Origin of the sequence: Ferrimonas aestuarii (assembly GCF_005116665.1) — a bacterium.
Classification (GTDB): domain Bacteria; phylum Pseudomonadota; class Gammaproteobacteria; order Enterobacterales; family Shewanellaceae; genus Ferrimonas; species Ferrimonas aestuarii.
The window spans coordinates 230687-288357 of sequence record NZ_SWCJ01000003.1; the positions used below are offsets into that span (position 1 = coordinate 230687).

At 53.1% G+C, this 57671-nt stretch carries 45 protein-coding genes (2 of these 45 running past the window's edge); 26 read left to right on the plus strand and 19 right to left on the minus strand.

All coding sequences use genetic code 11. The features are described from left to right. The 5 genes from FCL42_RS05985 to phbB form a co-directional block, all read right to left on the minus strand. Positions 1-750 carry the 5' portion of an alpha/beta hydrolase gene (locus tag FCL42_RS05985; protein WP_205729231.1) on the minus strand. 420 nt of this gene lie to the left of the window's left edge, so 750 of the gene's 1170 nt are visible here — the first part of the coding sequence; it begins with the start codon at positions 748-750; the stop codon falls past the left edge of the window. A 133-nt stretch (positions 751-883) separates the two neighbouring features. Continuing rightward, entirely contained in the window at positions 884-3976 is a 3093-nt protein-coding gene (locus FCL42_RS05990; RefSeq protein ID WP_136862485.1) for a multidrug efflux RND transporter permease subunit, read from the minus strand. Then, complete coding sequence (locus FCL42_RS05995; RefSeq protein ID WP_136862486.1) at positions 3963-5021, minus strand: efflux RND transporter periplasmic adaptor subunit; 1059 nt, start codon at positions 5019-5021, stop codon at positions 3963-3965. Before FCL42_RS05995 ends, FCL42_RS05990 begins: the two co-directional genes overlap by 14 nt. Before the next feature lie 128 nt (positions 5022-5149). Then, complete coding sequence (gene dbpA / locus FCL42_RS06000) at positions 5150-6526, minus strand: ATP-dependent RNA helicase DbpA (RefSeq protein ID WP_229359791.1); 1377 nt, start codon at positions 6524-6526, stop codon at positions 5150-5152. 270 nt (positions 6527-6796) lie between these two features. Further along, the gene (phbB, locus tag FCL42_RS06005) at positions 6797-7534 is read right to left on the minus strand and encodes an acetoacetyl-CoA reductase (protein ID WP_136862488.1); all 738 of its coding nucleotides are present in this window, start codon (positions 7532-7534) and stop codon (positions 6797-6799) included. 233 nt (positions 7535-7767) lie between these two features. Between phbB and pyrB the strand changes: the two genes are divergently transcribed. From pyrB to FCL42_RS06020, 3 genes are all read left to right on the plus strand, one after another. After that, entirely contained in the window at positions 7768-8691 is a 924-nt protein-coding gene (gene pyrB, locus FCL42_RS06010; RefSeq protein ID WP_136862489.1) for an aspartate carbamoyltransferase, read from the plus strand. A 2-nt stretch (positions 8692-8693) separates the two neighbouring features. Beyond that, complete coding sequence (gene pyrI, locus FCL42_RS06015) at positions 8694-9155, plus strand: aspartate carbamoyltransferase regulatory subunit (protein ID WP_136862490.1); 462 nt, start codon at positions 8694-8696, stop codon at positions 9153-9155. A gap of 277 nt (positions 9156-9432) precedes the next feature. Next, positions 9433-9810: a hypothetical protein gene (locus FCL42_RS06020; protein WP_136862491.1), complete on the plus strand. Its 378-nt coding sequence runs from the start codon at positions 9433-9435 to the stop codon at positions 9808-9810. A 57-nt stretch (positions 9811-9867) separates the two neighbouring features. On the opposite strand, the gene FCL42_RS06025 is transcribed toward FCL42_RS06020, so the two are convergent. The 4 genes from FCL42_RS06025 to FCL42_RS06040 form a co-directional block, all read right to left on the minus strand. Continuing rightward, positions 9868-10614 (minus strand): response regulator transcription factor, encoded by a 747-nt coding sequence (locus tag FCL42_RS06025; protein ID WP_136862492.1) that lies wholly within the window; start codon positions 10612-10614, stop codon positions 9868-9870. 47 nt (positions 10615-10661) lie between these two features. Then, complete coding sequence (locus tag FCL42_RS06030; RefSeq protein WP_136862493.1) at positions 10662-12407, minus strand: hypothetical protein; 1746 nt, start codon at positions 12405-12407, stop codon at positions 10662-10664. A gap of 245 nt (positions 12408-12652) precedes the next feature. Continuing rightward, complete coding sequence (locus FCL42_RS06035) at positions 12653-13468, minus strand: DUF2797 domain-containing protein (protein ID WP_136862494.1); 816 nt, start codon at positions 13466-13468, stop codon at positions 12653-12655. A gap of 80 nt (positions 13469-13548) precedes the next feature. After that, complete coding sequence (locus FCL42_RS06040) at positions 13549-13827, minus strand: YihD family protein (protein WP_136862495.1); 279 nt, start codon at positions 13825-13827, stop codon at positions 13549-13551. Between the two features lie 334 nt (positions 13828-14161). Here FCL42_RS06040 and FCL42_RS06045 point away from each other — a divergent pair, with 334 nt between their 5' ends. Beyond that, the gene (locus FCL42_RS06045; RefSeq protein ID WP_407644365.1) at positions 14162-15286 is read left to right on the plus strand and encodes a hypothetical protein; all 1125 of its coding nucleotides are present in this window, start codon (positions 14162-14164) and stop codon (positions 15284-15286) included. A gap of 651 nt (positions 15287-15937) precedes the next feature. Here FCL42_RS06045 and FCL42_RS06050 read toward each other — a convergent pair. Next, positions 15938-17473, minus strand: coding sequence for a sigma-54 interaction domain-containing protein (locus tag FCL42_RS06050; RefSeq protein ID WP_136862497.1), 1536 nt, complete (start codon positions 17471-17473; stop codon positions 15938-15940). Positions 17474-17986: 513 nt separating this feature from the next. Between FCL42_RS06050 and FCL42_RS06055 the strand changes: the two genes are divergently transcribed. The 12 genes from FCL42_RS06055 to FCL42_RS06110 all read left to right on the plus strand — a co-directional run bounded on the left by FCL42_RS06055 (position 17987) and on the right by FCL42_RS06110 (position 31486). Continuing rightward, positions 17987-19633: an HAL/PAL/TAL family ammonia-lyase gene (locus FCL42_RS06055; RefSeq protein WP_229359792.1), complete on the plus strand. Its 1647-nt coding sequence runs from the start codon at positions 17987-17989 to the stop codon at positions 19631-19633. 313 nt (positions 19634-19946) lie between these two features. Next, the gene (locus FCL42_RS06060) at positions 19947-21509 is read left to right on the plus strand and encodes a flavocytochrome c (RefSeq protein WP_136862498.1); all 1563 of its coding nucleotides are present in this window, start codon (positions 19947-19949) and stop codon (positions 21507-21509) included. Between the two features lie 26 nt (positions 21510-21535). Beyond that, positions 21536-21928 carry a cytochrome c3 family protein gene (locus FCL42_RS06065; protein ID WP_136862499.1) on the plus strand — a complete coding sequence of 131 codons (393 nt, stop codon included), beginning with the start codon at positions 21536-21538 and terminating at the stop codon, positions 21926-21928. Between the two features lie 235 nt (positions 21929-22163). Next, positions 22164-22967 (plus strand): HAD-IIB family hydrolase, encoded by an 804-nt coding sequence (locus FCL42_RS06070; protein WP_169308304.1) that lies wholly within the window; start codon positions 22164-22166, stop codon positions 22965-22967. Positions 22968-23024: 57 nt separating this feature from the next. Beyond that, positions 23025-24254 (plus strand): glycosyltransferase family protein, encoded by a 1230-nt coding sequence (locus tag FCL42_RS06075; RefSeq protein WP_136862501.1) that lies wholly within the window; start codon positions 23025-23027, stop codon positions 24252-24254. Beyond that, positions 24251-25948 (plus strand): alpha-amylase family glycosyl hydrolase, encoded by a 1698-nt coding sequence (locus FCL42_RS06080; protein ID WP_136862502.1) that lies wholly within the window; start codon positions 24251-24253, stop codon positions 25946-25948. Before FCL42_RS06075 ends, FCL42_RS06080 begins: the two co-directional genes overlap by 4 nt. 95 nt (positions 25949-26043) lie before the next feature. Next, positions 26044-27288: a BamA/TamA family outer membrane protein gene (locus tag FCL42_RS06085; RefSeq protein WP_136862503.1), complete on the plus strand. Its 1245-nt coding sequence runs from the start codon at positions 26044-26046 to the stop codon at positions 27286-27288. A 109-nt stretch (positions 27289-27397) separates the two neighbouring features. Continuing rightward, positions 27398-27790 carry a thiol-disulfide oxidoreductase DCC family protein gene (locus FCL42_RS06090; protein ID WP_136862504.1) on the plus strand — a complete coding sequence of 131 codons (393 nt, stop codon included), beginning with the start codon at positions 27398-27400 and terminating at the stop codon, positions 27788-27790. 348 nt (positions 27791-28138) lie between these two features. Beyond that, positions 28139-29866 (plus strand): C-type lectin domain-containing protein, encoded by a 1728-nt coding sequence (locus FCL42_RS06095; RefSeq protein WP_136862505.1) that lies wholly within the window; start codon positions 28139-28141, stop codon positions 29864-29866. 97 nt (positions 29867-29963) lie between these two features. Then, positions 29964-30398, plus strand: a complete 435-nt coding sequence (locus FCL42_RS06100; protein WP_136862506.1) for a PaaI family thioesterase — start codon at positions 29964-29966, stop codon at positions 30396-30398. Between the two features lie 62 nt (positions 30399-30460). After that, positions 30461-30637, plus strand: a complete 177-nt coding sequence (rsmS, locus tag FCL42_RS06105) for a pleiotropic regulatory protein RsmS (protein ID WP_136862507.1) — start codon at positions 30461-30463, stop codon at positions 30635-30637. Positions 30638-30724: 87 nt separating this feature from the next. After that, positions 30725-31486: a DAPG hydrolase family protein gene (locus FCL42_RS06110; RefSeq protein ID WP_136862508.1), complete on the plus strand. Its 762-nt coding sequence runs from the start codon at positions 30725-30727 to the stop codon at positions 31484-31486. 207 nt (positions 31487-31693) lie between these two features. Here FCL42_RS06110 and mrcB read toward each other — a convergent pair whose 3' ends face one another. The 3 genes from mrcB to FCL42_RS06125 form a co-directional block, all read right to left on the minus strand. Then, the gene (gene mrcB / locus FCL42_RS06115; RefSeq protein ID WP_136862509.1) at positions 31694-34093 is read right to left on the minus strand and encodes a penicillin-binding protein 1B; all 2400 of its coding nucleotides are present in this window, start codon (positions 34091-34093) and stop codon (positions 31694-31696) included. After that, positions 34094-36595, minus strand: coding sequence for an ATP-dependent helicase HrpB (hrpB, locus tag FCL42_RS06120; protein WP_136862510.1), 2502 nt, complete (start codon positions 36593-36595; stop codon positions 34094-34096). It lies immediately after the preceding gene. Positions 36596-36769: 174 nt separating this feature from the next. Beyond that, complete coding sequence (locus FCL42_RS06125) at positions 36770-38155, minus strand: multiheme c-type cytochrome (protein ID WP_136862511.1); 1386 nt, start codon at positions 38153-38155, stop codon at positions 36770-36772. 310 nt (positions 38156-38465) lie between these two features. Here FCL42_RS06125 and thpR point away from each other — a divergent pair, with 310 nt between their 5' ends. Further along, the gene (thpR, locus tag FCL42_RS06130) at positions 38466-38987 is read left to right on the plus strand and encodes an RNA 2',3'-cyclic phosphodiesterase (protein ID WP_136862512.1); all 522 of its coding nucleotides are present in this window, start codon (positions 38466-38468) and stop codon (positions 38985-38987) included. 16 nt (positions 38988-39003) lie between these two features. On the opposite strand, the gene FCL42_RS06135 is transcribed toward thpR, so the two are convergent. The 5 genes from FCL42_RS06135 to FCL42_RS06155 form a co-directional block, all read right to left on the minus strand. Beyond that, on the minus strand, positions 39004-40125 hold the full coding sequence (locus FCL42_RS06135) for a Fic family protein (protein WP_169308305.1): 1122 nt from the start codon (positions 40123-40125) through the stop codon (positions 39004-39006). A 62-nt stretch (positions 40126-40187) separates the two neighbouring features. Further along, a complete protein-coding gene (locus tag FCL42_RS06140) occupies positions 40188-42431 on the minus strand; it encodes a hypothetical protein (protein WP_136862514.1) in 2244 nt (747 codons plus the stop codon). 359 nt (positions 42432-42790) lie between these two features. Further along, the gene (gene pepB / locus FCL42_RS06145) at positions 42791-44065 is read right to left on the minus strand and encodes an aminopeptidase PepB (RefSeq protein ID WP_136862515.1); all 1275 of its coding nucleotides are present in this window, start codon (positions 44063-44065) and stop codon (positions 42791-42793) included. A 183-nt stretch (positions 44066-44248) separates the two neighbouring features. Further along, positions 44249-47089: an FAD-binding and (Fe-S)-binding domain-containing protein gene (locus FCL42_RS06150; protein ID WP_136862516.1), complete on the minus strand. Its 2841-nt coding sequence runs from the start codon at positions 47087-47089 to the stop codon at positions 44249-44251. A gap of 78 nt (positions 47090-47167) precedes the next feature. Then, positions 47168-48814: an L-lactate permease gene (locus FCL42_RS06155; RefSeq protein WP_136862517.1), complete on the minus strand. Its 1647-nt coding sequence runs from the start codon at positions 48812-48814 to the stop codon at positions 47168-47170. Positions 48815-49278: 464 nt separating this feature from the next. Here FCL42_RS06155 and FCL42_RS06160 point away from each other — a divergent pair, with 464 nt between their 5' ends. From FCL42_RS06160 to panD, 9 genes are all read left to right on the plus strand, one after another. Further along, positions 49279-49932, plus strand: coding sequence for an NAD(P)H-binding protein (locus FCL42_RS06160; RefSeq protein ID WP_136862518.1), 654 nt, complete (start codon positions 49279-49281; stop codon positions 49930-49932). Between the two features lie 2 nt (positions 49933-49934). Next, positions 49935-50645 carry a DNA/RNA nuclease SfsA gene (gene sfsA / locus FCL42_RS06165; RefSeq protein ID WP_136862519.1) on the plus strand — a complete coding sequence of 237 codons (711 nt, stop codon included), beginning with the start codon at positions 49935-49937 and terminating at the stop codon, positions 50643-50645. Between the two features lie 162 nt (positions 50646-50807). Beyond that, a complete protein-coding gene (gene dksA, locus FCL42_RS06170) occupies positions 50808-51254 on the plus strand; it encodes an RNA polymerase-binding protein DksA (RefSeq protein ID WP_136862520.1) in 447 nt (148 codons plus the stop codon). Positions 51255-51306: 52 nt separating this feature from the next. Then, positions 51307-52182: a tRNA glutamyl-Q(34) synthetase GluQRS gene (gene gluQRS / locus FCL42_RS06175; RefSeq protein WP_136862521.1), complete on the plus strand. Its 876-nt coding sequence runs from the start codon at positions 51307-51309 to the stop codon at positions 52180-52182. Positions 52183-52310: 128 nt separating this feature from the next. Then, positions 52311-53651: a polynucleotide adenylyltransferase PcnB gene (pcnB, locus tag FCL42_RS06180; protein WP_229359793.1), complete on the plus strand. Its 1341-nt coding sequence runs from the start codon at positions 52311-52313 to the stop codon at positions 53649-53651. A gap of 5 nt (positions 53652-53656) precedes the next feature. Next, positions 53657-54148: a 2-amino-4-hydroxy-6-hydroxymethyldihydropteridine diphosphokinase gene (gene folK, locus FCL42_RS06185; RefSeq protein WP_136862523.1), complete on the plus strand. Its 492-nt coding sequence runs from the start codon at positions 53657-53659 to the stop codon at positions 54146-54148. A 97-nt stretch (positions 54149-54245) separates the two neighbouring features. After that, positions 54246-55040, plus strand: coding sequence for a 3-methyl-2-oxobutanoate hydroxymethyltransferase (panB, locus tag FCL42_RS06190; protein WP_136862524.1), 795 nt, complete (start codon positions 54246-54248; stop codon positions 55038-55040). Positions 55041-55068: 28 nt separating this feature from the next. After that, complete coding sequence (gene panC, locus FCL42_RS06195; protein ID WP_136862525.1) at positions 55069-55920, plus strand: pantoate--beta-alanine ligase; 852 nt, start codon at positions 55069-55071, stop codon at positions 55918-55920. Positions 55921-56047: 127 nt separating this feature from the next. After that, positions 56048-56428: an aspartate 1-decarboxylase gene (gene panD, locus FCL42_RS06200; protein ID WP_136862526.1), complete on the plus strand. Its 381-nt coding sequence runs from the start codon at positions 56048-56050 to the stop codon at positions 56426-56428. A gap of 49 nt (positions 56429-56477) precedes the next feature. Here panD and FCL42_RS06205 read toward each other — a convergent pair whose 3' ends face one another. Next, positions 56478-57671, minus strand: the 3' portion of a protein-coding gene (locus tag FCL42_RS06205; RefSeq protein ID WP_169308306.1) for a methyl-accepting chemotaxis protein. 450 nt of this gene lie beyond the right edge of the window; 1194 of the gene's 1644 nt are visible here — the last part of the coding sequence; its start codon lies beyond the right edge, outside the window; the stop codon is at positions 56478-56480.

Below are 57671 nucleotides of genomic sequence, written 5' to 3' on the forward strand. Positions count from 1 at the left end.
CTCAAAGGGCTTATCGTCAATGGCATCCTGAGCCGCGGCGCTGCTGTAGTAGTACTGGGCAAAGCCATTGGTGGGCACAAATCGGTAGCGAGCGGCATTGCTGCTGCCCTCAAGACTTGGTTCATAGAGCCAAGGCTTAAACCAGGCGAGTAGAGGCGACAAGCCAATGAACTGCTCATCGGAGATAAACGCCGGAGAGAACAGCATTAATCCGGCAATCTCAGGATCGTTATTGGCTTGCAGATAGGCCAAGTTAGCCCCTGTTGAAAAGCCGCCGAGGTAGACCTTCCCCACCTCCTGCTTGAGGAGCTGAGTGTGGTGCGCAACCACATCGCGCCAATGCTGATAATCGGCGCCAATCATGTCTCCGGGTCGGGTGCCATGGCCCTCAAGGAGGACGGTGCGAACCAGATAGCCCTGCTCCATCAAAGCTTGCCCAACATCCACAAAAGACCATGGCGAATCCCCTAGGCCATGCACCAGCAGCACCCCACGTGTTGGCCGGCCATCTGCCTTTGGACGCAGCTCAAAAGGCTGGTTCATGGCGATCTCTTGCGCCGAGTCGTCAGTAACAAAGACCCGATGCTGCTTCAATTCGGCCGCCGTCGCCGCTTGATAATCCTCAAAACGATCAAAGCGATACTCAAAACGCGCATCGCTCGGCAACAGCAACGGGTTAACCGCACCGGTCTGTTGGCAGCCCGCCAGACATAGCAGGGATAAAACAACAACGAAGACAGAGGCTCTCACTTGATTCTCCGAAACTCAGCTAAAGATTACGTCCAGAAAAACAGTTTACAGAGTATGTGGTAAACAAAGGGTTACCATAAAAAATGGCCACGAAAATGTGGCCATTTTAATCGTCATCTTGTTGGCACAAGCCTTAAGAGAACTCTCGCTGCTGCTTTGCCAAGGTGGCGGCAACATGCCCCGGAGACTTGGTGTGACCGGAGATCAAGCGGTACATCGCCGGAATCACAAACAGGGTCACAAGGGTAGCCAGCGCCATCCCCGAGAACACCACGGTTCCCACTGCCACCCGGCTCTCATAACCGGCACCGGTGGATAGGATCAAAGGCACGGCACCAAACAGCGTGGTCATGGCCGTCATCAAAATCGGTCGCAATCGACGAACCGCCGCTTCGGTAATCGCCGGTTCCAGCGCCAAACCTTTGTCCCGCAGTTGGTTGGCGAACTCCACAATCAAGATGCCGTTTTTGGTTACCATGCCGATGAGCATGATCATGCCAATTTGGCTGTAGATGTTGAGTCCCTGCCCGGTAATCACCAACCCCAACAAGCCGCCAACAATGCCCATGGGCACCGTAAACATCACCACCATGGGGTTAATAAAGCTCTCAAACTGCGCCGCCAACACTAAGTAGGCCACCAACAGCGCCAGCCCAAACACCACCGCGGTGGCACTTTGGTTTTCCTTAAAGTCTTTGGACTCGCCGGTGTAATCCACGCTCACCTCTGAGGGCAACTGCTCAGCAGCTTGCGCATCCAGATAAGCCAGCGCCTGACCTAAGGTCACGCCATCATTGAGGCTGGCTTTGATGGTGATCGATTTCTGCTTGTTGGTGTGGCCGAGACGATCGGCAACGCCAAACTCCTCCATGATGGTGACCGTGTCCAACGTCACCATCTGGCCATCACCGGTGCGCAGGTAAATTTGGCTCAGATCGGCGGAGTTTTGAAAGTGACGCTCGTTGCCACGAAGGTACACGTCGTACTCCTCGCCTCGGTCAACAAAGGTGGTCTCTGTGCGTCCTCCCAGCATCACTTCCAGAGTTGTTGCTACATCATCAACGCTGATGCCAAGCTCAGCGGCTCGCTCACGATCAACGCGCACCAGCAGCTCCGGAGTGATCTCATCGTAATCCAGATCCACCCCAGTCATCAGCCCGCTGTCACTGGCCAACTGCTTAAGCGCCTTAGCCTCTTTAAACAAGGTCTGGTAATCAGAGCCCGCAAGCACAAACTGCACCGGATCACTGGAGCCGCCTCGAAAACCGGGCAGCATCGGCCATACTTTGATGTCCGGTAAGCCCTTAAGGCTTTCTCGGATCAGCCCCAGCGCTTGCTGAGCGGTCACCTCACGCTGAGCCCACTCCTCAAGCAATAAAATCACAAAACCGGTCTCATCACCGGCGCGGCCACCAAAGGCCGGAGCCTGAATGCTAACGGCCTTTACAACGCCCTGCCCCACTAAGGGCAACAGCCGAGCCTCAACCTGTTCAACGTTTTGCGCCATGCGATTAAAACTGGTGCCCTCAGCGCCTTTGATGAACGCAAAGATCACCCCTCGGTCCTCTTTCGGAGTCAGCTCTGCAGGCACCTTAGTCACCAACCAAGCACTGCCAGCAACGCAGGCAATGATGATCACCGGCGCCAGCCAGCGCAGCCTTAATGCAACGGCCATCGCACTGCGGTATCGATTCGACAGCTTGTCAAACAGGCAATCAATCGCGACGATGAGGCGATTGGGTTTCTGCTGCCCTTTTAGAACCTTACTGCCTAGCACTGGCGCCAATGACAGCGCCACGACCGAGGAGAAGATGACCGACATCGCCAACACCACGGAAAACTCGGTGAACAGCAGGCCCACCATGCCATCCATAAAGGCGATCGGCAGAAACACCATCACCAACACCGCGGTTGTGGCCACCACTGCAAACCCCACCTCTTTGGTGCCGTCATAGGCGGCCAGCAGCGGCGGCTTACCCTGCTTGATGTGGTGGAAGATGTTCTCCACCACCACAATGGCGTCGTCCACCACCAGGCCGATGGCCAAAATCAATGCCATCAACGTCAGCAGGTTAATCGAAAACCCAAACAGATACGCCGCCATAAAGGCCGAGATAAGCGAAACCGGCACCGTCAATGCGGGAATTAAGGTCGCTCGAGCCTGCCCTAAGAACAGATACAGCACCAACACCACCAAGGCCGCAGTCACCAGAATGGTTTGGTACACCTCGTCGATGGATTGGTCGATAAAACGGGTGGAGTCGTAACTCACCTCAAGTTGGGTACCGATGGGCAAAAATGCCTGAATGCGGTCCACCTCTTTGTAGACCTGCTGCGCCACATCCAAAGGGTTGGCATCAGACTGAGTCACAATGCCCAAGCTCAGGTTCACTTCACCATTGCGGGTGTAGGTGGAGTTGTCGTTCTGCGCCCCAACAAACACCTTAGCCACATCCTTAAGGTAGACCGAGTCACCTTTGGCGGTGCGCTGCACAACCAGATACTCAAAGTCCTCTGCGGTTTGATACATACGCGCGGTTCGAACTGGCATTACCGTGGTGTCGTTCCGAATCTCACCCCCTGGGTTTTCCAAGTTTTCCGCATTCAGCGCCGCCACAATGTCGGTGGTAGTCACGCCCCGACCGGCCATCAGTTGTGGGTCGAGTTGCAGATACATCACTTTATAAAGGGCACCGCCATAATCCACCGAACTTACGCCGGAGATCAGCGAGAAGCGCTTCTCCAATACTCGATCGGCGTAATCGGTCAGCTGGATGCGATCCATCTCGGTGGAACTGAGGTTGACGTAGATGGAGGGCTCCCCAGAGCCGTTGTCTTTGGACACCACCGGATCATCGGCCTCATCAGGCAAGCGCCGCTGGGCTCTGGCTACCGCATCTCGTACGTCACTCACCCCTTCGGTGAGGTTCCAGCCGATGAAAAACTTCACCGTAATCCGAGACATACCATTACGGGTTACCGAGGTGATCTCATCGATACCACTGATGCCACTCAGTTGGTCTTCAATGGCCTTGGTCACCTGAGTTTCCATGATCTGTGCCGACGCACCATCATAGGTGGTCATCACCGTCACCACGGGACTTTCTACGTCCGGCATCTCACGCACAGACAGCTTCGAGAACGACACCGCCCCGAACACACACAGCAGCAAGCTCAGGACGATGGCAACAACGGGGCGCTTAACGGAAACGTCAGATAGTAGCATTGGCCTTGGCCTCCTCGACGCTGAGGCCATCGCGCATATTCACCAATCCTTGCACCACAATTCGTTGACCCAGCGCGATACCGGATTCAATCACCACCGAGCTTTCCACCCGAGTGCCAAGCACCACTTCGGTTCGATTGGCGATGCCTGTGGCGTCCACCACATAGACGTAACGCTTGCTGCCGGAGTACTCCAGCGCTTGAATAGGAACAATGGCTTGCTCGATAGGCGCAAATACCAAGGTCGAGGTCAGTAACATTCCCGGCTTCAGTTTGAGGTCTGGATTGGCCAGACCTAGGCGAACCGTCAAATTAAGGGTGCCGGTGTCCACTCGGGTATCAATGGCTTCCACCTTGCCCTCAAACACCTCTCCCGGCCAAGCTTGTGCGGTGGCGGCTAACGGCATCCCCACATTCAATTGCGACAGAAAACGCTCAGGCACCTGCAGATCCAGACGCATGCTGGAGAGATCATCTAGGGTCAACAAAGACTGACCAGAAACAATCTGGGCGCCTTCGCTGAGGTTCATTAACCCAACCTGTCCAGCAAAGGGAGCCTCGATATGATGGAACGCCAACTGAGCCTGGGCCGCTTGCAAGCGAGCCTCGGCCATCTCTACCTGAGCCGTTTGAGCGTCAATTTCGGTCTGGGTGATGGCGCTGCTGGCCAACAAACGGGTGAACTCAGTCAGCTTACGCTGCTCATCTTTCAAATAGGCCTTGGCCTCAGCAACGTTGGCCGCTTCAACGCGATCATCGATATGCAGTAACGGTTGGCCCTTTGCCACATTTTGATTGGGCTTAACTTGGATGACGGCGATTTGACCGCCGATCTGAGCCGCCACATCAATAGAGCGCTGTGCTTCCAGCTTGCTCATCAAGGTAAGGCGAGGCACCAGTTGATGAGACTCAACCATGGCGGTAACCACAGGCACGGTTTTGGCTTTTTTAGAAGACTCAGGCTGGGCTGGTTTCGCACCTAATTGCGTCACCAGCATCAGTGCCACCACTGCCATCATCAAGATGACGAGACACCATTTTTTCATTGCAGTTAAACCCCATCGCAGTTGCAGGATGGGGATTGTATTTCAAACTCTGACAGGGTGGATCCAGAGTTAGGTAAATCTACGTAAAGAGTGTGTCACAGCTTGACACAACTCTCAGTCGCTGGGGCTTATTTGTGCTGGCGCACAACTAATTTTCTCCCTTTGATTTTATCGTTCTGAAGCAGCTTCAGCGCCTTGCTGGCCACCTTGCGATCCACCGCCACATAGGAGAGGCGATCCATCACGGTGATCTTGCCTACCGACTTACCCTCAATCACCTTTTTCGACGTCAACGCGCCAAGGATGTCACCGGGGCGCAGCTTGCTTTTGCGACCGGCGCCAATAGACAGAGTCACCATAGGTGGCTGCAGATGCAGCTGCTTAGGCTCTGGCAAAGAGTCGGCTTCAATTCGTTGAAACTCATGGCCTTGCAGCTCTTCAATCTCCAGCACCCGATGAATTTCACCACCCGCTGCTAGGGTGATCGCCATGCCCTTGCTGCCAGCACGGCCGGTTCGGCCAATGCGATGCACATGCACCTCACTTTCGAACGCCACGTCGTAGTTGATCACCATCGATAGATCCTTGATATCCAAACCACGCGCCGCCACGTCGGTAGCCACCAGCACCGAAGCACTCTTATTGGCAAAACGCACCAGCATCTGATCTCGATCGCGCTGATCTTTATCACCGTGCAGCGCCACCACAGACACACCGGCATCTTCCAGCTCATCCGCCACCTGCTGACAGGCTCGCTTGGTGTTACAGAACACCACGGTGGACTCCGGCTTATAACGCCCCAATACCGCCTTTACCATGGATGCCTTGGCCGATGGCGGCACTTCAATCAGGCGCTGGGTGATCTGCTCTTGGATTTCGCTGCCTTCAATCTCAACCATCTTCGGCTGACGCTGCACTCGAGCCGCTAACTGTTCAATCTGTTCCGGATAGGTGGCGGAGAACAGCAGCGTCTGACGCTGATGAGGCAGGCGCTCTTTGATGGCATTAATGTCCGCTTCAAAGCCCATGTCCAGCATGCGATCGGCTTCATCAAGCACTAGGGTATTAAGATCGGCAAACTCCAGTCGACCGGCTTTGATGTGCTTCAAGATACGCCCGGGGGTACCCACAATAATGTGGGCACCATGCTCTAAGGAGCCGATCTGCGCCCCCATGGGCAGGCCACCACACAGAGTTAGCACCTTCACGTTGGCCATGGTACGAGCCAAACGCCGAATCTCCACCGCCACCTGATCGGCCAGCTCTCGGGTTGGACACAGCACCAACGCCTGAGTGGCAAACTGTTTAGGGTTGAGCTTATGCAGTACACCTAGCCCAAAGGCCACGGTTTTGCCGCTACCGGTTTTGGCTTTAGCGATGAGATCGCTACCTTCGAAGATCAGCGGCAATGCTTCCGCCTGAATAGGCGTCATGGCCTCAAAGCCAAGCTGGCCGAGGTTTTCAAGCAGTGGTTTGGATAAAGGTAGGGTCGAGAAGGCAGTCATATTTACGCTCATAATAGAAGACGAAAAACGGTGGCAAACGGCCACAATGGGCGTCTCAGTACAGCGTAAAATGCCGCCGGGCTGGGACGAAGGGCGGCGACTATATCACCACCGACGAGCAAAAACATCTTTTTAAGGGGTTCAATTTCAGTCATTAAAAAAGGGCACCTAGGTGCCCAAACACTCACAATACCTTGACTAGGGCATGTTCATCGCTGCCAATCGACGGTTGATCGATAACCGCCTTTGGTCGCAAAGGTTCTTCTGGGCTTAATACATATGCATGCCGCCGTTTATCGACAGATCGCTGCCGGTCATAAAACTGGCACGCTCACTGGCTAAAAACGCCACCGCATGGGCGATCTCCGCCGGTTCACCTAAACGGCCAACGGGGATCTGACCTTTAATCGACTCCAATACCTCTTCAGGTACCTTGGCCACCATCTCAGTCATCACGTACCCCGGTGACAGGGTATTCACCGTGACTCCCTTACGCGCCAGCTCTTGGGACAGCGACATGGTAATGCCGTGGATGCCCGCCTTACTGGCGGCGTAATTAACCTGACCAAACTGGCCCTTGCGGCCATTCACCGAACTGATGTTAATGATGCGGCCATAGCCACGTTCCACCATGCAGGTACTGGCAATGCGGCACATGTTAAAGGTGCCCGTCAGGTTGGTGTCGATCACCTGCTGCCACAGATCTGGAGTCATCTTTTTCAATACTTTGTCTTTAGTAATGCCTGCGGCATTCACCAGTACCGAAATGGGCCCCACCACCTCTTCTGCGCTAATGAAGCTGTGGAAGCAGCTCTCATAATCCGATACGTCCATATACGCCAGTTCAAAATCAAAACCCTGAGCCTGCTGCTGCTCCAACCACAGGGTGGCTTTTTCCTTATTGCGATAGCCAGCAATCACCTTCATGCCCTGCGCTGCTAACTCTCGGCAAATTGCGGTTCCGATGCCGCCGGTACCGCCAGTGACCATTGCTACGTGTTGATTCATTGTGACTCTCCGTGTGCTTGTGAATGCGGTTAAGATCGCTCAGGTTCGATGACAAGCGCACGACAGCTGGATGACCAAGCTGTGAATCAAATTCGACCGGTTTTATGACAATAAAAGTGGCTGAAATTCAGTAGGCTCTATATGGGCTTCCAGCCATCAAGCTGCTAGAATACCCATCCGGCTGTGTCTGGCCCGCAGACACATTCGGTGAATGCCGATACGAGAGAATCAGCATGACAAATCCTCTGTACAATAAGAATATTATCTCCATCGCGGACCTATCCCGCAGCGATCTTGAATTGATCGTCTCCACCGCTCAATCCATTAAACAGACCCCACGACCCAATTTGCTTGCCGGCAAAGTGATCGCCAGCTGCTTCTTCGAAGCATCGACTCGGACTCGCCTCTCCTTTGAGACAGCCGTTCAGCGCCTTGGCGGCACCATCATCGGCTTCGATTCTGGCGGCAACACCTCACTGGCACAAAAAGGGGAAACTCTGGCGGACTCAGTGCAGGTTATCTCCTCCTACAGCGACGCCTTCTTCATGCGCCACCCTCAAGAGGGTGCGGCTCGACTGGCCAGCGAATTCTCTAACGTGCCGGTAATCAACGGCGGTGACGGTGCCAACCAGCACCCGACTCAAACCCTGCTGGATCTGTTCACCATCTACGAAACCCAAGGCACCTTAGAGGGGCTGAAAGTGGCCTTCGTTGGTGACCTGAAATATGGCCGCACCGTGCACTCACTGGCACAAGCGCTGTCATTGTTCGGTTGTCAGTTCTACTTTGTGGCCCCAGAGCCACTGAAGATGCCTGATTACCTATGTAACGAATTAACCGAAGCCGACATTCCATTTACCCATGTGGATGATCTGGAATCGGTGCTACCAGAGCTGGACGTGCTCTACATGACCCGAGTCCAGAAAGAGCGCTTCGATCCCACTGAGTATCAGCACATGAAATCCAAATATGTGCTTACCGCCAGCATGCTGAGTGACGTCAAAGACAACCTGAAGATTCTGCACCCACTGCCTCGCATCGACGAGATCACCACCGATGTGGACGCCACCCCTTACGCCTACTATTTCCAGCAGGCGGAAAACGGAGTCTATGCACGCCAGGCACTGCTGGCACTGGTTTTGAGTGAGGAGGCATAATCATGGCGAAAAATAAGCTGAAAGTGGAAGCCATTGAGCATGGCACCGTAATCGATCACATCCCAGCGGGCATGGGGGTGCGCATCCTAAAATTCTTCTCCCTTACCGACAAGAACGAGCGCATCACCGTAGGTTTAAACCTACGCACCAGCGACAACGGCAGTAAAGATCTGATCAAGGTGGAAAACACCGTCTTCACGCAAGATCAAGCCAACCAGCTAGCTCTGTTTGCCAGTGAAGCCACCATCAACGAAATTCGCAACTTTGAGGTGGTGGGCAAGTTTAAGGTGGCTCTGCCAGAGTCCATCGAAGGGGTGTTAAAGTGCCCCAACGCGAACTGCATCACTCATCACGAGCCGGCGTCCACCAAGTTTTATGTGAAAGACAAAGGATCCCGCGTGGATCTGAAGTGTCACTACTGTGAAAAAGCCTTTGAGTCGGAGTTCTTCGACGAACTGAACTGATTCCTATAAGCGATCGATATTGCCGCAGCCTTATTAACCAAGCTGCGGCATTCTTCCCCATACCGGTTCTAAAGCAGCCCAGATGCGGTTACTTATTAATTTTCCCTGACCGGACAACAGAATAAATTATTAACCAGTTCGGATCTCAGATCGGCGATCCTAATCTAGGTGCCCTGCAAAATTGGCAATCCCTCTACCCTTGGGCTAAAGTAGCGCCGCAAACTTGGTTGGCGCTGTTGCCCCAAGCGGCACTTGTTCACTATTAAGAGATACAGAGATGAAAATTACCCCAGTTGCGGAGTTCGCAAAACCTGAGATCAAAGCTCACCACAAGCCTCGCCACCTGAAGAAGATGGCCATCGGTGAGTTTGCCTCGACCTGTATCCACATCCGCTTCGAAGCGGACATCAACGAGTTCGATAAGCTGGACGAAGCGGTGTTCAACGCTGCCAACGACACCGTGGGCACCTTCCTGGCGTTCTTCAACAACCAGTACCACATCGCCATCCACTTCTTCACTGCCGAAGCGGAAATCGAAACCGAAGCCAAGCGCATCGCTGACATCGTTACTGCCACTCTGGGCAGCACTCCAGAGGTGACCATCTTCGCCGGTGACGAAAACTACGGCGACTGGGATGCCACCTTCGAGCAGTAAGCTTTACCAGCGCTCGACATGACAAAAAACGCCTCACAAAGTGAGGCGTTTTGCTTTTCAGTAGAGTGACAACACTCCCAGTTTCAGTGCTTTGGCCACCAGATGAATGCGGTTGCTGGCCCCAAGTTTTTGCTTTAGACCATCGATGTGGTACTCCACTCCACGGCGACTGAGATGCAACTGCTCGGCAATCTCATTGCTACCAACCCCATCAGCAAGCAGCTTCAATACCGTCATCGATGACGGCGACAACAGCTGAGCGTCAGTCCAAGGATTTAGCTCCTCATAATGGCTGGCCACCAACTGTTTGTGGGTTTGCATAAGCAGCGTATCCAATTTGCCGTCAGCCTGAGGTAACTCTTTATTGGGGCTACATAACCAAAAAAAGCCCACTAGGCCTTTACGAAACTCATCCTCAATGGCGAGGCAGTACTCATGCTCAATGCCATGAGCCTTTAAACCCGACTCTATCGCTTTCTCTACCCGTCCTTGGCATTTAGAGTGGTACTCAGCCAGTTCGAAAAAGTCTCCAGGATAAAATCTTTTATCGTATTCAGCAAAACGCTGAAGATAGACCTTTTGGAACTGAAGAGCCCGCTTGTCACCACTAAACAGGTAGTGCTTTTTACTGATCACCCGAGGGCTACAACGATCGTAATCGATAAGCTCTGCAAATTCGGGAGCGATCTGTTGACCCGGAGAGATCCGATAAAACAGCGTGTAATAGCAAGAGTGAAACCCAAATTGCCGTAACTGCTTCATCAGCGTATCAAACCGCTCCGACGGTATTCGACGCGTTAACATAACCACACTCACAATAAGCGCCCCATACTTGAGGCGCTGTTTCTCTGTTATTTTCCGCCAATCAGAATGTCATTCGCATTGGCATGACAGCTCACACAAGCATAAGGATCAGGTAAGGTTTTACTTTGACCTATGCCGTGCTTTTCGAACGGATGTGCCGTGCGATTGGCGGTATTGGCATCGCCATGGCCCACCATATCGAAGTGACAGCGATAACAGCCGGACTTCTGATCGTGTCCCCACTTAGCGCCATTGTTACCGTGGCATTCAGCGCACTTAGCTGGCTCCAATGCATCGTCCATCGCCAGATCTTTATGCACACTAAAGTCCATGTCCTGAGAGGAGTGGCACTGGCCGCAGTTAGCCACCTGCCAGCCAAAGTGCTCCGACGTTAGCGGAGAAGAAGGCTCTAGCACGTGATGACGAGTGGCGCGGTAGGGGTCGTTATCGTCCCCAGCGGTAAACTCCTGAACCTCGTAGTAAGAGCGGTAAAAATCGGCATATTGGAAGATAACCAGATTCGGGCTGGCCAGCACCGCCATGTCTCCCACAATGTGGGGAGAGTAATCCCAAGGGGAAGTGCCAAGACGTTCATGCATGGCACTGTCGGTCCAGTTGTAGTTCCAGCCATAAAAGCCACTGGAGTAGAGACCATCGATGTCATTGATGGCGTAAGTATCGACATTGGTATTGGTATCCAGAGTTGGCCACAGGATCAAGCTACCGGAGTGACCCGCCACGTCATTCAATGACAGAGCCACATCCGCCATGGTGATCACGCCATCATAGAAGTAATCCGGGCGCAGGTTGTGCGCCTTCACCTCCACATTGCGGATGCTGTAATCTGGGGTGTAATCCCAGCAGATCAACCCCTCGATACCGCAACTAACAAAGTCGCCATCTTGCACGAAGCCGGTGTGGGTCATGGGTTCACCATTGGCATCCAATTGCGCTTCCGACAGTTCCGTAGTGAACGTTGAACTATAAGGGTCTTGGCGGTTGTACTCCTTAATGTAACGCTGCTCAAAGTCGATGTACTGATTCAAGCGCATGCCAGTCTGAACTCGAATTTCATCGATGATTAACTTGCCATCGTTGGCCTCAAGACGCGCAATTTCATCGCGCTGAGCCTGCTGATAGTGAGCCAATTCGTCTTCATCGATGGGAGCAAAACCGATGTTCATCTTGTTCTTTACTAAGATCTCATCGGCGCGAAAGTTACCAATAAACTCAAGCCCCCAATTGTTGGCCGCGGTTTCATCACCACCGTCATAATCGCGGACGGTGAGCCAGTTCTCTTGGCCATTGACGCTCACCTGAAAGGTGCGACGCTCCGGTACCCAGCGATATTCCACATCCAGCTGGCAGCCAAACTCTTTGCCCCAGCGCTGGCAAATCTCATCTTGACGATTTTCCATGGCATAGATGATGGCATCGAACTCACTGAAATTACCCGGTTTAAAGGTCTTCACGTATTGGTTTTTAATGGATTCACCACCGTGATGCTGATCCAACCAATCAAGCACCTCATCACCGCTGATGACGATAGGCCGAGTCTTCGGCGCTTCAATGACCATGCCACCTTCATAGAAATAGAAGCCGCTGCCCTCATTCCAGTAGAGGTTAAAATGCTTACCACGCATGGAAAATTCAGGCTGGGTGCCAAACACCTTGGTGTCTTTTGTCGGTGGCTCAGGGGTGGGCGGTGTTACCTCTCCCTTGGTATCGCTGTCGCTGCCACAGGCAACCAACAAAGCGACCAAACTGGCTGCGCCCCAATGTTTTATTTTCATCATTATCTCCATATTCTCGAATACCGTTACCGGCAACACCGGGAGAATAGGGAGGAAAAATCTCTAAATATCTGCGCCACTGACCATTGACAAATCACTAAAATCCTTAGTGGTGAATTCAATCTTGAGTCGTAGGGTGAAATTCGAAACTCTGTTCTCGTTATGAAGTTATATCTGTGATCCTAAAGCTCATCAAAAATAAAAAAAGCGCCGATCTTGGCGCTTATTTTACAAGGGCAGACGGACTACGAATGGGACACTTGCACTTCGTAACCGGTGAACTTACGAATATTGATCACTCCGGTATCGAAGATAAGATATTGGCCCTTAATCCCCAATAAGATGCCAGAGACCTCCGGCGTTTTATCGAAATTGTGGGAGGCTACTTTCACCGGCCATTGCTGCACCGGATAATCGATCTCTAGGATGTTATCGTCCAAGCGCTCAATGGCGTCGTCACCAAATTCAGCACAGATCGCCGCCAGCTTGGCTTCAATTTGCGGGATCAACTCCGCGGCACAGGCCTTAAGATCCATAGGATCATTGTTGCCTTTGAGCATGGCACGCCAGTTGGTTTTATCGTTGATAAACTCCGCAAGGGCAATTTCAACCAAACCGGAAATATGGCGACTGCGCACCTTAAAGATAGGCAATCCTTGAGTGGCGCCCTGATCGATCCAGCGGGTTGGCAGTTGGGTGTGGCGGGTAATGCCCACCTTGAGCCCTGAAGTGTTCGACAAGTACACATAGTGGGGCACCATACATTGCGCTTCTCCCCACTCTGGCTCGCGGCAGGTTCCCGCCGCAAAATGACAGGTTTCCGGCTTCATGATGCACATATCGCAGCGAGCCAGTTTCTTCATGCAGGGAAAGCAGTGTCCCTGTGAGTAACTCTTATTGGTCTTACGGCCACAGGCATCGCAGTAGATGTTTCCGGTATAGCTCAACGTGAGTGTTTGGCCAATAAGGCCATTCAAAGGCAGGTTTTGTTCTCCGACACGCAGGCCATATTGCACGTCACCAGCCAGTTGGCCGGACATTTTCTTTAGCGTTCCAAGCATAATGATGTCTTTTTATTTTTAAGCAGAATAGGCTCAGTGTAACGGCGGCGGCCTAAGCAGATCCACCGCCCTCTCTTATTCTACTTTTCCTCTTCGATGCCGCGAGCCTTCAGCAAGGCTCCTTTCCAATCGAAGTCTTCCACGTAGTCCTTCTGAATGCCTGGAATCATCGCCCCTTTATCGGAATCTCCCATCTTTAGCTGGTAGATCAGCATGTCGTCCGTCAGCTCCGATAACGGCCCCTCAAAGCCCGCCTCTTTGGCGATAAGCTCCAGCATCTGCACTAGGTTTAGCTCCTGATTTTTCTGCCATTTAGGCTCAAGAAGCTCTAATAATTCTTCGATACGATGACAGGCCATGGTCTCTCCTTACTACCTGGATTGTGGCTATCTGAACGGGATTTCTATCGCAAAGCATAACCGCCATCGACTCCAGTTTCGACCGTCAGAGTCAATTCACAGCGAAGTTTCTACAACACAATAACAGTTTGCGCTAGGCCACAAAAAATTGTTAACAAGCCATGAGATATCGTTGATTAAACGATATCTCGTAACCAGCTTGTCACCATATTTCGTTTTTGCCGATGCCAATTCAACTATTTTCGCCTTTATCCAGCCAATTTAGATATTGGCATAGCCTTCGCTCTATTCAAATTACAACAGTAAATATAATTAGGTGAAAATAATGAGCAATATGCGTTTAAAGAAAACTGCGGTAGCGGTTTCTCTATTAATGGCGTCCCTAAACATCAACAGTGCGGTGGCTGAAGATGGAATGAACATTGGCGGCTCAGTGCGCGTTAATTACGGCATGAAGTTGTACGATGACCAATCTAAAGATAAAGGCGGTGATCTTAATTTCGACGTATTAACCCTAAAGTTTGACGGAACTCACGGTGATTGGGGTTTATCCAGCGAATACCGCTTTGCTTCCGGCAAAAACTTCATCAAATGGGGTTACGGCTACTACAACTTAGATCCTGAATGGCAATTCCAATTCGGTATCAACAAAGTTCCATTTGGTAACCCTGGCTTTATCTCTAACAGCTGGTGGTTCGGCCTGCCGTACTACCTTGGCTTCGAAGATGACTTCGATGTGGGCGCCAAGGCGGTTTACGACAACGGCAAATGGCACACCGACATCGCCTTCTACAAAAACGGCGAATACAACTCTGGCGACACCAAAGCCTACGCCCCAGACATCTTCAACGGCACCGTGGCTGGCACCGAGTACAACAACCAAGAAACCAACCAGCTTAACCTACGCCAAACCTACACCCTATCTGAAGGTGACCTGAAGATGGTGATGGGCGGCTCTGTAGAGTACGGCCAGATCTACAACACCAAAACCGAGAAAAATGGCGACCGCTACGCTGTAGCTCTGCACATGGATGCGGGCTACCAAGGCTGGAAACTGCAACTGCAAGCGATGCAGTATGAGTTCGACGCTGAAAACCCAGAAGGCATGGACAACAACAAGATTGGTCTGGGCGGCGCTGGCTGGCAATACGAAGTGGCCTCTAAGGGTCAGATCTACTCTGTTAACCTAGCCAAAACTCTGCCGACCTCTTGGGGCAGCGTGAAGATCTACAACGACTTTGGCGTTATGACGCCAGATACCGATGACAACAGCTTCGACAACAGCTACCAGAACGTGACCGGTGCCGCTTTCTCTGCGGGTCCTATCTACATCATGGCCGATTACATCATGGGTAAAAACATGACCTTCTCCACCGAGAAGAACGACCACGTAGGCTTGGCCTCCAACGGCGGTGGCTGGGATCAGCGCATCAACATCAATTTCGGCTACTACTTCTAGGATGAATTGAGCTTTTAGGGGCAGGAATTTGGCCTTGAGAAACGCCCTCTCAATTAAGGAAAGCGACTGCAGGCTTAGTGGTTCTAAGTCAAAGTTGCTTAACGCAAAGTGAGAGGCGTTAATCTGGCACCCTGAGTGCGTACCCGGATAGTGCTCTTAGACAGAAATATGGGTGATTTAAATATCATCTCTTTCAGTCACAAAGCCTGGCTCTGAAGGCCAATACATCCTAACATTCGTTCCTGTAGTCAAAGCCAAAGCCACCGCAACGCGGTGGCTTTTTTTGATTCAGAAAAACGCTATTTAACAACGGTCTTAAGCAGTTCACATCGGGTTCGCAGTTTTGCCTCCGCCGGGCAAGGGGTTCCCCCTCTGCACTCCCCTTTGCCGATAACAGGACGTACTCCCTCACTCCTACTTGCATTACGCTAAAGCATCGGTCCGATGCGCCGTCCCTGACTTAACGGCCCTCTCGGACATCCTGTCCTCGGCTTTGCTCCATCGCAGTGTCATTTCGGCGTCCTGAGTCGGCCCTTTGGTGCTCGCATCTTACTAAACCTGTAAGGAATAGTTAGCGAAAACGGCTCCAGATATGAAACTTACCAGCCCTAAAACCATGCTCTAATTCAATTTGTTTTTAATGGTTTAGTCTTAAAGAATGCCCAGCTTTTTCATGCGGCTACGCAGAGTGTTAGGGTGAATATCCAACTTCTCCGCTGCGCCCCCTTGACCATGAATCTTACCTCCGGTCACGCGCAGCGCATGCTCAATGTACTTCGCAGTCATCATATCCAAAGACACCAGTTGATCTGTGGCTCGGCTGGGGTCGATCACTATGGTCTGGTTGCTGGTCATCGGCAGCGACTCTGCCACCTCCACGGGTCCTAAGAAATCAAATTGCAGCGGTGCACCTCGAGATTGGATCATGGCACGCTCTACGGCGTTCACCAGCTCTCGTACGTTACCTGGCCAGTTGTAGTTTTGCAGCTTAGCCAGTTGCTCCGGCGCAATGGAAGGCAGGCGATCCAGATTAAACCGTCCCAAAAACTGCTCTAGTAGATGGTGCACCAACAATGGTACGTCCTGACGACGATGACGCAGAGGCGGAATGGCAATTGGGAATACACTCAGGCGATACCAGAGGTCTTCGCGGAAGGTGCCCTCTTTCATCATCTCCTGCAGATCTCGGTGAGTAGCAGCCACAATACGAATGTCCAGCTCCACCGGCTCAACGCCACCCACACGAACAATGGTGCGGCTTTGAAGCACACGCAGCAGTCTGACTTGGGCCGACAACGGCAGTTCCCCAAGCTCGTCTAAAAAGATGGTGCCGCCATTAGCTTGCTCAAAGTAACCCTGCTTGCGCTTCTCGGCGCCGGTAAAGGCCCCCTTTTCATAGCCAAACAGCTCAGAGTCGATCAAGGTGTCGGGAATGGCACCACAGTTCACTTTGATGAAAGGCTTGTGGGCCCGAGCGGAGCGAGTATGGATGGCATTGGCGATCACCTCTTTACCGCAGCCAGTCTCCCCTTGAATCAGCACCGTGCTGTCCAGAGGTGCAATGGCCTCAACCTGTTCCATCACCTGCTTTAAGCCACTGTTTGCACCAATCACGTCATCGCGACTGCCCATTGAACGGCGCAGAGTACGGTTCTCCGCTTCCAACTGCGCCTTTTCCGCCAGCAGATTACGCCCTTGAAGATTAAAGGCGGTCACCATGGCAAAGGGTTGATGCAGCGACTGCAACATATCTGCGTGACGGGCACGGAAGCTCTGCTCTTTATAGGAGTAGAAACCCACCACCCCAAGATGAAAGTCATCACAGTGCATTTTAAGCAAAATCAGCGACTTTACCTTGGGTAGTAGCTGGGACATCACGTGATGGGTCACGCTGTCCATATCGATGTAGTTAAGAATTAAGATCGGTGGACGCTCACCATTGTTCAACGCGTCACACATTTGTGGGGTCAGAGCGATGCGTCTATCCAGCAATTGACCGCCTTGGCGGTCGGCGTGGGCCACCATCTGTATCTCTTCGCTTTCTTGACGAAACAGATTGATGTACATGCCATCAATCGGCAGTTGCTGCTCAAGGTAATCAAAGCAGCTCTTGAGAGACCGGTCTAACTGCAGACTACTGGACAGCCGCTGAGTCACCTCAAAGAAGAATTTCAGCTCATTGGACATGGGCAGCCTCCATTATTTTTTGTAATGGACTATTTTAAGTGGCAAGGCCTGCTATTTCCGAGGAATGGATCAAGTATTAGAAAAGGCCAATTAGTAAAGTGAGTCGATAAATATTAATTCCAAATAAAATCCAAACAGAGTTTTATTTAAATCAAATATTAGAATGGGATCCAACCCATTTCACATTCTATTTAAAAGTTATCTCTGGCTCATAAATCACATCAAGATTTGAGCAAGCTCACAGCTTTTAGGGTGAAGTAAAATATTGATTCAATTACACTAAAAGAGCCTCCAAACTACCGAATCCATCAAGTAGTTAGATTTCGTAGTTACTACGAAATTCAGTAGAACAACACCACGAAATTTCGTAACTCTAAGTATCGGATCATAAATTCAGGGGTAAATCCCCTCTGTGGCCTGGCTGGTACATTACCTGCACTTGTTAGCTCAACAGCGATAGCACTGCGCTATCGAACATCTAAGTTAACAAGCAAAAAAGCTGGAGAATACAACGTGAAAGCAGTAGCAACTAAAGTCGCCATCGCCCTGGCACTCAGCCTAGGTGCCGGCGCCGCCTCAGCCAAAGACACCATCTCCCTGAACGGCTTCGACATGACTCTGGAGCAAGCTTGGTCCATCGCCGAAGGTGATGCCAAGGTCGACATCGCTCGCAAGGCAGAGAAACGCCTAGACAAAGCTTACGATACCCTGATGACCGCCGCTCGCTTAGGCAAGCCCGTTTACGGCCTGACCGTGGGCGTGGGTCTAAACAAAGACCACAAACTGTTTGATGCCAGTGGCGAAATGACCCCAGAAGCGCTGAAAGCTTCTAAAGAGTTCCAGATCAACGCACTGCGTGCTCACAGCGCCGGTATCGGCGAACCAATGCCAGCGGAGATGGTTCGCCTAGGCATGGCCATTCGTCTAAACACCCTACTGCACGGTCAAACCGGTGTTCAACCTGAAGTGGCCGAGCTGTACGAAGCCTACTTGAACCACGACATCATTCCTGTCATCCCATCAAAGGGTACCGTTGGCGAAGCGGACATCCTGCTGGCCTCTCACGTCGGTCTAGCAATGCTGGGTGAATGGGAAGTGTTCTACAAAGGCGAGCGCATGAGCTCAGCCAAAGCGATGAAGAAAGCGGGCATCAAGCCACTGGATCCTATCGGTAAAGATGCACTGTCCATTCTGTCTAACAACGCCTTCGCGACCGCTTACGCCATGCAAGGTTTGAAAGACGCTGAGCAAGTATTGAAAGTGGCACCAACCCTGTTTGGTCTGTCTCTGGAAGGTCTGAACGGTAACGTGGCACCATTCCTGCCACAGACCAATGGCGTACGCCCATTCCCATACGTTCAAGCGACCTCCAAAAACATCCTGAACCAGCTTGATGGCTCCTACCTGTGGGATCTGAACGACCAGCGCCCTCTGCAGGATCCACTGTCGTTCCGTACCACTGGCTACACCTTCGCCATGGCTGAAAAAGCGGCGGACGAGCTGGAGTCGATGCTGAAGATTCAGATCAACGCATCCGATGACAACCCAGCAGTAGTACTGAACCCTGAACAGGACTACACCCAGTACCCTCAAGTTGCTAAGTACCTGATCGACGGTAAAGGTGGCGTATTCCCAACCACCAACTTCAACCCTCTGCCAGTTGCCATGGCGGTTCAGCAGTTGAGCGTGGCCCTGACTCAGGTTTCCCACAACTCAGTCATGCGCACCACTCGCTTGTCTGACGATCACTTCACCAAGCTGCCACGCTTCCTGACTGCACCAGGCAACGTGGGCCACGCCTTTGGCGCGGTACAAAAAGCCTATGTGGATCTGCACGTACGCAACAAGCAGCTGGCGCAACCAGTCAGCTTCGAAGGGGTAGCCATCGCCGGTAACATCGAAGATACCTTCACCAACATGAAGTTGGCTTCTGACAACCTGATCGAGATCTCCGACAACCTAAGCAGCATCTTCGGCCTGGAACTATTCCACTCTGCTCAAGCGATTGACCTACGCAAGATGGACAACCCTAAGCTGAAGCTGGGTAAAGAAACCAACAAGATGTACAAAGCCTACCGTCAGCGCGTGACCTTCGTAGACAAGGATCGCCCTTACACTCCAGACTTCCGTGCTTCTACTGACTTCGTGAAACACTACTAAGCACGATAAATCATGACGCCAGCCGACCTCGGGGTCGGCTTTTTTATGATATCTCGCAACCATCACGCCCAAGCCACACAATCAACAACCCCAGACATTCAAATTTTCACTCCAAACCCGCAAAAACAAGATCAAGATCGCGACATCTTTTCCACTCCTAAAGAGGTATACGATATCTCGCAACCCCATCACCGAAATCTCGTACTCATGTGGTCAACCTCATAAATATTCAGGTTTTTCCCCTGAATTGTGCCGCTGGCACGCCCCCTGCAGTTATCAGAGCAAACAATGCCAACGAGCTCTGGAGAATCTGATGAGCAACAACCAATCCCCACTGGCGTCGCGTCGCGCGCTACTGAAACAAGGTGCCGCCCTAGCCGCTGGCATGGGCACCATGATGCTAACCCCTGCGGCGAATGCCAGCAGCAGCTGCAAACCCGCAGCAACCAAGTTCGATGAGATCTTCGATGTTATCGTGGTCGGCTCCGGCTTCGCCGGTATGTCTGCGGCGGTACAGGCGGCCGAGTCTGGCGCCAAAGTGCTGGTCATCGACAAGATGCCAGTCTTCGGTGGCAACTCCACCATCAATGGCGGTGCCATGGCCGTAGCAGGCTCGCCGCTGCAAGCCAAAGCGGGCGTGAAAGACAGCGTTAGCCTGATGGTGCAAGACATGCTGAAATCCGGTCGCGGCATGAACGACGTGGAAATGCTGAAGCTGGTGTGCGATGGCACCTCAGAGTCGGCCCAGTGGCTGGCTCAATACGGCACCGTGTGGAAACCGTTCGTACAGCACTTTGGCGGCCACTCGGTACCTCGAGTGTTACAAACCAAAGAGAGCTCCGGTGCTGGCATCATTCGCCCTCTAATCGCCGCTGCCGAGAAGCTGGGCGTCACCATGTACAAGCAAACCAAGCTAGAGTCCTTCATTCAAGATGCGGATGAACGTGTGGTGGGTGTAGAAGTGAAGCGCAACCACTTCTTCCAGAAATCTCGCAGCGGCACCCCAGCCAAACTGGGTGCTCGCAAAGGGGTGATCATGGCCACCGGTGGCTTTGGCCGCGACATCGATTTCCGTCAGATGCAGCAGCCACGCCTGACCAGCGAGCTGGACTCCACCAACCACCCAGGTGCTAATGCCGATGCCCTAAAACAGATGATGCTGATTGGCGCCAACCCGATCCACTTAGATCAGATCCAGCTGGGCCCATGGTCGTCACCGGACGAGAAAGGCTTTGGCACCGCATCTCAGTTCAACACCGCCGCCACCTACCAGAACGGCATCGTGGTCGATGTGCGCACCGGCGAGCGCTTCTTCAATGAACTGGCGGATCGCAAAGCCCGCGCCGAAGCGATCATGACCCGTCGTGATGACCAAGGTAAGCCGGTATACCCAATCGGATTCACCAACGCCAAGGGTGCCAAAAACGCACAAACCCTGGCCTGGGGCATGAAGTACGACGTGATCAAAAAAGCAGACACCCTCGAAGAGTTGGCCGCCCAGTACGATATCCCAGCAGACAAGCTTAAAGCTCAGGTTGCCCAGTGGAATCAGTTCGTTAAAGGCGGCGAAGACAAGCAATTTGGTCGCCCGCTAATGCAAGCATTCGAGCTAACTGAAGGCCCTTGGTACTCGGTTCGCATGTGGCCAAAAGTGCACTACTGCATGGGCGGCGTTCGCGTAAACACCCACTCTCAGGTGCTGCATCTGGTGAGCGACAAGCCGATTGAAGGTTTGTTTGCCGCTGGCGAAGCCACTGGCGGCATTCACGGGGCTTCCCGACTGGGTGCCTGCGCTGTTGCCGAAGGGGTAGTGACTGGCCGTAATGCGGCACGCACCGCGGTGTCTGAAAAAGCCATCGACCTAAAACTGGCCTAAGTGTTCTGAAGAGTTAAGGAAATACCATGTTAATTCGTAACCTATCTATGGCCGTTGTGATTGCAGCCGTAACCATGGCAGCGCCGGCAATGGCAATTAAGATGCCGCTAAAGTCCTATCACAAAGAGATGTTCACCAATGATGATGGCAGCGTGGAATGCTCTGCCTGCCACGGTGACTCTAAGCGTTACAGCTTCCCCGATGAAGCCAAATGCATCAGCTGTCACGGCGACAAAGCCAGCCTAGCCGAAGAGACCGCCCGTCCCGGCCACGGCGCTGAGTTTGAGCCTAACCCTCACGACAGCCTGCACTACGGCCAAGATCTGAGCTGCGTCTACTGCCACTCAGAGCATAAGAAGCCAAAGGTGTACTGCAACCAGTGTCACGAGTTCAAATACCCAGACATGAAACGTAAGTAACCCAACCAGACCTCGGCCGTGTCTCATCATCCACGACCGAGGTTTATCCATTCATCAGCACTGATTATTCATAGATAAAACCCAGCCCCCATGGCGCTAAAGCGCTCCAATTACGCCCCTTAATCCCATCTACCTCCTTTTGGTTAATCTTCCAGAAGCGCTGTTTATTTGACCACGGCCCCGCTTCTATTGAATGGTTATTCATAACAAGTCGATAACCACCAAAGGAGTTCCCATGACCCTCACGCGCCCAGCTTTGGTGGTAGTCACCGATCTCGATGGCACCCTGCTGGATCATCATCACTACGATTTTGTTGCCGCGTTGCCCGCACTGGAGCGGCTGCGAAAACACCGAATCCCGGTGGTACTCAACACCAGCAAAACCCGAGCAGAAGTGCAGCAGTGGCGAGCACAACTGGATAACCATCACCCCTATGTCATTGAAAATGGTGGCGCCATTTTGTGGCCTACCGAACAAGGGGAGCGGGTGCAGTCTCTGGGTAAGCCCAGACACGCCATTCTTGAGGTGCTGGCACGAATACAAACTCAACTGTCCCTGACTCTAGAAGGGTTTTCTCACTGGACCACCGACGAGTTGATGACCCACACAGGCCTAGCTCAAGGCCCAGCGGAGCAAGCCATGGCAAGGCGCTACTCCGAACCACTGCTTTGGCCTAAAGAGCAGCCGCTCGAACGCTTTAGCCAAGCGCTGGCCGAGCACGATCTACAAGGACTCAGAGGAGGCCGTTTTTTGCACGTGCAGGGACAGCACGACAAAAGTGATGCGCTAGGGCCTCTGCGGGAGCATTACCACCATGAACTGGGGCAGGCGCCGGTGATCGTCGCTCTCGGCGATGGCGATAACGACAGAGCCATGTTGGCGCAAGCGGATTGGGCGGTGGTGATACGAAGCCCCAACCACTCACCGCTGCAGGTGGATGCCAAAGCAGGCCGCAAAACCATGCTGCCCGCCGGCATCGGCCCCTTCGGCTGGAATCAAGCAATTCACCATATTTTGGATCACTACCAGTTCGACTAAGACCACGCACGGCAGTGTCAGCTCAACAACACTCGATGGGATTTTAGGGAGATAACCATGGGCGATTTTTACCAAAATGGGGTGATCACCACCCTGCACAACTTAACTCAGCGCCCCACCGAAGCGCTGGAAGCGGAACTGACTGAATTCTCCCGCACGCGGCCCATGAGCCTGGTCTTGCCTTCACTTTATAGTGAGCTTCAGGGGCCAGCGCTGGACAACATCGTCGAGGAGCTAAAGCAGGTGCCCTATCTGGACGAGATTGTTATCGGCTTAGACCGAGCCGACAGAGATCAATATCGTCATGCCCTGGATTTCTTCGGCCGCCTGCCCCAAAACCATCGCATCCTGTGGAACGACGGCCCCCGACTAAAAAAAATCGATGCCATGCTAAAGGCTCAGGGCCTTGCCCCCACAGAGCTTGGTAAGGGGCGCAACGTCTGGTATTGCCTAGGCTATGTGCTCGCCAAAGGCCGCGCCGAATCGGTGGCCATGCACGACTGTGACATCCTCACCTACGACCGCTCGCTGCTGGCTCGACTTATCTACCCGGTGGCCAACCCCACCTTCAACTATGAGTTTTGCAAGGGCTACTACGCCCGAGTGGCCGACGACAAACTCAATGGCCGGGTCACCCGACTGCTGGTCACGCCGCTTATTCGCTCCCTGAAAAAGATCTACGGCAATCTGGAATTCCTCGAGTATCTAGACAGTTTCCGCTACTCCCTCGCCGGAGAGTTCTCGTTTCGCATCGACGTCATTAACGATCTGCGCATTCCCAGCGACTGGGGCCTGGAGATCGGCGTGTTGTCTGAGGTGAACCGTAACTACGCCACCAATCGATTGTGCCAAGTGGACATCGCCGATTGTTACGATCACAAACATCAAGATCTCTCCAAAGAGGACGACAACGGCGGTCTCTCCAAGATGTCTATCGACATCGCTAAGGCGATATTTCGCAAGCTGGCCACCAACGGCGTGGTGTTCTCCACCGAGACCTTTCGCTCCATTAAGGCCACCTACTTCCGCATCGCCCTAGACTTCATCGAAACCTACCGTAACGACGCCGCCATCAATGGCTTAGAGTTTGATGTCCACAGCGAAGAGGAATCGGTGGAGCTGTTCGCCGAAAATGTGCTCAAGGCTGGATTGCACTTTCTGGAAAACCCGATGGAGAAGCCCTTCATTCCCAGCTGGAGCCGAGTTCGCAGCGCCGTGCCCGACATCTTTGAGCAGTTGATCGAAGCGGTAGAGCAAGACCACCAAGAGATGATGGGAAAACGATGACGCCACTGGCCACCAAACTTCAGGATCACCTGCAGCGGATCTACCCAGGTGGGGACAACAGCGTGCTGGCCAAAGCACTGATGAGTGCCATGGCGCCAGCCGAACCCAAAGAGGCCCCCTCAGAGCTTTGGGATCAACAGGATGCGGTGCTGATAAGCTACGGCGACAACCTCGTGGCTAACGATGAGATGCCGCTGACCACCCTCAAGCACTTCATCGATGAACGCCTCTCTGGACAGTTCTCTATGCTGCACCTGCTGCCCTACTTCCCCTACAGCTCCGACGATGGTTTTGCGGTGGTGGATTATCTGGAAGTGAATCCCAAGCTGGGAGACTGGAGCCATGTGGAAGATCTAGGCCATCGGCTGGAGTTGGTTACCGATCTGGTAATAAACCACGCTTCCAGTCGCAGCCTGTGGTTTGAACAGTTTATCGAAGACAAAGAACCCGGACGCCACTATTTCGTTACCGCCAATCTCGATGACGACCTCAGCGCTGTGGTTCGCCCTCGCACCAGCGAACTGCTCAAGCCAGTGCGCACCGCCCGTGGGGATGAGTGGGTGTGGTGTACCTTCAGTCACGATCAGGTGGATCTGAATTTTCAGCAACCGCAGCTGTTGCTGGAGATGGTGCGAATACTGCGTCACTACCTTGATCATGGCAGCCGCATGATCCGCCTTGATGCCATCGCATTTCTCTGGAAATCCCCAGGCACAGACTGCCTCAACCTGCCGCAAACCCATGAAGTGGTTAGGCTACTGCGAACCCTAGTGGACGCGTATGCTCCCGGTAGCCTGCTGCTGACGGAAACCAACATTCCCAATCGTGACAACCTCAGCTATTTTGGGAACGGCAATGAAGCCCATCTGATCTACAACTTTGCTCTGCCGCCGCTGCTGCTCCAAGCGCTTATCAGTGGCAGCGCCGCTCACCTCAAGCGCTGGCAGATGGCGATGCCTCCAGCCCCCCAAGGCTGTAGCTATCTTAACTTTATTGCCTCTCACGATGGCATCGGCCTCAGGCCTGTGGAGTCCATTCTCTCGGAGCAAGAGACGCAGCAACTTATCGAACATGTGCAGGCGGTTGGTGGGCGCATCTCTTGGCGTAATGTAGACGGTCAAGCAGCCAAAGCCTACGAGCTCAATGTGTCGCTGTTTGATGCCTGTCATCATCCAGAATTTCAATTGCAGCGGTTTCTGTGCATCCACGCCATTATGTTGTCGCTGGAGGGCATTCCGGCCATCTACATTCATTCGCTTTTAGGCACCAGTAATGATCTGGATAAAGTGGCCAACACCGGCAGCCATCGCAGCATTAACCGCCACAACTGGAGCTGGGATGACCTTCAGCACAGGCTAAACACCCCTGACAGTCAGCATCACCAATGCTTTGAAGGGCTAAGTCGATTACTCAAGTACCGAGCGCAGCAGGAGGCATTCCACCCGAATGCCACCCAGTTCACCTTGCAACTGCCGGAGCCTCTGTTTGGGCTGTGGCGACAAAGTCAGGATCGCCGCCAAAGCATCTTCGCCATTGCCAACCTAAGCGACCGACCACAGCCCCTGCCGCTATCGAGTTTAAACCTCATAGATACCCACCCGTGGCGAGATCTCATCTCAGAAAAAGAGCTGAGAGACCCTCTGGCCAGCTTGACGTTAGCCCCCTACCAAGTGGTGTGGCTGAGCAATACATAATTCGCCACATTTAAACCACGACTTTAACCTTGGATTGACACCGTAAAGAGAATTTTGTCTGTAGACTGTAGCGCAATATTTTTATTGGACTTTTTATGCGCTCGCTCTCGATTTTTGCTCTTGCCATACTGCCACTGCCATTGCTGGCCAACGAAGGCATCAGTGACAACGCCCCCGATACTTCCGTTGAGACGGCTCAAGCCGCCCAAGCTCAGCCGGGTAAACGCAATGCGGTGGTGCCGTTTCTGTTTTCCTCCACCAGCATGGGCACCACCTTAGCCGCCGCGGGCAGTTTTCGAGGTATCTTTCAGCCTCAAGCGCAGTTGATCGCCGTTGGCGCGTACTCCAATAACGACAGCTACATCGCCTATGGCGGGCTTCACAACCTGTCATTCGGCCCCAAACGCTGGAAGCTGGATCTGGAAGCCTTCAGTGGCACCTTTAAAGAATCAGAGGTCTACCTCAACGGCAGCCACAACAGTGAGCAGCAAGATTACGTTACTGGCGAAGAACATCAGGAACGCTACTCCATTCACTTTCGCTACCTGCTGCCTTTGGGAGCAGGCGCGGATGCCAGTGCCAACCGTCGTCAGGCTTTCTCGCCGATGCCGCCCCAAAGCGATAGCGTCAGTCATCAAAGTCCAACGGACCAACCTTGGGTGACCCTAGGCTTTAAACCCTTTTATTACACCGCCACCGTTGCTGACTTTGACGAAGAGAAAACCGCTGGGCTAGAGCTCAAACTGGATGTCGATGCCCGTAACTACGTACCATCACCGAGTTCAGGCTACCGCTTCGAAGTGGATATGCAGCGAGATTGGGGCGCGGACGATCGAGACAGTTACACCAACTGGCAAGCTCAGTACAGTCAGTACTTTGACCTTGGGGTCAATCAATACAGTAAGCAGCAGACGCTGTCGCTGACTGCGTATTTGGCCGACACGCCTACGTGGGACAAAGACAACAACACTCACCAAGCGCCCTATTTTGCCCAAAACCGTTTAGGTGGCTGGGATCGCCTGCGAGGCTACACCGCGAACCGCTTCCACGATCGCAGTGCCATCTTCTATGGTGCCGAATACCGAGCGACGCCCAACTACCAACCACAGAGCCAGATACCCTTTATTAATCGCTATCAGATGCCCTGGTGGCAGTGGTCTCTATTCGCTGGCGTCGGCCGGGTTCATGACGAGTTTGATCTCGGTGAGTTGCATCAAGATCTCAAGTGGAGCGCTGGCTTCGGTGCCCGTTTGTGGGTTGAAAATGTGCTGGTTCGCATGGACATCGGCTACAGCGAAGAGGGCAATCAGGTACGAGTTGTGGTTAACCAGCCGTTCTAAAAACCCACTTACCTATCCGCAAGGGCGTCAGCTAATGAGCGCCCTTTTTTGAACCAAACATCGGGACTGCTCGTAAAGCCACACATGTTTGTGATGGAGAAGCACCGAAATGGTTCTGTTTGTGGATTACGCCTGCCCTCTCTGCAGTCGCGAGGTCAGTAAACTTAAAGCGCTGGATACCTTAGGTAAATTGACCTTTGAAGACATTCACGACACCAGTTGGCATCGCCGTTACCCCCACATCAATCCACAACAATGCCTGAAGGTACTCCACGGTATCGATGATTTTGGGCAGCCTCTGTTGGGACTCGACGTAACCGTGGCCACTTGGCGCAGTGTTGGCCGAGGTCACTGGGTCAACTGGCTACGTTGGCCGCTGGTAAAACCCATTACCGACCTTGGCTACCGCTACTTTGCCCGCCACCGACATCGATTAGGCTTATGGCTGGGACCTGCGCCAGCTCAATGCGACGGCAACGTGTGCAAACGTCCTAACAAGTAGGTAAGTACTCCCGAAGCCCAACATTGATTCGCAGCTGATGCGCATTAGCGGTGCAGAGCGTCAATCACGAAAGCGGCAATAACGCGCCGCCAATGCGTGTGTTTATCGCCCTTGAGTTTGGCTCCTCCAAAGCCAACGCCCCGACAGGTTCCCCCTCCATTTAGTGATAAAAACAGTAACTTGTTACTGATACTTGCCCCAATGAAAATCGATATAGTCGAGCGACAGAAAACACCGCTATGTCTATTAATCGATTCAAATCTATAAGGTTTTCCCTACTGACTAGGCCTTAGCAAGACGCTGTGGTGTTCGTATTCACTCTCTAAATCGAGTTCTTAAGGGAATATTATGTCGTACGTAAAAACGAGTCTGAGCTTATCCATCCTATCGTTGGCATTAGCAGGCTGTGGTGGCGGAGACGGAGACTCCTCATCAACACCTTCAACCCCTGGCCCACAACCCGTTGACATATCTAGTTATACCGTCATTGATGGTTACCTCACCAACATGCTGGTGTTTATCGACAGCAATAAGGATCTTCGCTTCCAAAACGGTGAAACCATCATTGGCCTGACGGATGCACAAGGCCGTGTCGATGCAAGTCAAATCAACATAATGCCGGACGACCAAGTGGTCGCTGAAGCCATTACGTTAAAGAACAGCAGCAAGTTTCCCGCTCAGTATCAGCGCAGTTATACCTACGACCAAGATGCGCCAATGAATCACTTCTCAGATCCTTTCTCTTTGGCCACAACCGCGGATAATGCGGTGATTACGCCCCTCTCTGACATTGTGGTTCGCCTGATGAACGAACAAGGCATGACTGAGGAGGAGGCGAAAAGCTTTCTCCTTGAACTGCTTAACAAATTGGGGATTGATGACATCTATCAAAATCACATCTTGAACGATGACAAGGTGTTAAAGAAGGTCAATCAAATCTTATTGTTTAGCCGAATGGTCGACCCTGATGGTTACGAGAAGCTCTATCAAGAACTCATTGCCCTGATCATCGACATCATTCAAGAGATGACTGCAGAACAGATTGAAGACCATCGATTCATCATCATTCCAAACAGAGGTCCTAACACCATTGCGGTTGTCTCCGCTGAGCAGGCAGCACTGATCCAAGCGCAACTGCAACAACAGTTTTCTCAACCTAATTTCAATTTCGACGTCGACTTTAGGTCGCTGTTTATCGATCCAGATACCAATGAAGACATCGTGTATTTTTATGGGGATCAGATCAACGCGATGGGAATTGAGATATCCCAAGAACCAACAGACGGCGTGGTCTCCTTCAGTGGTTCATTCGACGGTTCACAGAGCTTCGACCTTAGCGTGATGAAGTTTGACATCAGTGCAAATGGCTCAAGATTAGACCCTAAAATCGTTAACTTCGCCCTAAGCATCAATGGTGGTGAGGTGTCAGATAATCAAAAGCCCGTTATCCAGCAAGAGCGCTTAGAAGGTTTACAATGGCTATTTGACTCCATCGAATTGCGCCAAAATCAAAATATCTCCATCGATTTTGAAACCGCCTTCCTGTTCCACGATGAAGAAAACGATCCACTTAAATATCGCCTACAAACGAACGTGCCCGGCATGTCGTTTAACTGCCATGTTGCAGATTGCGGCACGGCTGTCACCTTCAGTGGCACGCCAACCGATCAGTTGACCAACGCATGGATAAAGATAGACACCAATGACGGCCAACACGGTCCAGAGAGCTCTGCAAGTTCTTGGTCTGAAGTGGCCAAAATCGACCTTGGTGACATCACCCCTGACAGCAATGTCGATCCTCGCTGCTCCGCCTACACCAGCTTCTCCACTGAGCGCCTGAATTGGGATGATGCCGCCAATTACTGTGCCTCACTCGGAGCAAACCTACCGAGTCAGGGCGATCTGCTACAACTGCATACGGATGTTGAAACGCGCTCTGTTTGTGGCTGGCCTGATTACCATATCTGGAGCAATACATCAGGCGGTGGCTCGAACTATTGGGCGTTTAACAACAAAAATTACTTCCATACCACATGGGATAAGAGCCGAGAATTTGAGGTGACCTGCAAAAGATAACAACCAAAGCCCCACCTTGAACTTGGTGGGGCTTGCCGCTCTAGCTTGTTCCTATCCAGCCACTATGGCAACTTAGCCAGAAATAGGAGCGTAGATTATGGACAATCACCATAGACGCCTTGAAGCCATGTATCAGGGTGCACCCATCAACGGTTTTTATCCGACTCAAATGCAGGTCAGCGATGGAGAGGCAGAGCTCACTCTTGAGGCCATTGCCGACTACCACCACGCTGCCGGTGCCATGCATGGTTCGGTCTATTTCAAGCTGCTGGATGACGCCGCTTACTTTGCGGTGAGCTCATTGGAACCGGAAGTGTTTGTGCTTACCACCTCATTTACTACCTACCTGACGCGTCCGGTCAGCGAAGGCACCCTCACCGCCATCGGCAAAGTCGTGAATCAAAACAACAGTCAGTGGATCGCTGAGTCTGTCATTTACGACATCAAAGGCCGAGAGATTGGCCGAGGTAATGGCATCTTTGTGCGCAGCAAAAACCGGTTGTTGGATGTGCCCGCCTATCGAGGGAATTAGCGCTGCAGCCCGCTGTAATAGCGGTTACAATGGGGGCTCATCAATTTACTAAGAGGTTATGCATGTCCCTTGAGAGTGCCCCAGATGAAATCAAACTCGCCGTCGATCTTATCTACCTACTGGAAAGTAACGAAATTGACCCGCAAACCGCCCTCAAAGCCCTAGCCATCGTGAAACAAGATCTGGATGCCAAGGTAGACTCCACCCCTAAAATGACGGTGGAAGCGAGTGGCAGTTGAAGTAACTCAAAATTCTAACTAACTGATTAACCGTTATTTACGATATCCTGTTAGCGTTATAAAGACCGCAGTTAACAGGAAGCTCTCATGCCCCTTAGCCAATATCTTCTGGCGATGGAACCCGTGCCACCCCACCTTCAACACGCCGCGAGCCAAGAAGCAGAATTAATCGATTTTCCCACCCTTGCCCAGGGCAACCAGCTCTTTAGCCAATGGCATAACTATCAAAATCGCATTATGCGCAGCAAAGATGGGCAGATGTTGGTGACCTGCACCACCGAGATGCCGGGGGTAACGCCAGAGATGGTGAACTGGTGGTTCGGTTGGCACATCGTCAGCAGTGAGCGCTACCAGTTGTGGCACCCTCAAGCGCACCTGTTTGCCAAGCCTAAAGTGGATCGCAGTTTCCATAAGCAACACCTGGCTCGCTATCTCGGCAACGTCTCCTACGTCAATGAATACCTAGGAAAGAAGCTGTGCAAGTTGGCCATCGCCTTTCATACTGCCGAGTCGCTGGGAATCGATAAGCTTGACCGCCAAGGGGGAATCGCCATCTGCGCCCAAACCGCCAGCCGCACCAGTCATATCGTCAGTGGTCATCTGGTGCATCTGGTTGTTCCAACAGAAAATGGCAGTCGAATGATGAGCGCGTTCTGGCTTGGCGGCACCCGCTGCAGATGGCCACTGATTGGTCGTCTCCTGACGCCCATCCTTAACCTCAGCCTGATACGGCGCATGACCTTTCCCCAGCGCCATGGGCAAAATCTCCTGAAGCACTGCAGTGAAGAGATGCATCATCTGGCGCGGATTCTGCCCAAGCTCTACCAAGACCAAGCCGCTAGCGAGTAATAAAGCCAATCACATTAATGTTTTGCGCAGCTCAGAAGCCCTCTCAAGTTCTGAGCCATCGACACTCAAAATCGAGCTCACGATCTGCCTCTGCGCAAAACACTGGTGATTGAAGCGCGACAAGCGATAGCCGTTTTGCCTACCGACAGAAAGGCCATTCCCCCCCAACAGATCATGCTTTGCCCCGAATGGGCAAAGCCATCTCAATTAAAACTCAAATAGCCGCTGCAACCAGTTTTTGTCCCGCTTGGCTCCGGCACAGCCTGATGGCTGTGGCCAGCTGACAGCATCCGCTGCAACGGCGGTGGCCCCTCGGCAATCCTCGGCAACGGCAACGCCCTGACTATTAAAGTAACCGGTAAGCACACCATCGGGCGGAGTGAGCACCAACGACAGCGGGTCTCGTTCCCTCAGATAGCGCTGATACAGCGGCAGCGCCGCCTTGGAGCCATAAAGATTGGCGTTGGAGTTGTCGTCCCGCCCCACCCAGGTCACCACCACGTCGCGGTCGTCAAAACCAGCAAACCAAGCATCTCGCCCTTTCGGCGTGGTACCAGTTTTGCCCGCCAAAGTGACGTTTGGAAAAGCGTTAGCGAGTGCTCGAGCGGTACCTCGCTGCGCCACTTGAGTCAGCAGCATATTGGTCAAATAACTGGCCTGCACCGGCAGTCGCTGCTCGCTGTGGGACTTATGCTCCGCCAGCGGCAAATTATCCTCCCCCAGAACCGCCTTGACGCTGTGCAGCTGCCGGTAGCGACCGCCATCCGCCAGAGTTTGGTACAGCTGCGCCAACTCTAATGGGCTGGCTTCAATGGAGCCCAGTAACATGGATGGCACCGGATTAATCGGCTCTGGCCAACCGGCCTCCATCAAAGTGCCTTCCACCTTGTCTAAGCCCAGCTCCATGCCAAGATTCACCGTGGGCACGTTGTACGAGCGCACCAACCCCTCTTTCAGCGGCACCTGACCTCGATACTGCTTGTCATCGTTCTTGGGCGACCAAGTACTGCCACCGCTGCTTTTCAGGGTGATCGGCTCATCTTTGATGGGGGTCATCGGGTTAAATTGCTGTGGCTGCGACAGGGCGCTCAGGTACACAAAGGGCTTCACCAAAGAACCGATGGGGCGGCGGGCGTCCATGGCTCGGTTAAAGCCGTTGTAGCTTGGGGAGCGATCCCCCACCATGGCCAAGATGCCCCCTTGGTAGCGGTCCACCACCACCATCGCCGATTGCAGTCGTTTATCACCACGGTCTTTAATCAGCTGAGCGGTGCCCTTCTCCACCGCAAGCTCCGCCGCTCGCTGCGCCAACGGATCTAAGGTGGTGTAAATTTTAAGTCCTGAGCGATTAAGCGTTTCGCTGCCAAAACGAGTCACTAACTCCTGACGCAGCTGCTGCATAAACGCGGGCTGACGATGGCGCAGCTTCGCCCTGGCATCACGCACGGTAAGAGGGCTACCGGTGGCGGTTTCATACTCGGCACGATTCACCATGCCTTGTTCCAGCATCAGTTTAAGCACCAGATCGCGGCGCTTGATGGTGCGCTCTGGATAGCGCCATGGATTGTAATAACTTGGCCCTTTGATCATCGCCACCAGCGTGGCCTGCTGCGCCACGGTAAGCTCCTCAATGGGGCGATGGAAGTAGAAACGAGCTGCAAGGCCAACTCCATGAACGCCAATGCTGCCATCTTGGCCCATGTACACCTCGTTGAGGTAAGCCTCTAAGATGGTGTCTTTGGAGTAGCGAAAATCGATCACCAGCGCCATTAGTGCTTCTCGCACCTTACGCCAGATTGAGCGCTCCCGAGTGAGGAAGAAGTTCTTGGCCAACTGCTGAGTCAAGGTGCTGCCACCCTGCACAGTACGCCCAGCTTTTAGGTTAACAACCAGCGCTCGGGCGATGGCCAGAGGTGCCACTCCGTGGTGGTGATAGAAGTTCTGATCCTCGGTGCGCAGCAGAGCATCCACCAATCGCTCAGGGATCTGCTCTCTGGGCACAAATAACCGGTCTTCCCGATCACTGGCCACCATACGATCCAGCAGTAGGGCTTCTAAATGCACGAAGCCCAAATCTCGGGCATCACTAGAGCGCTGCAACCGACTGATGCGGTTGTCGCTAAAACTGATGATCACTCGCTCGGCAGCGTCATAGCCACTGGGGCCGTCGCTGCCGCGCTTAAACAGTTCAATTTTGGTGCTGGATACCGCAAACTCGCCCTCTTTCCTTGGATTGCCGGTATTGCGGTACCCCAGCAGCTGCAGCTCCTGTTTGAGCTGTTCATGAGTGATAGGAGCGCCAGGGTAGATCGCCATCGGTCGGGCGTAGATCTGCGCTGGCAGGTGCCAACGTTGGCCCTCAAACTTCTGGGCGATGATCTTATCCAGATACCACAGGTACGCTGACGTCACCGCAGTAGTAATGATCAGGGTCCACAAACACAACCAGCCAATACGACGCTTCCAACTGCCTCTGTTGTTGGCTTTTTTGGTCATGGCGCGCTTGCGGCCAGTCTTACCTTTTGCGGCGGCGGTGCGTTTGCGCGGCGTACGCCCTTTTGCTGGCGCTTTGGACTTGGCCGGCTTGTCTTTATTTGCGGGAGCCATCTACTGCTGCTGCATCCTTTTTTTGGTCACTTTGGTCGGCTGAGTGTTGGCAGGATCGTCCGGCCACAGATGTTTAGGGTAACGCCCCTTCATCTCCTTTTTCACCTCATTCCAGGCTCCTGCCCAGAAGGCGGCCAGATCTTCGGTCACCTGAAGTGGCCGCCTTGCTGGCGACAACAGCTCCAGCGTCACTGGCAGTTGGCCTTGAGCCAATCTCGGGGTTTCGGCTTCGCCATACATCTCCTGAACCCTAACGGCCAGTTTCACCCCTGATTCGTGATATTCCAAGGGCAATTTGGAACCAGTCGGCGCCAGCCAATGGCTAGGAAGCTGCTGCTCCAAGGTGGATTGCAGTGACCAGTCCAGCTGCGCTTTTAAGGCAGCAAACAGATCCAGCTTATTCAATTGCGATACCTTCTTAACGCCTGACAGATAGGGTTCCAACCAGCTCAAATCCGCCAGCAGCGACTCATCGCTTAACTCAGGCCAATCACCTTGGGTGAGTAACGCTTTGGCATGGGCGACCCGAAAACGCCACTGATTGATGTTGTCTGTAAAGGGCAGCAAGCCAAGCCCTTGCTGGCGCACCGCTTGCAACAATGCCTGCACATAGTCGTCGTCACTCAGATCCGTCAGAGGTTCACGCCTCACCACCAAGGCACCAAGCTGCAGTTGCCGCTCGGCGATGAGCTCACCATTTTTAGGAGATAGCTGCTGAAAACGCTGCCAACGGAAAAGATACGGCAGAGCGTCTTGCAGTTCACTTAACGGGATCTGCGCCCCCATGTGCACTATCGCATCCCCCTGACCTTGACGCTCCGACAAACTGGCACACACCAGCAGGGTTTCATCCTTGCTCGAAGGGTTACGGCCAAGACCGCACCAAGGGTCGTCCTGAGGCAAGCACGCGCCGCTGCCGCCACTGAGTTGATAGCGGCCACCTTGGCCCCGAGCCAGACCGATGCGATCTGGGTAGGCCAATGCCAACAGCAAACCACAGTACTCACCTGAGGCGATGGAGTCGGTTTGGCAACCCAACTGTTTAGCCCACTTTTGGCTTTGGGCCTTGGCGGTATGGGGCAGCTTACCGAGACGCAGATCGATATCGATCCCTAAGTTTCGGCCTCGAAGGGGATCGTTCTCCTCCAGCAGCGCCGCTAACTCGCAGGCCAATCGCTGCAACCCACGGATCTCAAGCTCGCTCTCCAACACCTTAGCTTTAAGCAGCATGTGTCCGAGACGAGGATCGCTGCCCAGCTTATGTACCTGACGCCCCAAAGCGGTCAGCTTATGACTGTCATCCACCAACTCCAGCTGCGTCAGCAACTGCCACGCCTTGGTCATATTAGTGGTCGCCGGTAGCGTCAACCAGACCAATTCGTCGGCGTTGCGACAGCCCCACGCCGCCAGCTCAAGAGCCAATGAGGTAAGGTCTGCCTGAGTGATCTCAGGGGCATCGGCGCTGGCCAATCCCTGCTGCATCGATTCCGACCACATGCGCACGCCGTGACCGGCCATCAAACGCCCGGCACGGCCGCTTCGCTGCGCCGCCGAAGACTGGCTAATGCGCACCGTCTCCAACCGGCTAATGCCGGATTTCAAGTTGTAACGAGCCTGACGCTGCCAGCCGGCATCCACCACCACCGAGATACCATCAATGGTCAAACTGGATTCGGCGATGTTGGTGGCCAGTACCACTTTGCGCTTACCAGGTGGGGGAGTATCGATGGCGGCGTCCTGCTGCTTAGGCGACAGCTGGCCATAGAGTGGACACACCATGACTTCGCTGCTGACTTTTTCCAGTAATTGAGTCTCGGCGCGGCGGATCTCCCCCTGCCCAGGCAGAAACACCAACAGGTTGCCCTCTCGCTGGCTCAGTTGCTTTAGCACCTCAGAAACCGTTGCCTCAAGCCAAAACTGCCCTTGGGCAACGGGGCGATACTCTAGGGTGACTGGGTAGCTGCGCCCTTCACTCTCCACCTTGACGGCATCAGGCAAGCACTGCTCCAGCGCTTGCCCCTCAAGGGTGGCCGACATCAGCATCAAGGTCAGATCATCACGAAGCCCGCCTTGAACCTCCAACGCCAACGCCAGGGCCAAGTCCGTCGCCAGATGACGTTCATGTACTTCGTCAAACAGCACCAGCTGCACACCATCGAGTTCAGGGTCGGCCTGGATCTGGCGGGTTAATACGCCTTCAGTCACCACCTCCAATCGAGTCTGTTTGCTGACCTTAGTTTCACCTCGAACCCTAAGCCCCACGGTTTCACCCACGGACTCCCCCAGCTGTTTTGCTAGGTAGCGAGCAATGGCACGAGCGGCGATGCGGCGAGGCTCCAGCAGGATGATTTTGCCGCTGATTTGCGGCCAGCTCAGCATCGCCAGAGGCAGGGCGGTGGATTTACCGGCACCGGTAGGCGCCTGCAGCACAATCTGATTCGACTGAGTCAGGGCATGCTGGAGCTGGGGGAAAACTTGGGTAATAGGGACAGGCTGGGACACAAACAATCTGGCTTTTTAATCAGGAATGGCGATTAGTGTACCTTCGCCAACGCCGAGAGCCAAACCACTAGCCGCTCACAAGCCCTAAAACAAAAACGCCGCTACTTCATTCGAAGGGCGGCGTTTGGCTTAATCTAATGACTCAGTCTAATGACTTATTCTAATAACCCAGAATTACAGCGACAGAGAGGTCATCTCGATGTAAGGCACTTCCACTTTGTCTTTCAGCAGCAGATCCGCAGTGGCTTGGCTGAAGGAGCGGTAGTTCAGCTTCACTTCAACCTGATACTCGCTCACGCCCTTCGGTAGGTTGAATGCGTAAGTCGCATCACGGCTGCCCTTAGGTGGAATGGTGTTCTGCATGTCAAAACCCGCCACTTTCCACGGCTTGTGTTGTGGGCCTTTGCCATCGCCATCGACGGCGCGGTTTTGGAAGATAACCGTGCCTTCAGGCAGTTCATTATTGGCATCCAGACTACCAGAGCGCAGCAGCTCACTGCCTTTCGCGTCGGTGATCACCACTTCCAACCACAGTTGACGAATAAAGGTCAGGCTGGTCGGCAGGTTGTGACCGGCGCGGCGGTTATGCACGGTAACAGTCAGCAGGTTCACACCATCGGCTTGAGTGGCTACTTTTGCTTCAAGTTCCGCCACGTTTTGCAGACGCTTCTTGGCGGCATCCGCATGCTCTTGGCCGCCTTTGACGCCCAGTAGCGGTGCTACGGTGAAGTTACCGCCAACAAAGCCATGGTCGTGCACCATATCGCGCGGCTTACCACCTCGGGCAGCTTTGCCCCCCAGACCATGATTTTCCAAATCTTTGGCTGGCTTCATCTCATCGGCAACACGAATGGCGGTATCCACTGGCACCATGTGGCAATCCTGACACTGGATCTCAGCTTGAGCATAAGGGGAGTATTTCCACTCATCGTAGGTACGCTCAATTGGGAAGTTGTTGCCTGGGTGGAACACGTTATGACAGTTACCGCAGAACTCTGACTTGGTGTGCAAATCAGAATACTCGGTTTTGTGCATTGGCGACTTGGAGTCGCTCAGCGGCCCACGTTTTACCTTATCGTTGGCAATGGCAAACGAGGCGTTACCGTTCTCAAGCATCGCAGTATGCAGCACATTATTTTCACTGACGGTATGACACACATCGCAGGACACACCCGCATTGGCCATGCCTTCGGTGGTAAAGCCACCGTGTTTGCCCATCTTGGGGTCAAACTCGACTTTTTGATTTACGGTACCCACGGCGGTGTGGCACCCCGCACACAGATTACGAGTCAGGCCGTTGGTCTCCTTTTCACCTAACGCCCACTCCCCCTGAAAAACTGGGTCGATAAAGGCGATGGAATGCATGGAGCCCTGCCAACCTTTGAATTGACGGGGGTGACACCCCTTACACTGCTTCGGGCTGTTCCAATCTTTGATTTTAACGGTTTGGGGATCGCCATCCAGAGTCAGGTAGGAAGGAGCGTAGGGTTGATTATTGGCGTGACTTGCGCCACAGACCAACAGCGACGCAGTGGCAAGGGCGGACAAAAGTAGGCGCATTGTTATGATTTTCCCAAAAACTTGTGATGTAAGTTTTAATTAATATATTTATTAATCAATGTGATAGCTGCTATTTGCGCGGCGGATTGTACTGACAAACGCCCACAGCTGTAGTCGGGAAAACGGAAACTGCGACCTTGGCAGCAGATCCTATGGAAATTTGAATTGGCTTTAAAAATGACAGAGTAATGAATCGAATAAACTTGGGCTTAAAACAAAAAAAACCGACAGCCACCAATATTACCCTGACCGTCGCATTCACAGGGGGCTGCGAATATACTGACCACAGTATCGTTAAGAGAGTATCGCCATGGCCCAGCGGCTGTTCTTCGCCATTCCAGTGAGTGTGCCCAAACAGATGGCACTGATTAAGCACCAAGCCCACTTAGGAAATCTGGGTCATGTAGTGCCCGCCACCAATTTTCATCTGACTCTGGCCTTTTTGGGTAATGTGACCCAATCTCAGCAGCAGGCGCTGATCGAGCGCTGGCGGGATCTTACGGTGCCAAACTTACACCTGACGCTAAACCGCTATCTGCACTTCCCCAAAGCAGGGGTGGTGTGCCTTGCCAGTGACCAAGTCCCCATCGCCCTAATGCGACTGGCACAATCCCTGCGACGGGATGCTGCTCGCCACGGCCTGCATAGCCACAAAGCCGCGTTTCGTCCTCATGTCACCCTCTATCGAGGCGTGGACTCTGTGGTTGAGCTGCCCCAGCCAGAGCCGGTGACACTGGAGATAAATGAAGTGCAGTTGATGGCATCACAACGAGAAATGGGCAAGCTGACCTATTCCCCCCTTGTTCGTTGGCGAAGCGAGACCACAAACTAATGGCTCAAAGACTGCCCTAGTTTGGCTGCGGGGTCGCTACCTCAGTTTGAAATACCGCAGCATCCATCTGCTGCCAAGCTTCCAACACCTCTCGACATTCAAAGACAAAAGCGCCTTTAGGCACCCGCAGCGGATAGCCAACCAGCACGTCAAGATTGACTAGCTCCTGAATCGTCCCATGTGCAGCCATCGGGTTAAGCCCAAGGGCTTTGGACGCCGACTCAATCGTCACCAGTGGCCTTTGGTATAGGGTTTTCAACAGTGCATTGGCTCCCGGGCTTATGCTCCTTAATGCCAGCTTTCGCTGCAATTTTTGATGTGCCTGCCCCATGGACGCATCAAACTGGCTGCTGACCGCAGCGCTCCAGTCGAAAGCGGACTGCCAAAAGCTAAACAGCGATTGCCAGTGTCCTTGGGCCAACGCCATGGTTTGATCAAAAAAACCTTGATGTCGGTGACTGAGTCGATACAGAATTGGATTGACTACGCCATGGGCAAACTGCCCCCAAGACTGCAGTAATACCTCCAACAACAAGCGATCAACGCGGCCGTTGCCATCATGAAATGGGTGTAACACGATAAACTGCGTCACCACAGCAACCACCTGCTCCAATGACCAACTACTGCGACTGCAGATGTAATCGATAAACTCCTCGAGATGTGCTGGCAGCTGATCTGGCGGCACAGGAACCATCCTGGCGTCAACGGGGGAGTGGCCACCCACCCAGTTTTGAATCTTACGCACCTGACCACTGCACTCCACGTCAAAAGCAACCAACTGGTGAGCTTGACACAACGAGGCCTTGGTTATCGGCTGAGTTGATAACAGCGCCATGCCCTGCCGGTAGCGCCGCGCCCGATCGACCACCGCGGCCGCCAAGGGATCCTCGGTCTTTAATCCTGCCTCCACCAACTCTAAGCGTTGCCTGGATATTTGCCGCCCCTCTTTCAATGACACCCCACCAGCCAGATAACGACTTAGAAAATGGCTGTAATCAAAGGGAATCGGCAGCGGCGATGATCGGCCATGAGGCCAACTTAAAGTGCGTTGTTCCGCAAGGGGCTGCTGATGCAAAGGAGGAGGGCAAAAACATCGATAGGATTTCTGGGTCTCTGGCCAAATTCGTTCAAGATACACAACCATTCCTCAGGTTTACGTTGTCGAGATAAGGGGCGCTCAAGCGCCCCTTCGCGTGGTTTTTATAAGGAGTAATCCAACTGAATTGGCTTAAAGCCAAACACCTTATTTAATGACTCGTAACGACCGCCAGAGCCCCATGCCCCCTTACCATAAACCTGAGCGCTGGACTTCAAGCAGTATTTAGCGTCACTGCCCGCCGACAGGCTATTGTTGGCGTAATTCACCTGCCAAGCGCGATCAACTTGTGCACTCACTCCCGCAACAGGCTGAGTTTGATAGCTGCTAGAGATAACGTCGTTGCGACTCAGATCCGGGAACACCGACGCATCGGTGAAACAGGTGGTCATCGATTTCGAACGCTTACAAGGTCCAATGGCACAGCCACCTCGGGAAACATCCAGTCGATGAGAAATGCTACGGGGCGCCTTGTAGCTAATTTGCTCCATTCGATCCATACATTGACCACCATTGAGCGCATCCTCACACAAGGGCTCTGTGGGGTAGTAGCACCCGGACCACAGCGATTGCTGAGTACACTGACGCATTCCCTCTTCGATGACGGTCTTGGAGGCATCGCACATAAACGACTCACTCTGGCCATTCACATAAGCTCGATCTCCCATCACCTCCTCCATATCGCCAGCGGTTTCAGCGCCCACCACTTCGGTGTCCAACATCCAGCAGCGCTGATACAGTTGCTCATCCAATCGCATCCACGCGTTAGCGCGATTTTGATAGTTCACGTAGTTGGCAAATACATCAAAGTGCAACTCTCCATCGAGCAGCTCAGGGATCGGATACTCGGCATCGGTACTGCTAATGGCGACCAGATCCTGATTGCTGCTGCTGGCAAATTGATTCATAACATCAAACAGCGCTTCTGGGGTCGTTAATCGAATGATGTCCCCTGGCGTGCTCGAACCGGATTGATACACCAGCACCTCGAAGGTGTAGTTTCGATACTCACTGTTCATTTGTGACAGTTCGCTGCTGTCGAAATTACCATCGGCACTGTAGGCCTGAAGGTCAGCCTGAAGTCCGGAGGTTTTAGACTTGGTTTCCGACGCGGTTTCATGCTCGCTGAAGATGCGAATGGTGGCGGTCAACTCTCGACCGGTAATGATTGAGTTGATGTAGTTGTCACCGCAGGCCTTACGAAACTCCAACTTTTTGGTGGCATTCATCGGCTTGAGCATGTCGACGTAGGCAGACTTCATGTCCAGCTCTATGGCTGGCTTGGCGGTAAACTTATTCTGCTCATCGAGGAAATGGGCAACAATAACCGAGGACTCGGTTACTTTTTTGGTTTTCGAATAGATCGCTTTTTTGGACTTGGCGCCAATACTGAAGCCACCAAAGGAGAGATTAATACCGCCACTGCGCTTCAGATCTAAGCTGGTCTGCAAGCTCTCATAGGTATCCACCTTGCTAAAGCTCATGCTTTGTCGATTTAATCGAGTCACATTGGCACTGACCTTGTCTTGGGACGAAGCATTCCAGCAATAGCTGTTCTCCACCGGCTCAGCGTTGAGCATATCAATCCCCTGCCCTAACACACCTTGAGCGACCGCCAGCTCGCCATTGGTGTAAGTTGTTGCGGATTTACGGTAGTTGGCATTACTGGTGCTACTGAGGATCTGTCGGCTTCGCTCCAAAAGGGTTTGAGTGGGCACGTCAACCTTAGGCTCTGCCACCATGATGAAAGGACTGCTTTGAGACGAGGAACATCCCGCTGAGTTACACGCACGAATTCGAAACTGGGTTGGTACCAACTCGGCGTACCCTGAAGACGCGCTGACCGAAGCGGTCGGCGACGCTGTCGCAGTTGAGGTCGACGTTGAGGTGCTGGTGTCCTCCGACTGAGCGTCATGAATCAGGTTGTAATTGAACTTAGACGTGGAGGACTGGCTGCGAATCAGCTCCGAGGCCTGCCCTTGATCAACTCGATAGATCTCATACTTAAAATCTGACCCATTGCCCTTATCGGCAGGTGTTGCCCATGAGATGGTGACCTGAGATTGGCCCGGCGTATACAGCACCGATAAATTGGCCGGTGCAGAGGGTCGAGTTTCCGGTGGTGGCTCGTCCCCGCCGCCTCCACCACCGGAAGTCTCGGAATCATAACTGGCCGACTGATAGATCGAACTTGGTGACCACCCCCAGCCTGAATAACTTTCTTTAGGCACATGGTGGAATCGTTGCTGCTCTTCGTAATATTGAGTGCGTTCGGGGTTAGCCGCTTCGGCCGACAACCCTAATCCAGCGCTCATAATGAGCATCGAGAGTGTACTGGTCTTAAACATAAAACTTCCCTTTAGATATACTTTTATCCATCAGGGTATTGTTTCAACCTTGTCTCGATTTTTTATGTCGTCACCAGCGACAGTCTTTAACGGGTAGATGGCTCCTTTCCACCATTTACCCGATAACGGCCTTACTTTTAGAGAGATGCACCAGATTACAACCCAAATCCAGTTGCAACCGCTGAGATCTAGACGGAGACTCACAAAATGTCAGAGATATCAGACGCCAAAATTGATCAAAAAACACACAAAACCAAATGATTTATCTGCCACGAAAAGTATCCATGCCGACGTAAAAACAACAATGCCGCTCCCAGCAATGCTGAAGAGCGGCATTAAGTACAACTAGGGCTTTAAGACTAGTCTTTCAGAAGCTTAGCAATGGTCAGCATGCCCACGCCAGTGGCGCCTTCGGCCCACAGGCCGCTGGCACTGTCGGAATAGCATGCAGCCAGATCAAAGTGCAGCCAACCATTTTCCGGTTCACCAGCGAAACGGCTCAAGAAGCCCGCCGCGTTGGAGGCGCCGCCGAAACCACCGCCCTTTTGAGCGCGAGAGTTGGCCGTGTCTGCAAATGCAGATGGACACTTACCCTGGTGGAACTTAGCCAGCGGCAAGCGCCACAGGCCCTCCTCCACGTCGGCCGCCGCTGCCAACGCGTCTTGGCAAGCACCATCGTGCATGCCAAACAGAGCGTTGTAGTCGTCACCCACGGCAACCATGGCAGCCCCGGTCAGGGTAGCCGCATCGATGATGCGCTTGGCGCCAGCTTCGTTGGCGGCCATGAGGCCATCGGCCAACACCAAACGGCCTTCGGCATCGGTGTTTACAATCTCAACGCTAACGCCGTTTTTATAATTAAGAACGTCGCCCAGCTTGTATGCGTGACCGGAGATCAAGTTCTCAGCGCAGCACAGGTACAACTTCACTCGCTTATTCAGCCCTTGGCTGATAGCCAGATGCAGCGCACCGGCTACCGTCGCGGCACCGCCCATGTCGCACTTCATCGCTACCATGCCAGCACTTGGTTTAATGGAATAACCACCGGAATCAAAGGTGATGCCCTTACCGACCAGTGCCACTTCCACCTCGGCATTGGCATCGCCAGTTGGGTTGTAGTCCAGCTCTAGAAGTACCGGCGGGCGCTCGCTGCCACGGCCAACACCGTGGATGCCCACCCAGCCAGCGGTCAGTAGCGCTTCGCCTACCCACTGCTTGGTTTTGACGCGATCTGGTGCCAGTTCAGTCAGTTTTTCGGCAACTCGATCCGCTAGGATCTCTGGGCTTAAATCCTCAGGGGTCATGTTGACCAGTTCACGCAGCCAGTTTGCGGAATCCCACTGGGCACTGAGCTGCTCTTCACTATTGGCCCACTGGATTTTCGCATCCAGTTTGGCGGTTTGCAGACCACCAGCAAACTGCCACTGCAGCGCTGGAGTCCAAGCGTCGCCCTCCAAGGCAACGGTGCGGATACCCTGTGCAGTCAGCTTGCGGGCTGCTCCTTGCACCTGGCGACCCTGATCATCTTCCACTAAGTGAATGGTGGCAGTGGTACCGTCGAAGCTTAGGTTGGCCTCGCCCCAATGGGCTGGCGCTGGTTGCTCGGACAAGATGACCTTCATTACTTCGCTCATGCTGTGTTTCCTTTCATCATTATTGTCGATTCAGTGTATCACCCTTTGGTTGGCCAACCTCATACAAAAAAGTAAGCACATATGGGGAGATAGGCAGTGAAACTGTCTTTGGTTTATGTGAAAAAGGCTCTCCTAACGAATTAGGAGAGCCTTTAGCTCAAAGGTATGCCTTACGGCTAGTGATTAGGCTTTTGCCACTGCGGCGCGGTCAAGCAGTGCCAGAATCGATTTGTATGGGATTCCGGAGTGAGTGGTCAGGCCCACCTCACAAGTGGCGGACACCGAGTAACCCGAGGTTGCTCCCTTGTCTTTGGTCTCTTCTTTCAAGTGACGCAGACCATGCTCGTTCAGCTCTGGGTAGTTCATGCCGCGGTTACCGGCCATGCCACAACAACCCACTTTGTCACGGGGTGGCACCACCACTTCAGAGGCGCACAGCTCAGCTAGCCCCACCAGATCATCGACGATGCCCAGCTTACGGCAGGTACAGGTCGGGTGTACGGCGATCTTCTCTTCGATCTTGGTGATCGCTAAGCGCTCAACCAGGAACTGCATAGCAAACTCTTCAGGGCCCAGCAATTTCAAGCGTTTATCGCAGGCACGGCGCATGCGCTCCAGACAGGCGGTCGTTTCCACCAGAATCGGGTATTCACCATTGTTGGATACCTCCAGTAGCCACTGGGACAGCTCGTCAGACTTGGCATCCGCTTGCTTGTCATGGCCATAAGACTCCCACGGCTGGCCACAACACAGTCCCTGAGGTTTCACCCCAGACACCATCTCCACATTGGCTTTTTCAAACAGCGACTGAATGGTCTCTGGTACAGAGCGCTGGTCCTTGTTGGCTGGCGAGGTGCCCATCATGCGATGCAAACAAGCTGGGAAGTACACCGCTTTCACATCGCCAGTGGTCTTAAGCTCTGGCAACGCCTTGCCGCGTTTCGGCATCCCTTCAGACCACTGCGGAATCGGCATGCCCACTTTACGCAGCCCCTGAGTTACCGCCTTGATGCTGCCATCGCCAATGACGGCACGTGTAACGTCGGTTGCCCCAAGAGCGAAGCGCGCCACAGACTCCAGCTTGTCGAAGTTGTTGGCGGTGAAGTCGGCAATCTTACGGTCGGTATCGGTGGCGTATTCAGCACGCTTCATCTTCACGAATTTGCCGGTATCGATACCCATAGGACAGCCACTCTTACACAGGCCGTCGGCGGCGCAGGTATCTAGAGCGAAGTATGGGTATTTCTCCTGCAGGTCTTTGAGCACTTCCGGCTCTTGGCCAGTCATCTCCAGACGCTTCATCACTCGAGCAACCGCAGTACGCTGGCGAGGAGACAGCGTCAGCCCATGGGCAACACAGTGCTGCTCACAGAAGCCACATTCAATGCACTTATCAACAATGGAGGAGATCTCTGGCAGTGGCTTAAAGCCTTTGGAGTGACAGTTAGGATCATCGTTAATGATCACCCCTGGGTTCAGAATCCCTTGAGGGTCGACCACCGCTTTAACACGCTTCATCATGTTGTAGATGTCGGTGCCCCACTCTTTCTCAACGAAAGAGGCCATACCGAATCCGGTGCCGTGCTCTGCTTTCAGCGAGCCATCGTACTTGGTGGCCACCAGCTCCACCATCTCCTGCATGAAGTTATCGAAACGCTCGATCTCCGCTTCGGTACTGAAGTTTTGGGAGAAGATAACGTGGTAGTTCCCCTCCAGCGCGTGACCGTAGATCACCGCATCGTTATAGCCGTGTTTAAAGGACAGCTCCTGCAGATCGATGGTGGCTTGAGGCAGCACTTCGATTGGGAATGCGATGTCCTCAATAATGCAGGAGGTGCCCGCTGGGCGCATGGAGCCCGCCAGTGGGAATACCGCCTTACGGATGGCCCACATGTTGGCGATCACCGCCGCATCCTGAGTAAATTCCACCTCACGATACAAACCATGCTTAGCCATGATGGCGGTCATCTTGGCGATGTTGGCATCCACCTCTTGCTGGCTCATGCCAAAGGTTTCAAACAGCACCGCAGTGACGTCAGAATGGATCTCGCTCAGAAACTCTGGCGTATCGTATTTCGATGCAGACACCGCTTTTAGGGCAAAGTTATCCAGCAATTCCGCGGCGTTGGTTTCGTCGAAAGCATCACGGCGCAGTTCAACGATGGACTCACAGGCACCACGCAGGGAGTCGAAGTACACCATGGCAGAGGCGGAATGGGTGGCCTTCACCACCGACTTCATGGTCACTTCAGACAAAAAGCCCAAGGTTCCCTCGCCACCCACCATCAGGTGCAGCAGAATCTCGATGGCGTCATCAAAGTCGATGAACGAGTTCATGCCGTAACCCGTTACGTTTTTAATGGAGTACTTTCGCTGAATGCGAGCAACCATCTCGGCATCGGCGCGAATCTCATCACGAATCGCTTCGATGCCCTCGATCACCTCAGGATGCTTCAAGCGAAACGCATCACAGGAGGCGGTGTCAGCGGTATCCAGTACAAAACCGTTGGCCATGACGATGCGGGCAGACTCAATCAAGCGGTAGGAGTTCTGGTGTGTACCACAGTTCATGCCCGAGGCGTTGTTGGCTACGATGCCACCCACCATGGCGGAAGCGATGGTGGCCGGATCTGGGCCAAATTTAAAGCCCAGCGGCGCTAAGGTCTGATTGATCTTGGCACCAATCACCCCAGGTTGAGATTTAATGCGGGCGCCATCGTCCAATACTTCAAGCTTGCTCCAGTGACCGCCGGCCACCATCAGAACCGAGTCAGACAAAGCCTGACCACAAAGCGCGGTTCCTGCAGCACGGAAGGTAACTGGGGTTTGGCAACTGGTGCACTCCGCCAGGATCTCAGACACTTCAGATTCTGTTTTTGGGTGTGCCACGATCTGGGGGCGCTTCTGATAGAAAGAAGCATCGGTTCCCCACGCAATTCGGCGTAGATTATCGGTATAAACGCGATCTTTCTCAAGAATTTGGCCAAGTTTGTTAGCTAGCTCAGTTATTTTATAATTCGGCATGTGATCAAACTCCGGTGGGTAAATACAACAAAACCGAGTCCAAAGACTCGGTTTTCTTTATCGAACATAATGAGGGACTTAGTAGCCGCCCCACAGGTAAGCGATGGTTCCGGCTGCCATGGCATAAGCCAAAGCAACAGGCAGTGTTTTACGGATAATCTCCGATTCTCGGCCCGCCATGCCAACCACGGTTGCCGCCGCAACCACGTTCATTACGCACATCATGTTACCGGCGTTAGCACCGATCCCCTGAAGTGCCAACACCAAGGCATGATTGGCACCAATGTTGTCGGCCACTGAGTATTGCAGGCCCGAGAACATCATGTTTGAGAACGTAGCCGACCCAGATAGGAAGGCCCCGAAGATACCCACAATTGGCGCGGTCCATTCCCAGACGGCACCCATGGTAGACGCCAGCATTTCAGCTAGAGCCTTAGGCATAGACAACAATCCTGAGGCGTTCTCACCGGAGTTCAAGAAAATCTTCACCATAGGAACCGAAGCGCCTAGGGAGATAATGGTTGGAACCAGTGATTTGCAAGAGTCAGTAAACGCACCTTTAAAGGCCGCTGGTTTCATCTTGAAGATGAAAAACGCCAGAATACAAACCAGTACGAAGAACGCGCCCGGTGCGTAGAAGGTGGCAAAGCCCGCTTTTAGTCCAGTACCTAATAGCCCTTCCCAAGAGATGTTAAAGCTGGTCAGGAATGACTTCAGTGGTGCGATGGTACGAGACATCACCAGCAGTGCCGCCATCACCAGATATGGAGTCCACGCAGCTAGCTGAGAGAATTTGGCTTCGTCTTGCTGAGATTCCTCTTTCTTTTCAACACCGTCGAAATCAAACCACGGCGTTGCTGGCAACAAGAAACCTTTCTTCGCTGCAGGAACCACGATGGCCATACCCACAAGTGCACCGATTACCGATGGGAACTCTGGGCCAGCGAAGTAGTTGATGATGAACGCAGGAATGGTGAATGCGAAACCAGCAAACAGAGCAAATTTCCAGATGGCCAAGCCTTCAGCGAAGGACTTGTTGCGTCCAAAGAAGCCGGTTAGAACCGCCACCAGCGCCAGAGGGATCAAGCTGCCGGTAATCAAATCGATGGTGATCATGTGCATGGCGATCAACTGAGCGTAATCAGCAAAGGTTGAGCCTGCGCCCAGAGCCGCAATCTGCTCCGCCGCCATGTGACCCGCAGAGGAGGTCAGGCCTTGATCCATACCAAATAGCACAGGCAAGCCGATGGCACCGAAAGATACTGAGGTGGAGTCGGCAATCAGTGCCACTACCGCTGAGGCCAGAGGAGGAACACCCAGCAATACCAGTAGCGGCGCACCGATGGCCGCTGGCGTGCCGAAGCCTGCGGAGCCTTCGATGAAGGAGCCAAACAACCAACAGATAATAATCACCTGAACACGGGCATCGGCAGAGATGTTAGTAAACCCGGCTCGAATGGTGTCCATGGCGCCAGAAGCCGCCAAGGTTTTTAACAGGAAGATGGCACCGAAGATGATGGTTAGAGGGGTGATGGCCGCCAGCATCCCTTCAACAACGGATGCAGCCAGAATGGTGGTGTCCATCTGCCAAACAAATACCGCCGCCAATGCTGTCAACACCGCGGAAATCGGCATCGCTTTTGAAGCTGGCATGCGCATTAGCACCAGAAACACCAGTACCGAAACGATCGGCGTCAAAGTTGCCAAAGATTGAATAATAGTCACAAGTAAACTCTCTAATAGGTCGATTTATTCGAATTTAACTTGACCTCCCCCCTCAAAACCGAATGCGTCAGCTTACAAAGCTTTCTCATCGATGCCTCAAAAGGTGATCTTGGCGACGCATTCTAGAAAAACCGAAACCGAATTCATGAGACATGAATCACAGTCATCGGCGCATCAAAATTATTCATGCTGAGTGCAGTTTTCTATGCTAGTCCCTACTGATAACGAGGTATTTCCAATTAATTATGAAGTTATAAACAAAATTTTAATCATGTGAAAAGTTCAATTTTGACTTGATCACACTAGCAAATTTGTTTTAGGGAAGATCTCAAATCGTTTCCCATCTGAATCGCAGTCATCACAAAATTGACGCCAACGATGCATTTTTGAGCAAATTGCGCCCCTCTATGGGCATGGCATAATGACCTCCACCATCGGATTCATTAGGGAAAGTGGGTAACACTATGGGGAAAACCGCCATTGTTTTAGGGGCAACCGGAGTGGTTGGTAGAGAACTTGTCCGCCAGTTGGCGATACAAACAGACATCGACAAGATAGTCAGCCTGACTCGGCGGCCGGTCAGTTACTCCAACGCTAAGGTCGACAATCAGGTGGTGGATTTCGACAACCTGAAGAGCAGCAGTCAATGGTTTAAGGGCGACCTGCTATTCAGCGCACTGGGCACCACCTTAAAACAAGCAGGCAGCATCGACGCCCAGAGAAAAGTCGATGTAGATTATCAGTACCACGCAGCTGAAATTGCAGCTCAACAAGGGGTTTCCCACTATCTATTGGTTTCCTCCAGTGGTGCCAATGCCCAGTCTCGTTCCGCCTATCTAAAGATGAAGGGAGAGCTGGAACAACGGGTGCAGCAATTGCCATTTAATCGCATCAGCATAGTGCAACCCTCTTTATTATTAGGGGAACGAACCGATTTTCGACTGGGCGAGCGGCTAGCCGCCACTATATTACCCCTAATGTGTCGATTACCTCCTTTGGCAAAATATCGTCCCATCACTGGGGCTCAAGTCGCCAAAGCGATGATCGCCCTGAGTCAGCAACCGGGGCACCCCATTGAAACCATCTCCCTCGACCAACTATTTTTACAACAGGGCTAATCATGGAATTTTCCTCTCCACTGCAATCGGCCACGCTACTAAAGCGTTACAAACGATTTCTGGCAGACATTGAGTTGGCAAATGGTGAGGTGATCACCATCCACTGCGCCAATACTGGCGCCATGACCGGCTGCGCTGAACCCGGCGATACCGTATGGTACTCCACCTCAGACAATCCCAAACGAAAATACCCTAACAGTTGGGAGCTCACCCAAACCCAGGCGGGCCATTTCATCGGCATCAATACCGCCAGCGCCAACACCCTAGCCGCAGAAGCCATTGAACAAGACCTACTGCCGCCACTGGCTGGTTTTAACAACATTCAACGGGAGGTGAAGTACGGAGAAGAGAACAGCCGAATCGATCTGCTCCTTAGTGATGAACGTAATAATCTCTGCTACGTCGAAGTGAAAAGCTGCACCCTGTTGCAACAGGGGCAAGGCTACTTCCCAGACACCAAAACCGTGCGTGGTCAAAAGCACATTCGAGAGCTGATGCAGATGGTAGAACAGGGCCACAGAGCGGCACTGATATTCTTGGTTCAGCACACGGGCATCACCTCGGTTAAGCCCGCGGCTCATCTGGATCCTAAGTACGCCGAACTGTGCCAGCAAGCAGTAGCAAAAGGGGTTGAATTTTACGCGGTGAGCACAGAGATCTCCCCTAGAGGAATAAATGTGATGAAGTCATTACCTGTGATTACCACAGTGTGACATTTGCTTGCTCAGGGCAGGCAAATGGTGTTATACGAGTAATAAGCAACGGGAGTTGGCTTGAATACCAAATTAGATTTGCACAGATGCAGATCTTCTGGTATAGATACCGCCCAATTTTTCGAGGGTCACCTCGCGCTTGGAATATACAGGAGATGCGTGATGCCGGAGGGCAAAGCGAAAAAGATCGGTGTACTAGCCTATGCCAACGTAGAACCTTACCGCGAAACCGCGGGCGAGGAGTACATGAATGACAAGCAGCTGGAGCACTTTAAGAAGATTCTTGAAGGCTGGCGCACAATGCTGCGTGAAGAAGTAGACCGCACCCTGAACCACATGCAGAACGAAGCGGCTAACTTCCCAGATCCAGCTGACCGAGCAGCCCAAGAGGAGGAGTTCAGCTTAGAGCTTCGCACCCGTGACCGTGAGCGCAAGCTGATTAAGAAGATCGAAAAAACCCTGGTTAAGATCGAAGAAGACGACTTCGGCTTCTGCGATTCCTGCGGCATCGAAATCGGCATCCGCCGACTGGAAGCTCGCCCAACAGCCGACCAGTGTATCGATTGTAAAACTCTAGCCGAAATCAAAGAAAAACAGATGGCTGGCTAAGAAACAACAACGGGAGCATCGCGCTCCCGTTTTTGATTGTTCAGTTCCCCCCATGAGTCAATACATAGGGCGCTTTGCGCCATCCCCATCCGGCCCACTTCACTTCGGTTCTCTCATTGCTGCCCTTGGCAGTTGGTTGCGTGCGCGCAGTCAAGGGGGAGCTTGGTTGGTGCGCATGGAAGATATCGATCCCCCAAGAGAGATGCCCGGCGCCGCCGACGACATTCTTCGTACTCTTGAACGTTACGGCCTCACCTGGGACGCAGAAGTGCTCTATCAGAGCCAACGCCATCACGCCTACGATGACGCCCAACAGTGGTTGATTAATCAAGGTCTGGCCTATTACTGCGACTGCACGCGCAAACGAATCAAAGCTAATGGCGGTCACTACGACGGCCACTGCCGAACACTCCAGCTGCCCCCTGAGCACTGTGCACTTAGGCTCAACAACCAGATTGGAATCCGTGAATTTAGCGATCAGCTCTTAGGTCATATCGACGTTGATGCTCAGTTTTCAGAGGAAGATTTTATTATCCATCGCCGCGATGGGCTCTATGCCTATCAATTGGCGGTCGTGGTAGACGATGCGTTTCAAGGCATTACTGAAGTGGTACGCGGCAACGACCTTTTAGAAACCACGGTGCGACAACTGACTCTGTACCAAAGCTTGGAACTGGATGCGCCACAATTTCTGCATCTGCCGCTGGCGGTTCAAGCCGACGGCAACAAGCTGTCGAAACAGAATCACGCCCCCGCCATTGCCGCAGACCAAAGGGCGCAAACCCTAAGCCGCGCGCTGGATTTTTTGGGCTTTTCAGTGCCAGACTTTATTCAAGGTGCTGAGGTAGAACAGCAGCTGCAGTGGGCGCTTACTAACTTTGAGTTGAGCCAGATTCCGACTGAGCGCAAAATCCTTCTACCTCAATAACTCCAAGCGCTTATCATTTCTACAGCGATGGGGTATGATTGCGCGCCAGAATAGCCCCACTTTTAACAACCTGAATTTTATCGAGGTGTCCCATTCTTAAGCGACTGACCAAGCTGGCGAAAAAACTTGTGTCTCGAGAGCAAGCGATCCAGTTAGAACCACAGCTTCAGATCCATCCCCGCAAATCCCACGGGGTATCCCGCTCGGACATCAGCGAGAATGCGTTAAAAGTACTGTATCGACTGCACAAAGCTGGCTATGACGCCTATCTGGTTGGCGGCGGTGTCCGCGACCTATTACTGCGTCAGCAACCCAAAGATTTCGACATTGCCACCAATGCCACTCCAGAGCAGGTCAAACGCCTGTTCCGCAACAGCCGCTTGGTTGGCCGCCGTTTCCGGCTGGCACACATCCTGTTTGGCCGTGACGTCATTGAAGTGGCGACTCTGCGTGGCCATCACGTGGAAGAGGACAGCAAGAAAGCCAAGCAGAACGACAGCGGTCGTCTGCTGCGTGACAACGTCTACGGCACCATCGATGAAGATGCAGAGCGACGCGATTTCACGGTAAACGGCCTCTACTACGACATCAGTGATTTCAGCATCCACGACTACTTCGGTGGCATGGATGATCTGGAAGCCCGCCGTCTGCGCCTGATTGGCGATCCTCAAACTCGCTACAGTGAAGATCCTGTTCGCATGCTGCGAGCGGTTCGTTTCGCCACCAAACTGGATTTCACCTTAGATGCAAGCGTAGCCAAGCCAATCCCGAAAATGGCAGGCCTGCTCAGCGATATCCCTGCGGCTCGCCTGTTTGAAGAGTCTCTCAAGCTGTTTATGGGCGGCAAAGGGGTAGAGAACTTCCGCATGATGCGTGAGTTTAATCTGTTTGCTCCTCTGTTCCCGATGCAGGACAGCCTGCTAAACAAGGAAGATGGCAAAAAGGTTGAAACCCTAATCGAAGCGGTACTGCATAACACCGATCAACGGGTGAATGCCGACAAGCCGGTTACTCCAGCCTTTCTGTACGCAGCGCTACTGTGGTACCCGCTACAGAAGATGATCCACAAGCGCACCAGCCGCGGTACCAGCGGTTACGATGCCATGATGGCTGCCTGTGGTGAAGTTCTTAGCCAGCAAAGCAAAACCATCTCCATGCCGCGTCGCTTTACCACGCCAGCACAAGAGATCTGGCAGATGCAGACACGTCTGGAAAATCGCGCCGGTGCCCGAGCCTTCCGCGCCTTCGAGCACCCACGCTTCCGCGCCGCCTACGACTTCCTGCTGCTTCGCGGTGAAGCCGAAGGGGGCGAGGCTGCTGAATTGGGCCGCTGGTGGACTCAATTTGTAGAATCCGATGACCAAGGTCGACGCCAAATGGTACGCGCCCTTGGCGGTGGTGGTGCCCGTCGCCGTCGCCGTCCTCGCCGCCGCAAGCCAAGTAACAAAGCCTCTGGCGGTTCCGAGTAACCCCTGTGCGCTGTGTTATCGCCCTTGGCAGTAATATCGGTGAAGGCCCAGAGCAACTGCGCGCGGCCTTCGCTGATATTTCGGCTCTGCCTGGCACTCAAGCAATGGCGTGCTCCTCCCTGTATACCAGCCCGCCTATGGCCGCGATGCAGCAAAGCGACTACACCAACGCCGTCGCCCTTATCGATACCACACTCAGCCCAATTGAGCTGCTGGATCGCCTGCAAGCCATTGAGCTTGAGCATGGCCGTGAGCGCCATGAGCGTTGGGGACCAAGGACGCTGGACTTAGACATCATCGATATTGAAGGTACAACACTCAACAGCGAACGTTTAACCACGCCCCACTACGGCTTGGCCGAGCGCGCCTTTGTGCTGCTGCCTCTGTTTGAGATAGCACCCAATCATCAATTGAGCGATGGCCGCCAGATCGCCACCTTACTGGCACAATGTCCGTCTCAAGATCTGTATCAGATGGCAGATTCTCGCCTTCTATAGATCAATACCTTAGCTTTCTACTGCCGCCGTACATTTGCAACTGCTCTCGCATTAGAATATAAACTCCGCTTTAGACGCAGTTTTTGTGAGCCTGATAATGAAAGCAGTGACGACCGCCACTTTGAAGAAGTGGAAACAGGAAGGCGTTAAATTCGCCTCGCTTACCGCCTACGACGCCAGCTTTGCCGCCACCTTTGAACGCGCTGGAATTCCAGTGATGCTGGTTGGCGATAGCCTCGGCATGGTACTGCAAGGAAACCGCGATACCCTGCCAGTAACCGTAGAGCAGATCGCCTACCACACTCGCTGTGTTCGAGCAGGAGCTGACAAAGCGCTTATCATCGCCGATATGCCCTTTATGAGCTATGCCACTAAAGAGCAAGCGTTTGAGTCGGCAGCAGCACTGATGCAAGCGGGTGCTCAAATGGTGAAACTGGAAGGCGGCGACTGGCTACTGGACACCGTAAAAGGCCTGACCGAGCGCGGCATTCCCGTATGTGCACACTTAGGCTTAACCCCACAATCGGTGCACCAGTTTGGCGGCTTTAAAGTTCAAGGCCGTGACAGCGCTCAAGCCCAAGCGATCCTAGAGCAAGCCCAAGCCCTTGAGGCAGCGGGTGCTAGCCTCTTAGTATTAGAATGCGTACCTAGCCAATTGGCTCGCCACATCACCGAACACTTGAGCATCCCAACCATCGGCATCGGTGCCGGCCCAGATACCGACGCGCAGATTTTGGTGATGCACGACGTACTGGGGATCACCAGCGGTTACATACCCAAGTTTTCGAAAAACTACATCGAACTGACCGGCGGTATTGAATCGGCGGCGGCCAAGTTCGTAGAAGAGGTTCAAGAGGGGCAATTCCCTGGACCAGAACACCAATTTAACTAACTCCAAGTAGCAGTATAAGGGAGAGAAGATGCAAACCACTCATGACAGTCATCGTTTACATCAAGCATTAAAACAGTGGCAACAACAGGGCCTAAGCGTCGCTTTTGTGCCCACCATGGGTAACCTGCATGATGGCCACCTACTGCTGGTCAAAGAGGCCAAACAGCGCGCCGATAAGGTGGTGGTGAGCATCTTCGTCAACCCGATGCAATTCAGCGCCGGTGAAGATCTCAGCAACTACCCACGTACTCTAGAGCAAGACAGCCAAGCGCTGTTTGAGCTGGGTGCCGACCTGTTGTTCACCCCAACACCTGAGCTGCTCTACCCCAATGGTTTGGAAAATCAAACCTTTGTAGAGGTACCCGGGATCTCAGACAAGTACTGCGGTGCCAGCCGTCCTGGCCACTTCCGTGGTGTGGCAACGGTGGTCTGCAAGCTGTTCAATTTGGTACGTCCCGACGTGGCGATCTTTGGCCGCAAAGACTACCAACAACTGGCGGTTATTCGCGCCATGGTTCGCGATCTTAACCTTCCCGTAGAGGTAATCGGCATCGATACCGTACGCGCTGCCGATGGCTTGGCACTGAGTAGCCGTAACGGTTACCTCAATGAAGAGCAGCGGATGCGCGCCCCAGCGCTGAAGTTGACCTTGGATTGGGCCGCAGAACAGCTGCAGTTCGGAATGAACGCCGAAGAGGTTGAACAACTGGCCAATCAGAAACTCGAGCAAGCGGGCTTTGAACCGGATTACTTCCATGTGTGTCATGCAGATAGCCTTGAAAAAGCCCAGCCCGAGGATAAAAATCTAGTGATTTTGGCAGCGGCTCAATTAGGACCGGCTCGCCTAATCGACAATTTGCGGGTGGATCTGAACCCCTGATTTGGCTATAGTGCCGTAGTTAATGGGTTGTAAACGTGCGTTTAGATCCCAAATCCATAAGAAATCTGTTGTAAAACAGTAGAGTGTGAGATAGGCCTCCACCCAGAAGTAACAGGGAACAAATTAGATGCAAAGAATCATGTTGAAGGGGAAACTGCACCAAGCTCGCGTTACCCACGCCGAGCTGGAGTATGAAGGCTCCTGTGCCATCGATCAGGATCTATTGGATGCTGCCGGCATTCTTGAATACGAGCAGATCGAGATCTACAACATCGATAACGGTGAACGCTTCGCAACCTACGCCATCAGTGGTGAGCGCGGCTCAAAAATGATCTCCGTCAACGGCGCGGCGGCCCACAAAGCCAGCCCGAAAGACCGCGTGATCATCTGTGCCTACGTCGGCATGACCGAAGAGGAAGCCAAGGCCCATAAGCCACAGCTGGTTTACCTGAACGAGTCTAACGACATCAAAGGCACCGCCAACGTAATTCCGACCCAAGCCGCCTAAGGCTCTGTGTCGTACGTGAAACAGGCACCCTAGGGTGCCTGTTTTCGTTTTAGGCCACGCGGAAGTTCACCAGTTTGTCTCGCATCTGCTGACTTCGCTGCGCCAAATCCATGGCCGACTCCGCCGCAAGGCGAGATTGCTCTTTGGCCATTTCACACACCTTTGACACCGCTTCGACGCTGTCAGTGATCACCTGACTGGCTTGAGATTGCTCCTCAGTTGCCGAGGCGATGGAATCGATCATTGATGACACCTCTTCGGTACCCTCGACGATCTCATCCAAACTATGCCCCGCCTGACGTGCCAAGCTCACTCCTTGCTGAACCTGCTCAGATCCTTGGGTCATCTGATTCATCGCCAAACCGGTTTCCGACTGAATGGACTCGATGACCTGTTCAATGGTTCGAGTGGCTTCGGTGGTTCGCTCAGCCAAAGCACGAACCTCATCGGCCACCACGGAGAAGCCGCGCCCCGCCTGGCCAGCTCGTGCCGCCTCAATGGCCGCATTCAACGCCAGCAGATTAGTCTGCTCCGCAATGCTATTGATCACCTGAATCACGCTGCCGATCTCCTGTCCTCTCGAGCCCAGCTCAGCAACCGACGACGAAGACGCCGCAACCGCAGCATGGATAAGCTCCATCCCTTCCACGGTATCTTGCACCACCGCGCCGCCGCCATTAGCGATAACGCCGGCTTGCTTAGCACTGTCAGAGGCTGACACCGATTGATGAGCCACCTCGGTGATGCTGGCCACCATCTGCTCCATGGAGACCACAATCTCATTGACCTGCTCCGCCTGACGAAGCAGATCGCTGGCCATGGCACTGTTTCGCTGCTCAATGGATTCTGTGCCCGCGGTCACCTCCTCGGATAAGGCCAAAATGGAACGCATCGCCTCCTGAGTCTGCAACACCGCATGGTTATAGTGTTTGGCCATTTGCCCCAATTCATCATCGGTATCCACGGCAACCGTTTGCGTCAGATCGCCAATGGCCAACTGCTCCATGGCTAAACCCATGCGCTTAACCGGCCCCATCACCGAGCGATAAACGCCGTAACAGACCAAAATGGTCAGCAGCCCTGCACTGACGCCGCCAACTACCAACACCTGATTACTTTGAGCGCTCAACGCGTGAGCTTGCTCCTTCTGCTGCTCCATCAGCTGGCGCTCGTACTCGATCAGTGCCAACACCTGCTGATTGATGGCCTGAAAGTGGCGTTCGCCTTGAGCCTGTGACACCAA

Bases quoted from the DNA above. Each gene is read 5' to 3' on its own strand.
- FCL42_RS06035 (WP_136862494.1), bottom strand. From the start codon at position 13,468: ATGCTTGGAACGCTAAAGAAAATGTCCGGCCAACTGGCTGGTGACGTG.
- rsmS (WP_136862507.1), top strand. From the start codon at position 30,461: ATGTCCCTTGAGAGTGCCCCAGATGAAATCAAACTCGCCGTCGATCTT.
- FCL42_RS06065 (WP_136862499.1), top strand. From the start codon at position 21,536: ATGTTAATTCGTAACCTATCTATGGCCGTTGTGATTGCAGCCGTAACC.
- FCL42_RS05990 (WP_136862485.1), bottom strand. From the start codon at position 3,976: ATGCTACTATCTGACGTTTCCGTTAAGCGCCCCGTTGTTGCCATCGTC.
- gluQRS (WP_136862521.1), top strand. From the start codon at position 51,307: ATGAGTCAATACATAGGGCGCTTTGCGCCATCCCCATCCGGCCCACTT.
- FCL42_RS06140 (WP_136862514.1), bottom strand. From the start codon at position 42,431: ATGTTTAAGACCAGTACACTCTCGATGCTCATTATGAGCGCTGGATTA.
- thpR (WP_136862512.1), top strand. From the start codon at position 38,466: ATGGCCCAGCGGCTGTTCTTCGCCATTCCAGTGAGTGTGCCCAAACAG.
- dksA (WP_136862520.1), top strand. From the start codon at position 50,808: ATGCCGGAGGGCAAAGCGAAAAAGATCGGTGTACTAGCCTATGCCAAC.
- FCL42_RS06100 (WP_136862506.1), top strand. From the start codon at position 29,964: ATGGACAATCACCATAGACGCCTTGAAGCCATGTATCAGGGTGCACCC.
- pyrB (WP_136862489.1), top strand. From the start codon at position 7,768: ATGACAAATCCTCTGTACAATAAGAATATTATCTCCATCGCGGACCTA.
- dbpA (WP_229359791.1), bottom strand. From the start codon at position 6,526: ATGACTGCCTTCTCGACCCTACCTTTATCCAAACCACTGCTTGAAAAC.
- FCL42_RS06075 (WP_136862501.1), top strand. From the start codon at position 23,025: ATGGGCGATTTTTACCAAAATGGGGTGATCACCACCCTGCACAACTTA.
- FCL42_RS06060 (WP_136862498.1), top strand. From the start codon at position 19,947: ATGAGCAACAACCAATCCCCACTGGCGTCGCGTCGCGCGCTACTGAAA.
- FCL42_RS06030 (WP_136862493.1), bottom strand. From the start codon at position 12,407: ATGAAAATAAAACATTGGGGCGCAGCCAGTTTGGTCGCTTTGTTGGTT.
- FCL42_RS06040 (WP_136862495.1), bottom strand. From the start codon at position 13,827: ATGGCCTGTCATCGTATCGAAGAATTATTAGAGCTTCTTGAGCCTAAA.
- FCL42_RS06160 (WP_136862518.1), top strand. From the start codon at position 49,279: ATGGGGAAAACCGCCATTGTTTTAGGGGCAACCGGAGTGGTTGGTAGA.
- FCL42_RS06050 (WP_136862497.1), bottom strand. From the start codon at position 17,473: ATGTCCAATGAGCTGAAATTCTTCTTTGAGGTGACTCAGCGGCTGTCC.
- FCL42_RS06150 (WP_136862516.1), bottom strand. From the start codon at position 47,089: ATGCCGAATTATAAAATAACTGAGCTAGCTAACAAACTTGGCCAAATT.
- FCL42_RS06110 (WP_136862508.1), top strand. From the start codon at position 30,725: ATGCCCCTTAGCCAATATCTTCTGGCGATGGAACCCGTGCCACCCCAC.
- mrcB (WP_136862509.1), bottom strand. From the start codon at position 34,093: ATGGCTCCCGCAAATAAAGACAAGCCGGCCAAGTCCAAAGCGCCAGCA.
- pyrI (WP_136862490.1), top strand. From the start codon at position 8,694: ATGGCGAAAAATAAGCTGAAAGTGGAAGCCATTGAGCATGGCACCGTA.
- panB (WP_136862524.1), top strand. From the start codon at position 54,246: ATGAAAGCAGTGACGACCGCCACTTTGAAGAAGTGGAAACAGGAAGGC.
- phbB (WP_136862488.1), bottom strand. From the start codon at position 7,534: ATGAATCAACACGTAGCAATGGTCACTGGCGGTACCGGCGGCATCGGA.
- FCL42_RS06085 (WP_136862503.1), top strand. From the start codon at position 26,044: ATGCGCTCGCTCTCGATTTTTGCTCTTGCCATACTGCCACTGCCATTG.
- FCL42_RS06095 (WP_136862505.1), top strand. From the start codon at position 28,139: ATGTCGTACGTAAAAACGAGTCTGAGCTTATCCATCCTATCGTTGGCA.
- sfsA (WP_136862519.1), top strand. From the start codon at position 49,935: ATGGAATTTTCCTCTCCACTGCAATCGGCCACGCTACTAAAGCGTTAC.
- FCL42_RS06045 (WP_407644365.1), top strand. From the start codon at position 14,162: ATGCGTTTAAAGAAAACTGCGGTAGCGGTTTCTCTATTAATGGCGTCC.
- FCL42_RS06080 (WP_136862502.1), top strand. From the start codon at position 24,251: ATGACGCCACTGGCCACCAAACTTCAGGATCACCTGCAGCGGATCTAC.
- FCL42_RS06090 (WP_136862504.1), top strand. From the start codon at position 27,398: ATGGTTCTGTTTGTGGATTACGCCTGCCCTCTCTGCAGTCGCGAGGTC.
- FCL42_RS06125 (WP_136862511.1), bottom strand. From the start codon at position 38,155: ATGCGCCTACTTTTGTCCGCCCTTGCCACTGCGTCGCTGTTGGTCTGT.
- pepB (WP_136862515.1), bottom strand. From the start codon at position 44,065: ATGAGCGAAGTAATGAAGGTCATCTTGTCCGAGCAACCAGCGCCAGCC.
- FCL42_RS06070 (WP_169308304.1), top strand. From the start codon at position 22,164: ATGACCCTCACGCGCCCAGCTTTGGTGGTAGTCACCGATCTCGATGGC.
- FCL42_RS06025 (WP_136862492.1), bottom strand. From the start codon at position 10,614: ATGTTAACGCGTCGAATACCGTCGGAGCGGTTTGATACGCTGATGAAG.
- FCL42_RS05995 (WP_136862486.1), bottom strand. From the start codon at position 5,021: ATGAAAAAATGGTGTCTCGTCATCTTGATGATGGCAGTGGTGGCACTG.
- panD (WP_136862526.1), top strand. From the start codon at position 56,048: ATGCAAAGAATCATGTTGAAGGGGAAACTGCACCAAGCTCGCGTTACC.
- FCL42_RS06020 (WP_136862491.1), top strand. From the start codon at position 9,433: ATGAAAATTACCCCAGTTGCGGAGTTCGCAAAACCTGAGATCAAAGCT.
- panC (WP_136862525.1), top strand. From the start codon at position 55,069: ATGCAAACCACTCATGACAGTCATCGTTTACATCAAGCATTAAAACAG.